Source organism: Aquitalea sp. LB_tupeE, from assembly GCF_013391415.1.
Classification (GTDB): Bacteria; Pseudomonadota; Gammaproteobacteria; order Burkholderiales; family Chromobacteriaceae; genus Aquitalea.
This window is the reverse complement of the sequence record NZ_JACAXB010000002.1, coordinates 1-57,671: the sequence shown is the minus strand read 5'-3', so window position 1 is coordinate 57,671 and position 57,671 is coordinate 1. Positions and strand designations below refer to the sequence as shown.

Sequence of the window (57,671 nt, the reverse complement as noted above, 5' to 3'; positions counted from 1 at the left end):
GAAAAAACTGGTTTTTGTCGCCTTGCTACTGCTGCTGGGCGCGTGTGACAAGGACACGGCAGTCAAACTGCCGCGCGAGGTGAAAACGCTCGCCCAGCTGGGTGAGTCGGTGGTACATCAGCTGCAAGTCACCGGGGCCGGGCAGTCTGGTGGTGCAGACAGACCGGCAGACAAAGTAGTGCTCTCCCCCCTGGTGCATGGTGAAAAGGGGGTGGGACACCGCGATTTCACTGCTGCCAAACGCGTATTACCCAAGGTATTTGCCGGCATGCAGCAGGATTTCTACTGTGGCTGCGCCTATGAGGGCAAACAGGTGGACTGGCTGTCCTGTGGCTATGTGCCACGCAAGAATCCGGAGCGGGCCAAGCGTATCGAATGGGAGCATGTTGTCCCGGCCTGGGTATTGGGGCATCAGCGCCAGTGCTGGCAAGCAGGCGGGCGCAAGAACTGCGCCACTAACGATGCGGTATTCCGGCAGGCGGAAGGGGATCTGAACAATCTGGTTCCGGCGGTGGGCGAGGTGAATGCCGACCGCAGCAATTTGTCCTATGGCGCCTGGGCACGGCAGCCTGCGCGCATTTACGGTCAATGTGGCACGGTGGTGGACTTTACCGGCAAGCGGGTGCAACCGCGCGAAGAAGTGCGTGGGGCTGCTGCCCGTATCACCTTGTACATGCATCAGCGCTATGGCTTGAACATGAGTCGGCAAGACCGGCAACTGATGTGTGCCTGGGCAAGGCAATATCCGGTGGATAGCTGGGAGACACGCCGTAATGCGCGCATTGTCAGCCTGCAAGGGGAAGGCAATTATCTGGTCAGCCAGCCGGAGCAGCTGGCTGAACTATGCCGGTAAGAAGTGCTAGCAAAAACCTGCTGTTGCGTTGCGCTTTCTTGCCACAGCACCCTTGTACTGTCGGTACCGGCAGGCCTTGCCCCACGGACGCTGCGCTATTTTGTTAGCCGCGTTAAGTCAGAACGGCTGACGCCAGACTTATTCGGCGGCGGTTTTGCGACGGCGGCTGGTGGCCGGCTTGCTGTTGGCTGCCGGCTCGGCTTGCGGGGCATCGTTGTCGCCCTTGCTTGCTTGTTCCGGGCTGCTTGCTTCAGCAGCTTCCGCACTGGTTTCAACCACAGCTGCTGGTGTTGTGCTGCTGGTGTCGGCACGCAGGTCCGGGGCAATCTCGGTCAGCAGTTGCTCCAGCAGTTTGCTACGAGCGGCGATGTGGTGATCAAATCGCCAGTCTTTCAGCAGGTCGAGGGCCACTTCGAAATAGCGCATATCAATCTGGTACAGACTGCCCAGGTCAAAAGATCGTCCCATTTCCAGCGCCGCAGCCAGATCCTTGAGTACCTGGACTTGTTCCGGGTCCTGGTTTTCTTCAATGAATCGACGGATTTTCTTGGCGGCATTCATGGTGATGATCCTTGCTGGTACGCGGTATGACTGGGCGAAGCAGTCATAACAACCGTACTTGAATGTTGTAAGAGCAAGCGCACAGTCTGCCACAGTCAATGCGAACAAATTATTACCTTTTCATGACAAACAGTCATTCTGTCATTATTTAACCTGGTTTTTAATGTCAAATGATTTTATTGGTTTTGATCAAACGCGACCATGGGCGGCTTGCCCATGCGTGGTGGTGGTACTGACAACAAGCTGTTTTACGGGTTGTGATTGGCATCAAAACGCACGTTCAGCACACCTTCCTGCACATCCAGGCAGTATTGTGGCCAGCGCATGTCAGGCCACAACAGCTCGGCCATCAGGGTGTGCGGGTGATAGGCCGCGGTGTAGAGCGTGCCATAGCCGCGCCCATAGGCGGTCTGGAACAAGGGCGGACGCAACAGGGTACGTAGTACATCATCTGCTTGCACAGCCTTGCGCACACCCTGGCTCAGCATCCATTCACGCTCTTCCGAGAGGGTAGCCCTGGCATGGGCTTGCCATTCCAGTCCATGCTGGTGGTTGGCCACCGCCGGGCGATGCACTACTTCCGCTGGCCGGTCCGGTGCGACAAATACCGTGGCCCAGTGACTGTGTTTGTCCAGCAGGCTGATGTTGTAGGTCATGTGTACCGGTAGCCGCTGCAGGATGGCAATGGCCTGAGCGGTATTGCCTGCTGCTTCCAGCAGGTAGCGTAGCACCAGCGGTATGCCGAAGCCTTCGCCCACTGCCGTGCGTCCGCCAAACGACAGGGAAACCGCGAGCCCGTCTTCGTTGATGCCATCCAGCGCGCCCCACAGGCAATCGCTCATCACCAGTACCTGGCGTCCCAGCCAGCGGGTAGCCAGCCAGCTGCCTTCCAGCAGGCTGGGGGCGTAGTCGTAATTGCGTGCCAGCACGGGTCCTTCCTGGCCAGTCGGGTCCAGCCAGACGGCCTGCGAACAACCGGTGATATACGAGGGAGGGCACCACTGTGACAGAAAGCGGGCTTCCAGATCGCCACCGCCAGCCAGTTCACAGAGTTGCTGATACAGCCCGGATAGTTCCGGCATGTGCTGGCGCAGTGCGCGTCGCCCGGCCAGGTATGAGGGCCGTGCCCGATAGCCATCGCGCAGGAGCCACTGTTGATAGGCTGGCCAGCGCATCTGGAACAGTGCTTGCCAGCGTGCACCTGGCGTGTCTTCTCGTATCGCTTCAAATGTACAGCGCATGTGTCTCACTGGAGCTGCGGCCACCGCCGTGCAGCAGGCGACTGCCAGGTTGATGGCGTGGACTACAGAATCTTGAAGGCGCCAGGGTCAGGCGGGCTTTCAGTGTGCACCGCCATGATGGGTTTGGCTGCATAGTATTTCTTGATGCCGGCTATCCAGTGGCGTGCACGCGCATTGAGTGCGAAGTCGTCGCTCATCGAGCGGCCACGGGTAATCAGGATGCCCAGATCAGCCCCTTCGTAACGATAGTCGCCCGGCCCGCTGATGCGCAGGAAAAATGCTTCGTTTTCCGATTCGATATCCTGGCGCTTGTAATCGAAGCGATGGTAGGACACCGAACCGTCCTCTGCCATACGATAGATGCCGGTGGCCGGGGCATGGGTAATGATGTCCACATTGTTGGCAGTATGTTTGATCACCAGCTGGCTCCAGCTGTCGATGAACGCCGGGTTGGCCCAGCGGGCGTTCAGTTCTTCCACGTCCAGTTCAAACTCGATGCCGGAAAACTCCAGCAGATGGAACAGGAATAGCGGTACATCCGCATAGGCGAAGGCTGCGTGGTTGGTCATCGGGCTGGCACCGCAGATACGCGGGTTCAGTTCACCCAGATAAACTTCGTCCGTGTCCTTGTCGATCAGGAAATCCAGGTCGAAATAGCCGCGATAGCCTTCCGCCATCAGCTGGTTGCCAAAGCGGTAAGCCATCTCGCGTGCCTTGGCGCGGACTTCTTCGCTGAACGCGCCGGGGAAGATTTCATTACCGCACCAGCCACCGCGATAGGGTGTCAGCTCCGGCTCGCCCACCACTTCGGTAAGCAGGGGTCCCACCAGGGTTCCACAACGGGTGGCACAGGCCTCCAGCGTGGCCCCCCGACAGTTGATGCGCTGCATGATCTTGACTTCAGGATCCTGGATGATGTCCTGGGCGCGACGGTCGAAATCGGCTGCACTGGAAATGAAGAAGGTGGTGTGGCCGGAGTCGCCAAAGGCGGTTTGCACCACCAGTTGTTCGCCCAGGCCATGCGCGTCGGCAATCTCGCGCAGGTGGGCGTAGCTATCCACCTTGCACAGGGCATTGGGGACGGAGGGCACGCCAGCCTTGTTGCCGATACGCACGGTTTCCATCTTGTTGTCGCAGCGCTCGCGCAAGGCGGCGCTGGGAAACCAGACTTCGATGCCCAGCTCCTGGCACAGCCGTTCGGTTTCTGCATCGAACATCAGGAATACCGCCACCGGTCGACCGCCGGCGCGCTCGACATAATCCACCACGTCCTTGTGTTGCAGCAGGTAGTTATTGATGTCCTCGATGGACTGGAATTCCTCGTGCGGCAATTGCGGCGGCACAAAGACATTGGGGTGGCGACCATCAAAACAGTCGATGTAGTTGATGTATTTGAAGCGATTCACCCACTGGTCTATGCCCAGCAGGTTGAAATTGGTGGCGCTGATGAAGTAGATCGGCCGTTCATTACGATGAAACAGCAGGCGCAGATCGGAAATATTGCTGACTTTTTGCATGGGTGGTTCTCCCTGAGCGGCTCGCGGTGATGCTTTTGCTGGCTGTGGCGGCTGGCCGGTTTGTGTCATGACTTGCAGCCAGTGCCAGCAATGACTTAGCCAGCACATGGCTAGTGCACTGGCTTTCATTGCGGGTCTAGCTCACCGGGTGAGAGGGTTGCCGGGGCAACACTTTGCGGTATGGGGCCGCCCGGCCCGGACAGCCCGCTCTGCTCGTGATCGTCCGGCTTGACCAGCGGCCCCAGCGTATGCAGGAAGCCGTCAGCGCCGCTGTCGCGCTGATAGACGGGGAACTCGCAACGGCGATCGCGAAAGCTTTTCAGCGGCTGGCCCAGGCCACGCAGGCCGCGTTCCCGTTCGCGCCTTACCTTGTCGAAGTCCACTTCCACCGGAATGATTTCCGCGCCCGATCCGGCCTGGTGCAATACATAACCGGCAGGGTCCACCACGATGGAACGGCCGCTGCCACCGTCGCCTACGCCATTGATGTCGAAGAAATACAGCTGGTTGGTGACTGCAGAGGCCCGGGCAATGGCCAGCTCCACTTCCCGGTCTATGGTGTCGGTCATGGTGGGGTGCAGAATGACTTCCGCCCCCATGGCGGCCAGCGTGCGGGTGGTTTCCGGAAACCACATGTCGTAGCAAATGGAAATTCCGATGCGGCCTGCTTCCGGTACGTCAAACACCACAAACTGGTTGCCGGCGCTGATGCCTTTTTCGTAGGGCAGGAAGGGAAACAGCTTGCTGAAGCGAGCGATGACTTCGCCTTGCGGGTTGATCACCGGGCTGGTGTTGAAAATGCAGCCGTCGCGCTGTTCGAACAGCGAGCCGGGAATCAGCCACACCCCATGGCGGGCGGCAATCGCGCACAATCGCTCTTCGGCCTGGCCCGGCATGGTTTCGGCGCGCAGTGGATTGGGGCCGTAGGCTGCCAGTTCGGAAAACAGCACCATGTCTACCCAGGGAAAACGGTGTTTGACATGGGCCACGTAGTGGCCCATGCGCGTGATGTTTTCTTCGAAGGCGGAAACCGGCATCTGGATGCCGGCAATGGCGAAGCGTTTCAAGGTCTCTCCCGATTGATGACTGCTGCGCCTTGCCCGGCGGCAGGCGTTTCAGTGGTGGCTGGGAGAGCAGTCTACAAATGCGGGAAGTGGGCCAGAAATAGCCGATTTCTGATTATGCTGGCAGGAAATGGCTGGTCGATTGCCAGGGATTTTTACTTGCCATGTCAGGTGAAAATGGCGTGCGTCCGGAGAATGCCATGCAGGCCGGGACGGCAGCTGGGCGGAAGGTGGGGCGGCTTGCCGGGCAAGCCGCTGTCGCTAGCGTTCGAGCAGGCGATAGCCCACGCCGGTTTCGGTGAGGATGTGCTGCGGCATGGCCGGGTTGTCTTCCAGTTTCTGCCGCAGGTGACCCATATAAACGCGCAAGTACTGGTTGTGCTCGGAAAAGGAAGGGCCCCACACCGCCAGTAACAATTCGCGATGAGTAATCACCTTGCCACTGTTGCGGATCAAGGTCGTCAGCAAACGGTATTCGATGGGAGTGAGGTGGATGGGACTGCCATGCTTGCTGACGGTGCGGTTGACCAGATCCACTTCAATGGGACCAAAGCAAAAGGTTTGCGCCGGAGCAGCACTGCCCTGGTTGCGACGACGCAGCAGGACACGGATGCGTGCCATGCACTCGGCCACGCCAAACGGTTTGGTCAGGTAGTCGTCGGCACCGGCATCCAGCGCCAGGACTTTTTCTGTTTCCTGGGTGCGGGCGGACAGCACCAGAATGGGCAGGTCGGTCCACTCGCGCAGCTGACGGATGACTTCAATGCCGTTCATGTCCGGCAAGCCCAGGTCGAGTATGACCAGGTCCGGTTTGCGGGTGGCCACTTCAATCAGGCCCTGTTTGCCGGTTTCGGCTTCGTGCACCACCCAGTTGTCGCCATCCAGCGCCGAGGCCAGAAAACGGCGGATGGGTTTTTCGTCCTCGATCACCACCAGGTTGACAGGTGTTTCGCTCATGGCTGGATTTCCTCGTCGCCGGGCAGGGCGGGCATCTGGCTGACCGGCAGGGTAAAGCAGAAGGCGGCACCATGCGGCTGGCGGTTGCTGGCGGTAATCTGGCCGCCATGTGCTTCGACTATGCTGCGGCAGATAGCCAGACCCAGCCCTACACCCGGCGTGGTGGATTCGTTGTTGCCACGGCTGAATTTATCGAACAGTTTTTGTTCCAGTCCAGCGGGCAGTCCGGGGCCGTCATCTTGCACGCAAACGCGTATTGTAGCGCCCTCAGCCTGTGCCTGTAGTGTGATATCGCTGCCGGGCGGGGTATATTTGGCCGCGTTTTCCAGCAGGTTCACCAATACGCGCTCAATCAGCACGGCATCGTATTCCAGTACCGGCAAATCGCTGGCCAGTGCCACTTCCAGCTGATGCCCTTGCAGATTGCGCTGGCAAGCGCGTAGCGCACTGCCCACCACGTCATCCAGCAGTTGCCAGGTTTTGTTGGGCTTGACGCCGGATTGCAGTCTGGCCATGTCCAGCAGATTGGTCACCAGATGGTTCATGCGCAGCGATTCTTCCTGAATCGACTGGGCGATGTCTGCTTGTTTGGCCGTATCGACCTGGCCTTCCGCCAGCAGGCTGGAGAGGCCGACCAGGGTGGTGAGCGGGGTGCGCAGGTCGTGCGAGATAACCGACAGTACGCTGTTGCGCAAGCGTTCGGACTCCATGGCGACAATGGCGTCTTGTGCCACTTCAACGTAATGCACCCGTTCCAGCGCCAGGGCAATTTGTGCCGCGCAGGTTTCCAGCAGGCGTTGTTGTTCCGGCAGGAAGACCTGATCCAGTTGTTCGGGCAGCACCGCCAGCACGCCGCGATTGCGCATCGGTGCCTTGAGTGGCAAATAGAGCATGGCATTGGACGGCAAGGTCTGGGTGCCCAGGCCTGCTGCCTGCTGTTTGTCGTACACCCATTGGGCAACGCCCAGGTCCGCCTGTGCCGCGCTGTCGTTTTCGGCGCGCAGCTGTTCCTGGCTATTGGGGGTGAGCAGCACGATGCTGGCATTGAACAGCGGTTGCAGGCGGCTGACGGCGATGTCGATGATCTGGTTGGCGGTCAGGGCGGCAGACAGCTCGCGTCCCAGGTCGTACAGCGCGCGGGTGCGGCGCTCGCGGTAGGTGGCAATATTGGCTTCAAAGCGCAAGCGAGCGGTCAGCTGGCTGATGATCAGCGCCACGGCAAACATCACGGCAAAGGTCAGCAGATACTGGGTGTCGGATACAGACAAGGACAGTCGTGGCGGCACAAAGAAAAAGTCGAAAGTGGCGACCGATACCACGGACGCCAGCACGCCGGGGCCACGGCCAAAGCGCACGGCAATCAGCACCACGGCCAACAGGTAGAGCATCACCACATTGGACAGGTCAAAAAACGGTGTCAGCAGGCTGACAAGGCCGGTGGTCAACAGGCAGGCCAGCAAGGCCGCCACATAGCCGTGGCCTTGCTTCTGCCGAGTGGCTTCGCCAAACAGCAGGCTGTTGAAGCCTTCCTGCGCGGCTGCGTTGTCCTGGTCCGGCTCGTGGGACACCACATAGACATCGACATCATGTGCCTGCCGGGTGAGCTGCTCCAGCAAGGGGCGCCGCAGCAGGCGGCGCAAGGGGCCAGCCGATGTCTTGCCCACCACCAGCTTGGAAACATTACGGGTGCGCGCATAGGCCAGCAGGGTGGCGGCCAGTTCGCTGCCGCCCAGAATGGTGGTTTCTGCCCCCAGCTCCTGTGCCAGCTTCAGGCCCTTCATGATGCGGGCGCGCTGGGCGTCGGGCAGGCGTTGCAATTGCGGAGTTTCCACAAAAACCGCAATCCAGTCGGCATCCAGGCTGGCGGCCAGCCGCTTGCCGCTGCGTACCAGCTTCTCGGTACCAGGGCCGTGGCCGATGCAAACCAGCAAGCGTTCACGGGCATGCCACACCGGTTTGATCGACTGATCGGCCCGATAGGCGCGCATTTGCGCATCTACCCGGTCGGCGGTGCGACGCAGTGCCAGCTCGCGCAGCGCCAGCAGATTGCCCTTGCGGAAGAAGTTCTTCACCGCCCGCTCGGCCTGTTGGGCCAGATACACTTTTCCCGCAGCCAGCCGGGCCAGTAGTTCATCCGGCGGCAGGTCGACCAGCGCGACTTCCTCAGCCTGGTCGAATACATGATCGGGCAGGGTTTCGCGCACCACAATGCCGGTGATCTGGCCCACCACATCGTTCAGGCTTTCCAGATGCTGCACATTCAGCGTGGTGTAAACGTCGATGCCGGCCGCCAGTAGCTCCTCCACGTCCTGCCAGCGTTTGCTGTGGCGGGAGCCTGGCACATTTGAGTGGGCGAATTCATCCATCAGGATCAGCTGTGGTTGGCGAGCCAGTGCGCAGTCCAGATCAAACTCGGCCAGACTGCGACCCTTGTATTCGACCCGGGTGGGGGGCAGCACTTCAAGCCCATGCAATTGCGCTTCGGTTTCTTTGCGGCCATGGGTTTCCACCACGCCCACCAGCACTTTGCAGCCTTCTTGCTGGCGTACACGGGCGGCGCTGAGCATGGCGTAGGTCTTGCCCACGCCAGCGCAGGCACCAAAGAAAATTTTCAGCCGGCCACGCCGGGCAGCCAGCTCATCCTGCTTGATGGCATCGAGCAGGGCATCGGGATCGGGTCGGGTATCAGTCATCGGGTTTCATTTTCTGGCCAACAGCAGCCACACAGCAGCAGGCCCTGCACATGCTGGCAGGGCCGGGAGGCAAAGCCGAAGCGCAACAGTCGTGTCGTATTGCATGGCACAGACTGCTGCGCGCGGTTTATCTGGCGGTCAGGCCATCCAGTGCCAGGTTCAGCGCCAGTACATTGACGCGCGGTTCGCCCGAGAGGCCGAAGGTTTCGCCAATGATGTGGTCATCCACCAGCTTGTGCAATCGGGCCATCTGCATCTGGCGTGCTGCAGCGACACGGTCCATCTGGTAGTAGGCGGCGGCGACGGAAATGTCCGGGTCCAGCCCACTGGCCGATGCGGTGACCAGATCAACCGGCACAGTGGCTGTCTGGGTGGGGTGTGCCTTGCGCAGGCGTTCCAGATTGCCTTTGACCGCATCCAGTTGGGCCGGGTTGGTGGGGCCCAAGTTGGAGCCGCTGGAACTGCCGGCATGATAGGCTTGCGGACTGGTGGCGGAGGGGCGGCCCCAGAAATACTGCGTGCCGGTGAAGTTCTGGCCAATCAGCTGCGAGCCGATGATCTGGCCGTTTTTCTCTATCAGGCTGCCATTGGCCTGATACGGAAACAGCAACTGGGCGAGGCCGGTGGTCAGCAAGGGATAAGCCAGACCGGTGATGGCCGACAGGATGACAAACAGCACCAGTGCCGGGCGCAGGGTTTTGAGCATGATGATTTCCTTCTTGTATGGGGCAGGGTTCAGACCAGACCCGCCGCACCCAGCAGCATGTCGATCAGCTTGATGCCGGCAAAAGGCAGCAGCAGGCCGCCCAGGCCGTAAACCAGCAGGTTGCCGCGCAGCAGCTCGGCCGCGCTTCTGGCGTGGTATTTCACCCCTTTGAGTGCGAGCGGAATCAGGAACACGATGATCAGCGCATTGAATACCACCGCCGACATGATGGCCGAGGCCGGGCTGTTCAGGCCCATCACGTTCAGTGCGCCCAGCTGCGGATAGGTGCTGGCAAAGGCCGCCGGAATGATGGCGAAGTACTTGGCCACATCATTGGCAATGGAGAAGGTGGTGAGCGAGCCGCGTGTCATCAGCATCTGTTTGCCGATTTCAACAATCTCGATCAGCTTGGTGGGGTTGGAATCCAGATCCACCATATTGCCAGCCTCTTTTGCCGCCTGGGTGCCGGTATTCATCGCCACCGCCACATCGGCCTGGGCCAGTGCTGGCGCGTCGTTGGTGCCGTCACCGGTCATGGCCACCAGCTTGCCTTCGGCCTGATGGCTGCGGATCAGGCTGAGCTTGGCTTCCGGCGTGGCCTCGGCCAGGAAGTCGTCCACCCCGGCTTCTGCCGCAATGGCGGCAGCGGTCAGCGGGTTGTCGCCGGTGATCATGATGGTCTTGATACCCATCTGGCGCAGTTCGGCAAAGCGTTCCTTGATACCGCCCTTGACGATGTCCTTGAGTTCGATCACCCCCAGTGCACGCTTGCCTTCGGCCACCAGCAGCGGGGTAGAACCGCGGCGGGCCACTTCATCGGCACTCTTGCCCAGTGCGTCGGGAAAGACGCCGCCTTGCTCGGCAATATGGCGGCGGATGGCGTCGATGGCACCCTTGCGGATTTCGCGGCCGTCGTAGTCGATGCCGCTCATCCGGGTTTGCGCGGTAAACGGAATGAAGCTGGCTTCATGGCTGGCCAGTTCACGCTCGCGCAGATTGAACTGTTGCTTGGCCAGTACCACGATGCTGCGGCCTTCCGGGGTTTCATCGGCCAGGGACGCCAGCTGGGCGGCATCGGCCAGTTGCTGTTCGCTCACGCCTGGAGCCGGGATGAAGGCCGATGCCTGACGGTTGCCCAGGGTGATGGTGCCGGTCTTGTCCAGCAGCAGCACGTCCACATCGCCTGCAGCTTCCACCGCACGGCCGGAGGTCGCAATCACATTGGCCCCCATCATGCGGCTCATGCCTGCAACACCAATGGCGGACAGCAAGCCACCGATGGTGGTGGGAATCAGGCACACCAGCAGCGCCACCAGTGTGGTGATGCTGATGGGCAAGCCCGCTTTGGCCGCTTCCACACTGAACAAGGAGTAGGGCAACAGGGTGACGGTGACAATCAGGAACACAATGGTCAGCGCCACCAGCAGGATGGTGAGGGCGATTTCATTCGGTGTCTTCTGGCGCTTGGCACCTTCCACCATGGCAATCATGCGATCGAGGAAGGTTTCACCGGGATTGGCGGTAATCTTCACCACAATCCAGTCCGACAGCACGCGCGTGCCCCCGGTGACCGAGGAAAAGTCCCCGCCGGATTCGCGGATGACCGGGGCTGATTCGCCGGTAATGGCCGATTCATCCACCGAAGCCACACCTTCCAGCACTTCGCCATCCACCGGAATCACATCGCCTGCTTCCACCAGCACGATGTCGCCTTTTTTCAGGCTGTGGCCATCGACCACCATCACTCCTGCGCCGCGAACCGGGCCTGACAGTTTTTTGGCCACCACGTTTTTCTTGGCCGAGCGCAGGCTGGCCGCTTGAGCCTTGCTGCGGCCTTCGGCCAGGGCTTCGGCAAAGTTGGCAAACAGCACGGTGAACCACAGCCACAAGGTAATGGCCAGGATGAAGCCAGGGGCAGCTTCGCCCTTGCCCAGCAGGGCCTGCAGCCACAGCGCGGTGGTCAGGATGCTGCCGACATAGACGACGAACATCACCGGATTGCGCCATTGGGTGCGCGGCGACAGCTTCTTGAAAGAGTCGATGATGGCCGGCTTGATCAGCGCCGGGTCAAACATGCCCTTGCCAGTCTTGATCTGCGCGCTGGCAGACTGTTCTGCCGAAGCAGAAATGGAAGAATGATTGCGATCGTTCATATTGATTTCCTTGATCCTGTCGCGTATCCGCTTGCAGGATTAATGTCCGCTCACCATTTGCAGATGCTCCACCACCGGGCCCAGCGCCAGCGCCGGAACATAGTTGAGCGCACCTACCAGCAATACGGTGCCAATCAGCAACACCACGAACAGCGGGCCGTGGGTGGGCAGGGTGCCGCTGGTGACCGCCAGGCGTTTCTTGGCGGCCAGCGAACCGGCGATGGCCAGAATGGGCACAATCATCAAAAAGCGGCCAAAGAACATGGCGATGGCGGTCATGATGTTGTAGAACGGCGTGTTGGCCGACAGCCCGGCAAAGGCGCTGCCGTTATTGTTGGCGGCCGAGGTGAAGGCATAGAGGATTTCGCTGAAACCATGCGCGCCGGGGTTGGCGATACCGGCCTTGCCCGCATCCAGGCTGACAGCAATGGCGGTCAGTACCAGCACCAGGATGGGCGTCACCAGAATGGTGATGGCGGTCATCTTCATTTCGTAGGTTTCTATCTTCTTGCCCAGGTATTCCGGCGTGCGTCCCACCATCAGGCCGGCAATGAATACCGCCAGAATGGCAAAGACCAGCATGCCGTACAGGCCGGAACCCACACCGCCGAATACCACTTCGCCCAGTTGCATCAGGAAGGTGGGCACCAGGCCGCCGACAGGGGTGAGCGAATCATGCATGGCCACCACGCCCCCGCAGGACGCCGCAGTGGTGATGACGGTAAACAGCGAGGTGTCGATAATGCCGAAGCGGCTTTCCTTGCCCTCCATATTGCCGCCGGCCTGCATGCTGCTGGCTTGCTGGTCCACACCCATGGCGCTTAATTGCGGCACACCGGCCTGCTCGGCACTGGTTTCCACTACAACCGCCGTGACAAACATCAGCAACATGGCGGCCAGAATGGCCCAGCCCTGACGCCTGTCGCCCACCATGCGGCCAAATACCAGGCACAAGGCCGCCGGAATCAGGAAGATGGCCAGCTCTTGCAGCAGATTGGACAGCGGGGTCGGGTTTTCAAACGGATGGGCCGAGTTGGCATTGAAGAAACCACCGCCATTGGTGCCCAGCATCTTGATGGCTTCCTGCGAGGCGACCGGACCCATCGGCAGGGTTTGCTGCCGGGTCTGGCTGTCTACCATGACAGGCTTGCCATCCTTGCCGATGAGCGGGCTGCCCTTGGCATCCAGCTTGGGCTGCTGGAACTGTGTCACTTCAACAGTGTGTGCTGTTTGGTAAGGCAGCAGGTTTTGGATCACACCTTGCTGGGTAAATACCAGCGCCAGCACCAGAGACAGCGGCAGCAGGATATACAGGGTAAAGCGGCTGACATCGACCCAGAAATTACCGATCCTGGCCGCATTGTGACGGGCAAAACCGCGAATCAGCGCAATGACCACGGCGGCACCGGTTGCGGCGGACAGGAAGTTCTGAACCGTCAGTCCCAGCATCTGGGTCAGATAGCTCATGGTGGTTTCGCCAGCATAGCCCTGCCAGTTGGTATTGGTGATAAAGGAAATGGCGGTATTGAAGGAAGAGTCCGGCGTAACGGCAGCCAGTGCCTGCGGGTTCAAGGGCAGGATGCCCTGCAAACGTTGCAGGCCATAAATGGCCAGGGCACCCAGCAGGTTGAACAGCAGCAAGGCCACTGCATAGCTGCGCCAGCCCATGTCTTCGTCGGGCCGGATACCGGCTATACGGTACAAGCTGCGCTCAAGTGGCGCTAAAAATCGCAGCACGCCGGGGTTTTCCCCCTGCATGACACGGGTGATATAGCTGCTCAAAGGCCAGGCCAGCGCGAGCAGGACAAGCAGGAACAGCCCCAGTTGGAGCAAGGCAGGTGTGCTCATGTCAGAAGTTCTCCGGCTTGACCAGGGCGTAGACCAGATAGCCCAGCAGCCCCAGTGCGATCACGGTGCTGATCAGATAAAACAGGTTCATGGTTTATTTGCCCTCCAGCTGCTGGCAGGCTGCGACAAAAGCCAATGTCAGCGCGACAAAGCCCAGGGTCAGACCCAGGTAGACCAAATCCATTTTGCGTTTCCTTTGGTGGACGTTAGGTGCCTGTTCAAGGTACGCAAAGCGGTGTCAAAAACCTGCTAAAAAGCGCGGAGGAGGAATAAAGAAAAGATAAAAATTAGCAGGCATGGCTGGCGGCATGCCTGTGTGGTGTGCGTGGTGTGGGGAGGGGGAGATGGCGGAATGCAAAAAGACAGGGCGCCAGCGTGTGGCGCCACGGTGTCTTGCGGTATTGAGGCGTGTCTAGAACAAATCGTCTTCGCTACGTTCGGCCATGAAGCGGGCATCATCACGGTCATGGGCACGCTGACGAACCTTTTGTTGCCGGCAGCGTTCGGTATCACTCAATTGCGGCTTGGCTACCGCGTACAGAAAACTTTCATGCTGATCACGCGCCTGCTTGCGGCGGACGCTGAGAGGAATACGGGAAATCATCCTTGCACCTCCTGATGTGGGTACTACAACGTGCGGTTGGTTGTGCCAACCATTAAAACTTGACTGTATTTCAAACATTTGTAAAGCCTGATCAGTCAAGCAATTCCCAAAATGTTGTGTGTTTGCCGCGCTACATCTCCCCACGTATGGTTATTTGTAGCAGATTGCCCTTCATCTTTCCCGATCAGACCTGTTGCGATGCGGTATAGATTTTTATTGAATATCGAATAAATCAAACAGTCTAGTTGGTTATATGTTGTGTGCAGTAGCATAGCGCCAGAACTTAGTCTGGAGCGGTCATGGAGTTAGGATATGCAATTGCGGGTCTGGTGGTGGGCTTCATCGTCGGATTGACCGGTGTGGGTGGGGGCTCTCTGATGACCCCCATTCTGCTGTGGTTCGGCATTTCACCGTCCACTGCCGTCGGCACCGATTTGCTGTATGCCGCAATCACCAAGGCCGGTGGTGTGTTTGTCCATCACAAGCAAAAACACGTGGACTGGAAGCTGACCGGCTGGCTGTCCATGGGCAGCGTGCCGGCTTCGCTGTTGACGCTGGGCCTGCTGTCCTGGCTGCACTTGTCTACTCATGTGCTGGATTCGGTATTCAAACTGGTGCTGGGTATCGCCCTGTTGCTGACTGCCGCGTCCATCCTGCTCAAGACCAAGCTGATGAAGCTGATCAATCCGGCTGGCAATGCGCAAGCCGAGTTGGTGCTAAAGCCGCTGCCTACCGTGCTGATCGGTGTTGGCCTGGGTGTGCTGGTTACGCTGAGCTCGATTGGAGCCGGGGCGCTGGGTACCCTGGCCTTGTTTGCACTGTATCCGGCTTTGCCTACCCGCCGCCTGGTCGGGACCGAGATTGCACACGCGGTTCCGCTGACACTGGTGGCCGGTTTGGGCCATGCCAGCATGGGTAACCTCAATTACATGCTGTTGCTGAACTTGCTGATGGGGTCCTTGCCGGGTATCTGGCTGGGCAGCAAGCTGACACGCAGCCTGACCGATACCTGGTTGCGCCCTGCGCTGGCCATCATGCTGGCTGTGGTGGGTGCCAAGCTGGTGATGTAATGCCTGGGATGTTTGGTTGGTGCATGAAACAGGGCTGCTAGCGCAGCCCTTTTTGTTTTTTTGTGGCTGACTGGTGCTCCGCCGGCTTGTGGCCGCAGGAAAAAAACGAGCCCCGACCTTGGGGGACGGGGCTCCAGCTTGCACCTTCGCTCAGGAGCTGCCAGTCAGATGGGCCGGGGGTATCCGAACACCCGACTGACAGCCATGTCCCTGCACTACACAAGCTGTAGAGCAGGAACAAGCTGATTATGTGCAAGCCGTACCGATAGTCAGTAGCATCATTGCATGGTTTTTTTGTGACGGAGTTTGACTGCTGGCGTTATGATGCAGCACAGCATGACGTAAAGGTAAGGAGAACATATTGGAAAAAACCTACCCGGTGATTGACCGCCAGACCATCACCATGCGCTGGGGCGACATGGATGCGGTTGGTCATCTCAACAATACGTATTACTTCCGCTATCTGGAGCAAATCCGCCTGAACTGGCTGGAGTCCATGGGGCACAGCATCAATCCCCAGGGCCAGGGGCCGGTACTGGCCAGCACCTCCTGCACCTTCCGCAAGCAACTGACTTATCCGGCCACCGTGGAAATCACTATCGAGCTGGAAAAGCTGGGGCGCAGCAGCTTGCAACTGCGTCATCATTTCTACCTGCAAGGCGACCCGCACACCGTGTATGCCTATGGGGATGTCACCCTGGTGTGGGTGGACTATCAGGCCGGAGTGCCGGTGGCCATCCCGCAGGATATTCGTCAGGTGATTGAACAGGCAGTGGCACGCCACACTGCAGAGTCAGCAGACTCAGCCCTGCTTGCGAATCAGTCGGCGCAATAAAAAGCGGCTTGGGTGCACGGCCTGCATCAGGTCTACCGGTAGCGGGGCGGCTTCGCCTTCCAGATAGGCAGCAATGATTTCGCCGGATAGAGGGGCGGTGATCATGCCGCGTGAGCCATGGGCAGCATTGACATACAGGCCGGGAATATACGGTGCTGCTTGTGTCAGTGGCAGCGTGGCATCGTTGGCCAGTGCACTGTAGCAGCTGGCAAATTCCTGCCGGTTTACCACAGGGCCAACGATGGGCAAGTAGTCCGGGCTGGTGCAGCGGTAGGCGGCCCGGCCGCCCAGTTGCTCCATGCTCAGGTTTTCCGCTTGCAGGGCCTGGTGCAGGGCAGGCGCCAGACCAGCCAGCATCGCCAGGTTTTCCGCATGTTCGTCTGCCGTGACGGCAAGATTGTCTGCGTCAAACTTGAAGGTGGCTCCCACGCAATGCTGCTGGTGGCGTGCAGGAGAAACATAACCTTCACCACATATTACGGTTTGCAAGGCGGCACTCTTTGCAGTCACTGGCAGGGTGCTCACCTGGCCACGAATGGCCTTGAGCGGCAGATGGCTGGTGCTGTCGAATGCCGTGGTATCGGCCGCGGTACACAGTATCACCGCACTGCCCATGGCCAGCGGGCCTTGTTCGCTACCGGCCAGCCAGCTTTGCTCGACCGGGTTGTAATCCAGTTCGATAACAGTGTGGCTGGTGCGCAGCTGGATATTGGGGTGAGCACACAGGGCTTGCACCAGGCTGGGTGGGTTCAGCCAGCCACCTTGCGGAAAAAACAGCCCGCCGGATGGCAACGTTATTCCGGCAATACGGCTGGCTTCTTCACCATCCACAGCATGCAATAGGGTTGTTGGCAAGCCGACTTCTGCCAGCCTGGATTGGCGTTCGGCTTCCTTGCTGTCATGCGCCAGTTGCAGTACGCCACAGGCTTGCCAGCTGTCTTCGCCCTGCGGCAGATGCTGGTGCAGGCAGCGCAAGGAATAGGCATAGCCGGCCAACACCAGACGGGTAAGCGGGGTGAAATGCGGCGACAGCTTGGTGTAGAGCACACCTTGCGGGTTGCCGGATGCCGCCTGTGCCAGTGCGGGCAGGCGTTCAATCAGCGTCACCTGCCAGCCGCGTATGGCCAGGCTATGGGCAGTTGCCGCTCCGGCAATGCCGCCACCCACCACAATCGCGCTGCGCTCTTGTTGCGAGGTGGTTGCGGGGCGGGCATACCAGGGTGCTGACCAGGCTTGGGCTGGCGGTGTCAGCAGTTCTCCGCAGCTCATTTCGCGTTTCTGGCCATGTCCTGCTACCTTGCGAACGGAAAATCCGGCTTCCTTCAGGCCGCGGCGTACGAAGCCGGCACTGGTAAAGGTGGCAAAGCTGGCACCTGGGGCAGCCAGGCGTGCCAACTGGGCAAACAGGGCAGGCTGCCACATGTCCGGGTTTTTGGACGGGGAAAAACCGTCCAGAAACCAGGCGTCGATGCGGGCATCCAGCAAGGGTAATGTTTCCAGCACATCGCCAATCAGCAGGGTCAGGACAATGCGTCCCTGTTCCAGCACAAAGCGGTGCCAGCCGTCGGCCAGCACATCGTATTGCTGCAACAACTGTTCTGCCTGGGGGGCAAGCTCGGGCCACAAGGCCAGGGCCTGTTGCAAGTCGTCCCGGCTTAGCGGGTATTTTTCCGTGCTGATGAAGTGCAGCCGTGCGCTGTCCGGCGCGTGTTGCAAAAAGTGCTGCCAGGCACAGAGGAAATTCAGCCCGGTACCAAAACCGGTTTCCCCGATGCAAAACTGCCCATGGGCCGGCATGGCACCAAAGCGCTCGCTCAGCTGGTTGTGGCGGATGAAAACGTGACGGGTTTCGTCCAGGCCACTGCTGCGGGAAAAGTAGACATCACCAAAGGCGACCGAAACAGGCTGACCATCCAGCCAGTTAAGTTGTGCGTGTGAACTCATGCCAAACAAAGGGGAAGGAGGGCGGGAAGGGGCCTATTCTACCCCTTTCACCGGCAATGCACCCGTGTGATAAACCGGTAGCCGCAATGTGTCGGAGCAAATGCTGTTATCCGGGGCAATAAGCAACTTGCTTAACCGGGCAGGTTGGCGGCCAGTTCATCCAGCGCATCGGCCCGCAGGCTGTCCAGGCAGACAAGTGGCGCTTGTTGCAGTCGGCTGTAATGCCGATGCATGGAGCGGGCGTAGAGCGGGTCGTAATGCTGTTGCAGCAATTGCTCCACCAGGGCTGCATAGTGGCCGTGGCTGATCATGGCTTGCCATTGTTGCAGTTGCTCCCGCGAGTGCACTGCCTTGAGAAATCCCAGCTGCGTCACCAGTCGATCCGGCTCTGTGACATAAAAGGGATAGTCCTCCAGCAAAAAACGCACCCGTTCGGGCAGTGCCACCTGCAATTGCAGGCAGTCGCTATCATGCATGCGGGCGAACAGGCTGTCAGGCAGGGTGATCTGGCCGATCTTGCGGCTTTCCGCCTCGATATACACCGGCCGGTCTGGGTCCAGCTGCAATATCGCCTGGTGCAGCTGGGTGTCGAACCATTTCTGCGTCGGCTGGGTTTGTGCCGGCAGTTTGCCTAGTACCGAACCTCGGTGGCAGGCCAGCCCTTCCAGGTCCAGCACTTGTTTGCCGGCACGGTGCAGTGCAGCCAGCAGTCTGCTTTTGCCAGAACCCGTCGGGCCGCAGATTACTTGCAGTGTTAACTGCACGGGCAGGCTGGCCAGGTCGGCCAGTACCTGCTGGCGGTATTGTTTGTAACCGCCATTCAGTTGATGGGCCGCCCAGCCGATCTGGCTGAAAATGATGGCCATCGATGCCGAACGCTGGCCGCCACGCCAACAATAAATCAGCGGTTTCCAGTGCTTGGGCCGGTCGAGAAACTGTTGCTGCAAGTGACGGGCGATATTCTGCGCGACCAATGCCGCCCCCAGCTTGCGTGCTTCAAACGGGCTGACCTGCTTGTACAAGGTGCCTACCTGAATCCGCTCAGTGTCATCCAGCACCGGACAATTGATGGCACCTGGCAGATGATCTTCGGCATACTCGGCGGGCGAGCGCACGTCGATGATCTCGTCAAACTGCGCCAGCTGTGCTAGCGTCGCGACCTTGAAGTGCATTGGGAAAGTGGTCCTGGAAATGGCTGAAATCAAACTCACGCAATTGTCTCATGGTGGTGGCTGCGGCTGCAAAATCGCACCTGCCGTACTGGAGTCCATCCTGTCTACCGCACGGGAAAAAATGGTGTTTCCGCAGCTTTTGGTGGGGACGGAAACAAGTGACGATGCAGCAGTCTATCGCCTGAATGACGCGCAGGCCATTGTCGCCACCACCGACTTCTTCATGCCCATCGTAGATGATGCTTTCGACTTTGGCCGCATCGCCGCCACCAATGCCTTGTCGGACATCTATGCCATGGGGGGCAGTCCCATTATGGCCCTGGCCATTGTCGGCATGCCGGTGAATGTGCTGCCGGTAGAAACCATTCGCGCCATTCTGGATGGCGGCCAGGCTGTCTGTGCGGATGCGGGCATTCCCATTGCCGGTGGCCATTCCATCGACTCACCGGAACCCATTTACGGTCTGGTGGCCTTGGGGCTGGTGCACCCGGATAAGCTCAAGCGCAATTGTGATGCCCGCGCGGGAGATGTGCTGATTCTGGGCAAGGGCCTTGGCGTCGGCATTCTGGCGCAGGCCATGAAAAAAGGTGTGCTGGATGAGCCGGGCTATCAGGCGCTGATTGCCTCCACTACCCAGCTGAACAAGGTGGGATCCACGCTGGCCGGTATGGCCGGTGTGCATGCGCTGACCGACGTCACCGGTTTTGGCCTGCTGGGGCATTTACTGGAAATCTGCAAGGGCTCCGGCCTGCAAGCGCAGCTGGATATGGCACGGATTCCGGTGATCCGGGAGGCGCAGGCTTTTGCCGAGCAGGGTTATGGGCCGGGCGCCATCGAGCGCAACCAGGCCAGTTTCGATCAAGCTGTTCATTTTGCCGACAGCGTGCCTGACTGGCAGCGCCGCGTGCTGGCCGATCCGCAAACCAGTGGCGGTTTGCTGGTGTCGGTGGCTCCCGAGCAGGCAGATACCGTCCTTGCGGCGTTTCATGCCCAGGGTTACGGCTATGCACGCGTGATTGGCAAGCTGGAAGTGGGTGCCGCCCGTATTCTTATCGATTGAGCTGACTGATGCTGTCCTGGCTGTGCAGAACCCGATGCGACGTCGGGTTTTTTATTGCCATTAAGCTTGAGGTGATGTTGCTGCACCCATGGCGAAAAGCAGGCTATGCTGCTGTATGAGGCTTTAAACCGGCCTAATGTACTGCTCTTTCTGGCGTTGTTCTTGCTTGTTTAACCAATGGCAAATGCGTGTGTCTGCATTGACAATTGCATGTTTCGCGCGCATTTTTCTGATTCGCTGATATAAAGCCGGTATTTCAAAAAGATACTGAATTATAAATAAACAATCCTGTAAAACAGGTGCGGCAGTGTAGAGGGTGAAGCGGATGAAGCGAGGCATGAGCATTGGGTCGCGGCTGGTCGCGACCCAGGTAGTCCTGATGGTGGTGGTGGCAATGGCCCTGATGGTGCCACTGTATTTGTTCACCGGACGGGTAATGCAAGAACGGACTGAAAAAGTCCAGGCGCAACTGCTGATGCAGTCGCTGAATATGATTGACGCATTTAATGAGTCGCTCAAGATCACCACCCGGCAATTCGAGAAAGTCCTGCTGGGTGAGATCGGTGGCGCATTCTCCCTTAATCCGGCCAGCCGCATCGACGTGGCGGGCACCGCTACCCCAGCGCTGGTACTGGGAAATACGCCGGTCAATGGCAATAACGATATTGTCGACCGCTTCTCTTCCAAAACAGGCAATGTTGCCACCCTGTTCGTCAAGGATGGCAACGACTTCGTCCGTGTAGCCACCTCGGTGCTGAAAGAAGACGGCGGGCGTGCACTGGGGACGAAGCTGGATCATGCCAGCCCAGCTTATGCCCAGCTGATGAATGGTGAGAATTATTCCGGCCGGGTAGACCTGTACGGCCGTGACTATATCACCAGTTACAGCCCCATCAAGGACGCGGCACAGAATGTCATTGGTGCCACCTTTGTTGGCGTAGGTGCCACGGAAGGTATTGCCGGTTTGCTGGTACGCCTGTCCAAGGTGAAGCTGGGCGAAAGCGGCCACGTTGACATTATTGATGTCAACAAGAATTCCAGAAGCTACGGACAATATGTGCAGCATCCCAAACTGTCCGGTCGGGCCGTCAGCAAAGACCTCGATGCCAGCGGCCAGCCCTATGCCAACGCGCTGATGGCAGCAGGTCAGGGCAATCTCAACGTCAAGCTGCCCAGCGATGCCGGTGTGGCAGAGCACATGCTGTCCTATGCCACTTACAAGCCCTGGGGCTGGATGATAGTCAGCAATGAAACCCGCAGCGAACTGGAAAAGGAAAACCGCCAGCTCTTGCTGTGGCTGGCCGGTGGCGCGGCCTTGCTGCTCACCATCCTGGCGCTGGCGCTGCTGTTGTTTACCCGTAGGCTGGTCGCCAGGCCTGTGCAGCAATTGGTGGCAGACGTGGGAAATATCCGCGATAGCCGCGACTTGACCCGCCGTCTGGCCATCAATCGCAAGGATGAAGTAGGCCAGGTGGCCGATGCCATGAACAGCCTGCTGGACAGTTTCCAGCAGGCACTCAATCGCACCAGCTCGCATGCCATCGATCTGGACCACGCGGCGCAGGACTTGTCTGACAAGGCTGGTGCGGCTGCCGCCAGCTCCGGTGAGCAACGTCAAAGTGCCCAGGCCATGTCCGAGCAAACCGGCATGTTGATTGCCGGTGTGGCGCAAATCGAAAGAGTGGCTGGTGAAGCCAGCGATGCCGCCCGCGCATCCAGTGCCGCAGCCATGGAAGGCAGCCAGAGTCTGGTAGCCGCGGTGGATGGTGTCAGCCAGATTTCCGCCACCCTGGCCGGTGCTGCCGACAGTCTGAAAATGCTGGAGAGCAGCGCGCAGCAGATTACTGCCATCGTCAACGTCATTCATGACATTGCAGACCAGACCAATTTGCTGGCACTGAATGCCGCCATCGAAGCGGCACGTGCCGGGGAGATGGGGCGCGGTTTTGCCGTGGTGGCCGACGAAGTACGCAAGCTGGCCGAGCGCACCAGTGTTTCCACCCAGGAAATCAGCGGGATGATCAGCAAGATTCAGGATGCGACTGAAGGGGCAGTCAAATCCATGCGCCAATCGGTAGTACAGGCGTCCGAAGGGGCTGCCATCACTTCGGCCGCCCGGCAGGCGATCGGCTCCATCGTGGAGGATTCGCGCCGTGCCATGGAAGTGGTGGAAAACATCAACCGTGAACTGTCACAACAGCGTGACATCGTGGAGCAGATGGCTGAACGGGTCAGCTCGGTGGCCAGGCAGGCTGAAGCCAGCAATGATGCAGCCGAACGCTCGGCAGAAACCGCGCGGCATATGGCGGGTCTGGCCGATGCCCTGAAAGAGGAGGTACGGGCCTTCCGTACCTGATCTTTGCCCGAAGTGGAATAGAAAAAGCCGGATAGACCATCCGGCTTTTTCTATTGTTGCCATGATGGTCTTTAGCCATGAGAAAAAAACATACCATGCCTTGTGGCGCTGAAATCTGCCCGCATATGCAGTGTCAGATGGCTGCACCTTCTGGTCGGGCAGGGTGTGTGGCATGCGTGAATATTGCAAACAGAGCGTTATCTTGTTTGAAGGGAGCTTTTGATGAGATTCGAAAAACTGACGACAAAATTCCAGCAGGCCCTGGGCGACGCACAAAGCATGGCGCTGGCCGAAGACAATGCCTATATCGAGGCGCAACACCTGCTGCTGACCATGATGGATGACAATGACAGCGGTATCGGCGGCCTGCTGGCCCGTGCCGGTGTCAATGTGCCCGGCCTGAAACTGGCACTCAAAAGTGCTATTCAGCGCTTGCCGAAAGTGCAGGGCACCAATGGTGAAATCACCGTATCGCGCGAGCTGGGCAACCTGCTGAATGTCACCGACAAGATTGCCACCAAGCAGGGGGATGAATACATCTCCAGCGAGTCTTTCCTGTCCGCCCTGTCGCAGGACAAAGGCGAAACCGGCCGTCTGCTGAAAGAACATGGCGGCAACCACAATGCCATCCAGGCTGCCATTCAGGCAGTGCGTGGCGGCCAGACCGTGGGCAGTCAGGACGCTGAAAGCCAGCGCGAGGCCCTGAAAAAATACACCACCGACCTAACCGAACGCGCCCGCAACGGCAAGCTGGACCCGGTGATTGGCCGTGACGACGAAATCCGCCGCGCCATTCAGGTACTGCTGCGCCGTACCAAGAACAATCCGGTGCTGATTGGTGAGCCGGGCGTGGGCAAGACCGCCATTGTCGAAGGCCTGGCACAGCGCATCGTCAACGGAGAAGTGCCGGACAGCCTGAAAAACAAACGCCTGCTGGTGCTGGACCTGGCCGCGCTGATTGCCGGTGCTAAGTTCCGTGGCGAATTCGAAGAGCGTCTGAAAGCCGTACTGAATGACCTGTCCAAGGACGACGGCCAGACACTGATCTTCATCGACGAAATCCACACCCTGGTGGGCGCGGGCAAGGCCGATGGCGCAATGGACGCCGGTAATATGCTCAAACCGGCACTGGCGCGTGGCGAGCTGCACTGCATCGGTGCCACCACGCTGGACGAATACCGCAAGTACATCGAAAAGGATGCTGCGCTGGAGCGCCGCTTCCAGAAGGTACTGGTGAATGAGCCGACGGTGGAGGACACCATCGCCATTCTGCGTGGCTTGCAGGAGAAGTATGAAATCCACCATGGTGTGGACATTACCGACCCGGCCATCGTGGCGGCTGCCGAGCTATCCAACCGCTATATCACCGATCGCTTCCTGCCGGACAAGGCCATCGACCTGATCGACGAAGCCGCCAGCCGTATCAAGATGGAGCTGGACTCCAAGCCGGAAGCCATGGACAAGCTGGACCGTCGCCTGATTCAGCTGAAAATCGAGCGCGAAGCGGTCAACAAGGAAACCGACGAAGCCAGCCAGAAGCGTTTGCAGTTGATTGAAGACGAAATCCAGCGCTTGCAGCGTGAGTACGCTGACATGGAGGAAATCTGGAAGGCAGAAAAAGCCGCCGCGCAGGGCAGCCAGACCATCAAGGAGGAAATCGACCGCCTCAAGGTGGACATGGAGGACCTCAAGCGCAAGGGCGACTGGCAGAAACTGGCCGAACTGCAATACGGCAAGTTGCCGCAGCTGGAAGCCCGGCTACGTGAAGCCGAGGCGGCCGATGCCGGCGCGGACAACAAGCCCAACCGCTTGCTGCGTACCCAGGTAGGGGCTGAGGAAATTGCCGAAGTCATCAGCCGTGCCACCGGGATTCCGGTATCGAAAATGCTGACCGGCGAGCGGGAAAAACTGTTGCGCATGGAGGAGGTGCTGCACCAGCGTGTGGTGGGTCAGGACGAAGCGGTACGTGCCGTGGCCGATGCCATCCGTCGTTCACGTTCCGGCCTGGCCGACCCGAACAAGCCCTATGGTTCTTTCCTGTTCCTCGGGCCGACCGGCGTGGGCAAGACCGAGCTGTGCAAGACGCTGGCCGGCTTCATGTTCGACAGCGAAGAACACCTGATCCGCATCGACATGTCCGAATACATGGAGAAGCATTCGGTGGCGCGGTTGATTGGCGCACCTCCGGGCTATGTCGGTTATGAAGAAGGCGGTTATCTGACCGAGCAAGTACGCCGCAAACCGTATAGCGTGATTCTGCTGGACGAGGTGGAAAAAGCGCATCCAGATGTGTTCAACATCCTGCTGCAAGTGCTGGATGACGGCCGCCTGACCGATGGCCAGGGCCGCACCGTGGACTTCAAGAACACGGTGGTGGTGATGACCTCGAATATGGGTAGTCAGCAAATCCAGGCCATGGCGACGGATGACTATCAGGTGATCAAGCTGGCAGTGATGGCCGAGGTGAAAACCCACTTCCGCCCCGAGTTCATCAACCGTATCGACGAAGTGGTGGTGTTCCACGGTCTGGACGAGAAAAACATCAAGGCCATTGCCCGCATCCAGCTCAAGGGTCTGGAAAGCCGTCTGGCCAAGCTGGAGTTGAACCTGCAAATCAGCGAAGACGCCTTGTCGCTGTTGTCGGAAGAAGGTTTTGACCCGGTGTATGGTGCGCGTCCGCTCAAGCGCGCCATCCAGAACGAGCTGGAAAACCCGCTGGCCAAGGCGATTCTGGCCGGCAAGTATCCGCCCAAGGCCACCATCATGGTGGAAGCACGCGACGGTCAGCTGCACTTTGACTAAGCCTGTAACGGTATAGAAGACCGGCCCGCGTGGCCGGTTTTTCTTTTGGTGCTAGGTAGTTTCAGGAATGGAGTTGCTGACGCCTGCTACTGGATAATCAGGCTTTCTTTCTGGACCGCCCGCCATGCCGGACTTCTTACTGCAAGCTGCGGATTATCCGTTTCGCGACATGCATCAGCAATATTGCCCCAATGCTCATGTGGGCGCAGCGCAGTTGCTGACAGCCTTTTCCAGCACAGCACCCGGCTGGGCTGACACGCTCATGGCATGGCGTAACCGGCTGGTGGCACGTTTTGGTCTCAAAACCGGCCCCATGCAGCAGGCGGGCGCGCTGTCCGTGCCGGAGGGGGGGCATATCGGCATGTTCCGCATCATGCACCTTGGCCCGCAACTGGCGGTACTGGGGGAGGATGACAGCCATCTGGATTTCCGCATTCTGCTGTCAGTCCGCCCCGAGGCTGACGGCAGTCGGCTGCAAGTTGAAACCTGGGTACGGCCGCATCACTGGGGTGGCTGGTTGTATCTGGCCTTGGTGCTGCCGGTGCACTGGCTGTTGAGCAAGCTGATGTTGCGCCGCATGGCGCAGCGGCTGGGCGAATCTGGCTCCACCGGGAAACTACGGTGATAATGACGCTTTTCGTTTGCAGGAAACAAGCCGCATGCCCGCCATCACCCACTTTTCCCAAACCGTGACGCCGGTGGCCGACCAGCCGCGTGTGGATCGACTGCTTGCCGGGAATCCGCGACGCCATACCTGGACCCACTACGAAACCGCTGACGAGGCGCTCAGTTGTGGCATCTGGGCCTGCGAAACCGGTGCCTGGCGCATTCAATTTGCCGATAACAAGCATGAATTCTTCTGCGTGATCGAGGGGCTGGTGCGCCTGCATGATGAAGCCGGGAGTGTGGTGGAAGTCAAGCCAGGTGAAGCTGCGGTGATACCGGCTGGTTTTATCGGCGTGTTCGAGGTGGTGGAGCCGGTGCGCAAATACTTTGTGGTGGGACAGACTCCGGCTCAGCCCTCAGATGGCTGATTTGTCTGACGGAAAACAGTCACGCTAAAGGGCGACACGTGTCGCCCTTTTCTATTGGTCCATCCGGTATGCGGTGTCAACTGCGCAGTGGGTCTTCCATCTCATCCATAGGCTGTACCGGCGGTGGTGTGAAGCCATTGATGTCGCGGGAAGACTTTTCCAGTACCAGCACAATGGCAGTATTCAGTGCGCCAAATGCCCAACTGATCAGGAAAAATACCGAATAAGCCGACAGCTTGTCGGCAAACAGCGCATTGCCGTGCAATGTTAACTCTGCAGGGTCGAAAATCGAGAAAAACACACTGGTAGCCAGTGCGGCGATCAGAAAAGACGGCCAGAACAGCAGGATGCCTTTTTTCATGGTCAGTGCTCCTCATCATGCGTTTGTAATTGCATTGAGACTAGACTGTCCCGCGCAAGGTTCAAGTCAGAGGCACAGATGCCCGGCCGGTACAGTGGATTGTATGCAATGTCCCGTCAGGTGCAGTTGCATTGGCAGCATGTTGTTTTGTCGGCTTTGCAGCGCAGCAAGCCTCCAGAAGGTGGTAAACTTTGCCCCGGACAAAGATTTTCATCAATCAGCCGTGGCCTGCTGCATGGTCAGCGCCCGGTTGCGGCTGTTCTGCAAAGCAAATGGAGCCCCTGCATGACCTCTTCGATCTTCGCCGCGGTGGAACTGGCCCCGCGCGACCCGATTCTTGGCCTGAACGAAGCTTTCAACGCCGATACCCGTTCCTTCAAGGTAAACCTGGGTGTGGGTGTTTACAGCGACGACAATGGCAAGATCCCGCTGCTGGCTGCTGTTAAAGCCGCGGAAAAGGCCCGTGTTGATGCGCTGCTGCCGCGCGGCTATCAGCCGATCGAAGGCCCGGCTGCTTATGACAGCGCCGTGCAAAACCTGCTGTTCGGTGCCGACAGCGCGCTGATCAGCAATGGTCAGGTAGTGACTGCCCAGGCTCTGGGCGGTACCGGTGCACTGAAGATCGGTGCCGACTTCCTGAAACGCCTGAACCCGGAATCCAAGGTTTACATCAGCAACCCGTCGTGGGAAAACCACCGCGCGCTGTTTGAATCCGCCGGTTTCGAAGTAGAAAACTATCCTTACTACGACGCGGCCACCCGTGGCGTTGACTTTGCTGGCATGAAGTCCTTCCTGCAAGGCCTGGCCGCTGGTTCCGTCATCGTGCTGCATGCCTGCTGCCACAACCCGACCGGTGCCGACCTGTCCGACGCCCAGTGGGCTGAAGTAGTCGAAGTGTGCCGTGCCCAGGGTCTGGTTCCTTTCCTGGATATGGCATACCAAGGCTTTGCTGACGGTATCGACGCTGACGCTGTTGCTGTGCGTCTGTTCTCGGCTTCCGGCCTGCAATTCTTCGTATCCAGCTCCTTCTCCAAGAGCTTCTCGCTGTACGGTGAGCGTGTTGGTGCCCTGTCCATCGTGACCGCCAGCAAGGAAGAAACCGGCCGCGTGCTGTCGCAACTGAAGCGTGTGATCCGTACCAACTACTCCAACCCGCCGATCCATGGTGCTGCCATTGTCGCTGCCGTGCTGTCCAGCCCCGAGCTGCGTCAGCAGTGGGAAGACGAACTGGCTGGCATGCGTGACCGCATCCGCGCCATGCGTACCGGTCTGGTTGATGCCATCAAGGCACAGGGCGTGGAACAGGACTTCTCCTTCGTTGCCCAGCAACGTGGCATGTTCTCCTACACCGGCCTGACTGCAGCCCAAGTCGAAGTGCTGAAGAGCGAGTTCGGCATTTACGCCGTATCCACCGGCCGTATCTGCCTGGCCGCGCTGAACAGCAAGAACCTGCCTTACGTGGCTGAAGCCATTGCCAAGGTCGTCAAGGGCTGATTTGTCTGCCCCTGACAGGAAAAACCCCGCTACGGCGGGGTTTTTTATTGTGTCTTGTGTAGCTGTGCTCTTCAGTCTGTTTGAGATGGCGAACGGCTAAGGCGGATGCGCAGCAGGCCGGGGCTGGTCTCGATGGCCTTGATGGTCAGGCGCGCAGCCAGCGGTTTGCCCAGCAGCGGATAGTCCAGGTATTGGCGCACACGGTCCAGTGCATCCAGGTGAATGGTGGCGATATCCTGTTCCAGCGTCAGCCAGTCCAGTGGTTTTGCCAGTTGTTGCAGGGTCTTGTGGCCGAATGCACCTTCCATCACTCCCAGCAGCAGTCCACCCAGGAGGCGACGGGTCGTGGAGGGGGAGATGGCCTCGCCCTGAACGTGATAGTGCAAGCGGATCTGCCTGCTGTGCCAGACTATGGGCAGGAAGTCGAAGTGCAGGGTCAGCCGGGCGGCAAGGGGCTGGTGGGCAGTCAGATGCAGGGTGCTGTCGCGGCTGAGCAGTGACAGGCTGTCAATCTGCAGGGCATCGCCATTCAATGCTTGCTGCAGTTTACGCAGCAGCCAGGCTTCCTGTAGGGAAACGCCATCCCGGTGCAGGGTGGGTCTTTGTTGCCAGCCTCTGATCAGACGGCTTTGCCAGTGATGATTCATGTTCAGGCAAACAGGGTGCGCGCCCCTTCGAAGCGGGCGGAGAAGTAGCTGTTGTCCAGCCTGTCCACCCGGATGGCGCTATTGGTGCGCGGGGCATGCACGAATTTGTTGTCACCAATATAAATGCCCATGTGGGAGAAGGAGCGGTTCATGGTGTTGAAAAACACCAGGTCGCCCACCTGCATCTGGCTGTTACTGATGGGGCGCGCCAGGTTGGCAATCTGGGCGGCGTTGTGCGGTAACTTCACGCCCACGGCATTCAGATAGATGTAGCTGACCATGCCGCTGCAATCCAGCCCGGCCTCCGGATTGGCACCGCCGAACTTGTAGTCCAGATCCAGCAGGCCCAGGGTGTACATGAGAATTTCCCGGCCCGCGCCATCGGCCTTCAGGGCAGACAGCGTTTTGTCCTGTGATGGATAGGGCCGCACGTGGCTGGTCTTCTTCGGCGGTGTGCCGCAGCCGCTCAGCCACAAAGCCAGCGTGCCCAGCATGGCGCCGCCCAACAGGCGGCGGCGTTGCGGGCAGGGCAGGGTGGGCCGGGTTTTGCTCATGATTGTTTTGCCTCTAGTTCTTCCCAGCGGGCCAGTTTTTCCAGCAGCAATTCGTCAATGGCTTCAATGCGCTGTTGCCAGGCAATGGCTTCCTTGGGGGTGTCGCGATAGCAGTTCGGGTCAAGCAGTTGCTGGTTCAGCGTGGCTTGTTCCTGTTCCAGTGCGGCAATTTCGTCCGGGAGGGCGGACAGCTCGCGGGTTTCATTATAAGAAAGCTTGCGATTGCTCCGCTGCTTCTCCGGCTTGGCCGTAGCAGCCGGCTTGTTGGCTGTCGTGGTGGCCTTGCTGACCACCGTTCCCTGCATGGCCGCCATGCGCGCCTTGGTGTCTATCCAGTCCTGATAGCCGCCCGGATATTCTTCCAGCTGACCGTTGCCTTCAAAAGCAATCACCTGGGTGACCACATTGTCGAGGAAGGCCCGGTCGTGGCTGACCAGAAAGACAGTGCCGCTGTATTGAGCAATCACGTCTTCCAGAAGTTCCAGCGTATCGATATCCAGGTCATTGGTGGGTTCGTCCAGCACCAGCACGTTGGCCGGACGGGTGAACAGGCGCGCCAGCAACAGGCGGTTACGCTCGCCGCCGGACAGCGAGCGCACCGGGCTGCGTGCCCGCTGCGGCGAGAACAGAAAGTCTTCCAGATAGCTCATCACATGCTTCTTGACCCCGCCGATTTCAACGAAGTCATTACCCTGGCTGATGATGTCGGCCACGCTGGTGTCCTCGTCCAGCTGTTCGCGGAACTGGTCGAAATAGGCAATTTCCAGCTTGCTACCTTGCTTGATGTTGCCGCTGTCGGCTTCCAGCTGACCCAGGATCAGCTTGAGCAGGGTGGTCTTGCCTGCGCCATTGGGGCCGATCAGGCCGATCTTGTCACCGCGCAGGATGCGGGTGGTGAAGTCCTTGATCAGGGTGCGGCCCTCAAAGCCCTTGCTGACATGTTCCAGCTCGGCTACCAGCTTGCCAGAGCGCTCACCGGCATCCAGCTGGAAATTGACCTGCCCCACGCGCTCGCGCCGGGCGCTGCGTTCACGGCGGATGGCTTCCAGTCGGCGCACACGGCCTTCATTACGGGTACGGCGCGCTTCGATGCCTTTGCGAATCCACACTTCTTCCTGGGCGTGGAATTTGTCAAAGATGCGGTTCTGCTCTTCTTCAATGGCGATTTCTTCGGCCTTGCGTACCTGATAGGCGGTGAAGCTGCCCGGATAGCTGCGCAGGATGCCACGGTCCAATTCCACAATGCGGGTGGCGACATTGTCCAGAAAGCGCCGGTCGTGGGTAATCAGCAGCACGCTGCCACTGAAATTTTTCAGCAGGCCTTCCAGCCATTCAATGGCGGCGACGTCCAGGTGGTTGGTCGGTTCGTCCAGCAGCAGCACGTCCGGCTTGGCGGCCAGGGCGCGGGCCAGTGCCACGCGTTTTTTCCAGCCGCCTGACAGTTCGCGGATCAAGGTGTCCGGTTGCAGGTCCAGATGGGAGAGGGTGGTGGAAATCAGCGCATCAAACTGCCAGCCATCCCGTGCTTCCAGTGTGTGCTGCAGCGTCTCCATGCGTGCCAGGGCGGTTTCATGATCGGCATCGGGCTGGGTCAGTTGCTGGGTTACCTGATGGTATTCGCTCAGCAAGGCTTTCAATTCGCCCAGTCCGCTGGCAACCGCGTCAAAAACGGTGTCGTCCGGGTTGAGTTCCGGCTCCTGTGCCACGTAGGCCACGCGCACATCGCCCTTGATGTTGATGCGCCCGTCGTCCAGCGTGATGGCACCCGCAATGCCCTTGAGCAAGGACGACTTGCCGGCACCATTGCGGCCAATCAGGCCAACCACTTCGCCCGGTTCCAGCGCGAAATCGACATTATCCAGCAAAGCGTGATGGCCAAAAGCCAGGCAGGCCTTTTCAACAGAAATCAATGACATTGCAGCATCTTGTAATCAGTGTTCAATGGCCGCAATTGTAACATGCGGCGTGCTGGCCCTTGCGGACTTGGGTTACAATGCGCGCCAACTCGGAATGGAAAGGAATGCCATGTATTTTGTTGACCGCTCGGTTGCCGTCATCAAGCCCAAACAGCCATTTTTGGATTGGCTCAATGCCGTGCCCGGCAACGATATGGTGGATTTGACCCTGGACAGCCTGCGCAGTGACTGCACGGTGATTCTGCTGCCGGAGTTCAACGAGCCGGAAGAAGCCGTTGCCCATATCGACGAGCAGTACGAGCAATTGTTCAAGATTGAAGTGGCGTCCTGGTATGACGACGAAGACCTGTGGCCTCAGGACATGTCGCTCAAGGCCTTCTGGGAATGGTTTGATGTGGAAATCCACTCAACCGTACTGGACACGGTAGAAGGCGATATCAGCAACAGTCCGGCAGGCGAGCTGTAAGCCACCTCATGCACAAGGCCCGCTTGCTGCCGCCCTTTGCGCTGCAGTTACGCCCGTCCCGCATCTTCCTGATTCTGGTGCTGTGTGTGCTGGCCTTGTCTGCTGTCTTGTTGATGCTTTATCAGCCGCGCATGTGGGCGCTTATTCCGTTGCAGTGCCTGCTTGGGTGGTTTGCCTTGCGCACCAATGGCTGGGGAAATTCGCACCGGGTGCTGCGTATCGAAGTGGATGCGCATGGTCGTATGTGGTGGTTGCAAACTGACCAGGTCATGCAAGTGCAGCTGCGCGACCACTGTTTTGTGTCACCCTTGTTTGTCATCGTCAATGTGACGGCCGCAGGCCGTCATCACCGTTGTCTGCTGTTGCCGGACAGTGCCGATCAGGAAGCACTGCGGCAATTGCGGGTATATCTGCTGTGGTTCCATCCGGAAGCAGAGCGGGATACACCTGCTGTTTTGGAAAAACCATGATGCAAAGAACTACGCTGAACGAATGGTTGCAATGGCTGGAGGGCCTGCATGTCACCACCATAGACATGGGTCTGGAACGGGTACGCAAAGTGTGGAGTGCCATGCAGCTGCAGCCCAACTTCCCGGTCATCATGGTGGCTGGCACCAATGGCAAGGGTTCGGTCTGTGCCATGCTGTCCACCATGTATCAGCGCGCCGGTTTCAAAGTGGGTTGTTATACCTCGCCGCATATCCAGCACTATAACGAGCGGGTGGCGATTGATCTCAAACCGGTGAGTGATGAACGCATCATCAACAGTTTTGCCGCCATCGATGCCGCGCGTGGTGATACCTCGCTGACCTATTTCGAGTTCGGCACCCTGGGGGCCATGCACAGCTTTATCGAAGAAAAAGTCGATGTGGCCATCATGGAAGTCGGTCTGGGTGGACGTCTGGATGCGGTGAACATCTTTGAACCGGATGTGTCGGTGGTGGTGAGTGTGGATATCGACCACGCTGCCATTCTGGGTGATAACCGCGAGGATATCGGCTTCGAGAAAGCCGGTATCTACCGACCAGGTAAGCCTGCCATCTGCGCAGACCCGCAGCCGCCGCAGCGCCTGCTGGATCATGCTGCGTCCATCGGTGCCGACCTCAAACTGCTGGGCCGCGATTACAGCTATTCCCGCATGGACAATCAATGGTCCTTCCAGATGGGCAGTGCACGACGCCATGCCTTGCCAATGCCTGCGCTGCGTGGTGGCTACCAGCTGGGTAATGCTGCAGCGGCATTGGCGGTGCTCGACTGTCTGCATGAGCGCCTGCCCGTTGGCATTGGTGCGCTCAAGCAAGGCCTGGTTGAAGTGGAATGGCCCGGCCGTTTCCAGGTATTGCCGGGGCGGCCGGTGGTGGTGCTGGATGTCGGACACAATCCGCATGCGGTCAAGGCCATGGTGGCCAGCCTGCGCCAGTTGCCGTTTGCCGAAAACCGTTACGCAGTGTTTTCCATGCTGGCGGACAAGGACCTGGCTGCCGTGGCCGAACTGGCCAAAGATGAATTCGATGGATGGTACGTGGCTGGCCTGGATATGCCACGCGGGCAGAGCGGCACCTCGATTGCCGCGCAGCTGAAGACGCTTGGCATTGGCAAGGTGCAGGCTTTCGAAGATGTCGCTTCCGCCTGGCAAGCTGCCTTATCGGCAGCGGGCGAGAATGATAGAATTACCGTTTTTGGCTCTTTCCACACTGTTGCCGAGGTGCTGGAAGCCCGTCGGCAACGCACTTGAGGATGGCATGGCCCTGTCTGCCCACGATGAACTGATTTTGTTGCGCAAGCGTGCCAGGCGTCGCCTGGTGGGCGCGGTTGTGCTGGTGACGGTATCTACTGGTGTGCTGTGGAATGTGGTCGGCCATCTGCCGGATCAGCAAATGCGCCCGGAATCGGTGGAAATTGCCAGTGAAGCCTCAGGCACACCGGCTGAGGCTGCGCTGCCGCCTGCGGTGCATGTCGCCACTGCGTCTGCGCCTGCTGTTGGCAAGTCGGTGGCATCGGCTCCGGCCCTGCTTGCCGCATCGGCACCTGCAGTCAAGAGTGCAGGAACCCAGCTGCCCGCAGACCTGAACTCGGTTGTTCCGGACAAGCCTGCTGCCAATGTTGTCGCTCCGGCCGCAGTTGCCGCCGTGGCAACGGCAGGTGCCATCGCCACCGGGCAGGCCAAAGCCAAGGCCGCGGAAGGGGCGAGCCAGCCGCTGGTGCATGAGCCGCCAAAAAAGAAAGTGGCCAGCAAGCCTTTGGACACTCACCCGCCCGTTGCGGCAGAAAGCAAGCCGGCCAAGGTGGAGAAACCAGCTCCGGCCAAGCACAAACAGCCTGACCCGGCTGCCATTCTGGCAGGTCATTTCGATGACGAGCCGGCGAGCAAGCCATCTGCTGTAAAGAAAAGTGAGTCCAAGCTGGAAAAAGTGGATAATGTCGGCAATGGCAAATCCGTAATCCAGCTGGCAGCATTGTCGGACCCGGCCAAGGCCGATGCACTGAAGAACAAACTGTCTGCATTGGGTGTATCTGCCCACTTCAGCAAGGTGCAAACCAGCAAGGGTGAAGTCACTCGGGTGCGGGTTGGTCCGTTTGCCAGCCGGGCAGAGGCTGAAGCTGCATTGCGCAAGCTTTCCCAGGCTGGGGTTTCCGGCATTGTCGTGAGCAAGTAAGCAACGATGACTGTCTTTGACTACATTGTGATAGCCATCCTGCTTGGCTCTGTGCTGGTAGCCATGGTGCGCGGTCTGGTGGCCGAGGTGCTGTCGCTGAGCTCCTGGCTGCTGGCTTTCTGGTGTGCCAAGGAGTTGTCGCCAATGGTGGCAAGCTTCATGCCCAACGAGTTGCCAAGCCAGGGTTTGCGTCTGCTGGCTTCTTTTGTGCTGCTGTTTTTCCTGTCGTGGCTGGCCACGGCATTATTGCGTATTACTCTGACCAGTCTGCTGGATTCGGCTGGTCTGGGTGGTTTGAACCGATTGATGGGTGCCGTGTTTGGCCTGGCTCGCGGGCTGGTGTTGGTCACGGTGCTGGTGCTGGTGGGCGGCTTGAGTGACATGCCGCGCCAGCCTATGTGGAGGAATGCGGTATTGGCCGCTCCATTCGAATCACTGGCCTTGTCATTAAGGCCCTGGCTGCCAGCCATGCTGGCAGACAATCTGCATTACACCGGTTAGTGTGATGGAACAGGCGGATTATCTTGATATCTTCACCTCAAGATTTCCGCCTTTTTCTTTGGCTGTAGGTTTTGTCTGAAAATCCTGGTAGTTGGGAAGAGAGAGTAGAGCAATGTGTGGAATTCTAGGCGTGGTAGGGCAGTCCCCCGTCAATCAGTTGTTGTATGACGGACTGCAAGTGCTGCAGCACCGTGGGCAGGATGCGGCGGGTATTGTCACCTCCAGTGGCAAGACCTTTCACATGCACAAGGGCAGCGGCATGGTGCGCGATGTATTCCGCACCCGCAATATGCGCTCCCTGATGGGCAATGCCGGTATCGCACATGTGCGTTACCCGACTGCCGGTTCTGCCTCCAGTCTGGCCGAGGCTCAGCCGTTTTATGTCAACTCGCCCTTTGGCATTGTGTTGGCGCATAACGGTAACCTGACCAATACTGACGAGTTGAAGGCGGACATGTTCCGTCACGATCTGCGTCATATCAATACCAATTCCGACTCGGAAGTCCTGCTCAACGTATTCGCCCATGAATTGGCCGAGCGTGTGGTGGGCTTTGAATTGAGCGTGGATGCCATCTTTGGTGCCATCGAGGCTGTGCATCGCCGGGTGCGAGGTGCTTATGCCGTGGTGGCGCTGATCGCTGGTTATGGCCTGGTTGCTTTCCGCGACCCCAACGGCATTCGTCCGCTGGTGATCGGCAGCACGCAAACCAGTGGCAAGGCCGAGTACATGTTTGCTTCCGAATCGGTTGCGCTGGACTGCTCCGGCTTCAGCACCCTGCGTGATGTCGAGCCGGGTGAGGGTGTGTTTGTCAGCTTTGATGGTGATTTCCACGCCCGTCAATGTGCCAAGGAAGTGCGCCACGCGCCCTGCCTGTTCGAATATGTCTACTTCGCCCGTCCGGATTCGGTGATCGACGGTGCGTCGGTTTACCAGGCACGTATCGTGATGGGCGAGAAACTGGGTGAGAAAATCCGTCGCGTATTGCCGGAACTGGACATCGACGTGGTGATGCCGATTCCGGATACCAGCCGCCCCAGTGCCCTGGCGCTGGCCAACAGCCTGGGCCTGCCGTACCGCGAAGGCTTCATCAAGAACCGCTACATCGGCCGCACTTTCATCATGCCTGGTCAGGCCGTGCGTAAAAAGTCGGTTCGCCAGAAGCTCAACCCGGTTGCCTGCGAATTCAAGGACCGCAATGTCCTGCTGGTGGACGATTCCATCGTGCGCGGTACCACGTCCAAGGAAATCGTGCAGATGGCGCGCGATGCAGGGGCCCGGAAAGTGTACTTTGCCTCTGCGGCACCGGCAGTTCGCTTCCCCAATGTTTACGGCATCGACATGCCGACCCGTGCCGAACTGCTGGCCACCGGTCGCACCGAACTGGAAATTGCGGCAGAAATTGGCGCAGATGCGGTGATTTACCAGGATCTGTCCGCTTTGCAGGAAGCTGTGCATTCGGTGAATCCGAAGCTGCATGAATTCGAAACTTCCTGCTTTGACGGCAAATACATTACTGGCGATATCACTGCTGCTTATCTGGATGCCATCGAGTGCGCACGTGGTGCCGACAAGAAAGAGGAAAATCCGGTCAGCACCCAGATGATTGATTTGAACCTGAATGTGGCAGAGCAAAACCTGATGTAAGTCAGGTGCAGAAAAACCGGCTGCGGCCGGTTTTTTTTATGGTGGCGCGCACTTGCTGCCAAGGGCTGGCATCGTTATGCCGCAATTTCATTTAGATAAATGCCCCTGATCAGGCAAGATAGCCTGCACAAGAAGGTGACAAGCCATGGTGGCTTGCTGCCGGCAACAAGATTCGAGAATCATCATGTCAGTCGAAAATACAGCACAGCACTATCATCCAGAAACCTTGGCCATCCGTGGTGGCCGTGAAAGCAGTGAATATCGCGAGCACAGCCAGGCCCTGCATTTGACTTCCAGCTTCTGTTACGAGTCGGCAGAGCAGGCTGCTGCCATGTTCATGGGTGAAATCGAAGGTTACACCTATTCCCGCTTTACCAATCCCACTGTCACGACCTTCCAGCAGCGACTGGCCTTGATGGAAGGCGGCGAGCGTGCCATTGCCACCGCTACCGGCATGGCTGCCATTCAGGCCATCATGATGAGCCTGCTCAAGGCGGGCGATCACATTGTCTCCTCACAAAGCCTGTTCGGTTCCACCACCAATCTGTTTGCCGGCTTGCTGGCCAAATTCGGCGTGGAAACCACCTTCGTCGATGCGCGTGATCTGACAGCCTGGGAGGCGGCGGCCAAGCCTAATAGCAAGCTGTTTTTCCTGGAGACACCTTCCAATCCGCTGACCGAGATTGCTGATATTGCAGCTGTTGCGGACATTGCTCATCGTCATGATGCCTTGCTGGTTGTGGATAACAGTTTCTGTTCGCCGGCCTTGCAGCAGCCGCTGAAACTGGGGGCTGATCTGGTCATGCATTCGGCCACCAAATATCTCGATGGCCATGGCCGGGTGATGGGTGGTGCGGTGGTGGGGAGTCATGCACTGGTAGAGCAGGTGTATCTGCATGTGCGTACCGCTGGCCCGACTTTGGCACCATTCAATGCCTGGGTGCTGCTGTCTGGTCTGGAAACCTTGTCGTTGCGTATGGAAAAGCACAGTGCCAATGCACTGGAACTGGCGCGCTGGCTGGAGGCGCATCCCGCCATCGAACGTGTCTACTACCCGGGTTTGGCCAGCCATCCGCAGTATGAGCTGGCGCAGCGCCAGCAGAAAGCCGGTGGTGCGGTGGTGTCGTTTGTGGTGAGGGGTGGGCGTGCCGGGGCATGGCGATTGGTTGATGGTGTGCAACTGATTTCACGCACTGCCAATCTTGGCGATGTAAAGAGTACAATTACCCACCCGGCATCAACCACGCATGCGCGGGTGGCACCTGAGGTGCGTCAGAGAGCCGGCATTGAGGAAGGCCTGATTCGAGTAGCAGTGGGCCTGGAAAATGTCGAGGACCTGAAAAGGGACCTGGCACGTGGACTTGACTAAATATTGATACCTGCGTTTCATTCAAACGAACGGCAGTCTAGACTTTAGACTGCCGTTTTCGCGATGGTGTACTGGAAATCCATCCATATTGCAAGGAGGGTGCTCTTGACACTGATCAAATTAAAACGTAAGTTTGAAACGCTTGTTCGAAAGTTGAGATGGACAAGACTAAATACCCTGCAAGTACAAAAAAGGCACAAGAGAACATGGAAGCCAGCCGCCCGGATACGGCAACACGCATTCTTGACGTTTCCGAGAGGCTGTTCGTGGAGCACGGTTTTGAGGCTACCTCGCTTCGCATGATTACTCAGCAGGCCGAAGTCAACCTGGCCGCAGTGAACTATCACTTCGGCTCGAAGGATGCACTGTTTGAAGCCGTGTTCATGCGCAGGCTGGCGCCCTTGATTGCGTCCTGTCTGGCTGAGCTCGACGAGCTGGAGGCAAGAGAAGAGAAGCTGTCAGTGGAAAGCCTGGTCACGACCTTTATCCGGCCGTGTCTGGCGCTGTCCAAGGACCCTGCGAGGGGCGGGGCCCTGTTTGTCAGACTTCTGTCACGTACATTGGTGGAAAACCACCGACTGCTGCGTGAAACCATCTCACAGCAATACAGTGTGTTCGTGCAACGCTACTCACGCGCATTTCATCATGCGCTGCCAGAGCTTGGGGTGGAGGAGTTGGCCTGGAGAATGCATTTTGCATTCAGCGTCATGTTCAACGCTTTTGCCGGAAATGATGTGCTGAAGATTTTCACCCGCAGCCAGATTGTTTCCGCCAGGGATCCAGACATGATCGTGAAGTATCTTGTGCCATTTGTGGTTGCCGGGTTGGTCTCGCCTGTCAAGGGTTAGCAGGGTCAACACGAGGGTAAATCACAATGTTTGCTGCTGTTCTTCTCATCGCACTGCTTGGTGTGATGGCGTATTATCGCGCGCCGGTGCTGGCGTGGACTGTGGGGCTGGCTGCCTGGCTTGCCAGCCTGCAATTTGCGTTTGGCTGCCCGGTTTCCACCATTGCCTGGGGTGTGTTTGCACTCCTGGCTGTCGTGCTGAATATCGTTCCGCTGCGTCGTGCCGTTTTCACCGGCCCGGTATTCGGTATCTTCAAGAAAATCACCCCGGCCATGTCGCAGACCGAACAGGAAGCGATCAATGCTGGTACGGTGTGGTGGGATAGGGATCTGTTCTCCGGCAAGCCGGATTACCAGCGCCTGCTGGCCTTTCCGGATGCCAAGCTGAGCGCAGAAGAGCAAGCTTTCCTGGATGGCCCGACTGAGCAGCTGTGCGCGATGATCGATGACTGGAAGATCACGCACGAGCTGAAAGATTTGCCGCCGGAAGTATGGCGGTTCATCAAGGACAACGGCTTCCTGGGCATGATCGTCAAGAAGAAGTATGGCGGTCTGGAGTTCTCCAACTATGCCCACGCCAAGGTCGTCACCAAGATCGCCACGCGTGGCGGTTCCGCTGCGGTGTCGGTCATGGTGCCCAACTCGCTCGGCCCGGGCGAATTGCTGCAGCACTATGGCACTGAAGCACAGAAAGATTATTACCTGCCGCGTCTGGCCAAGGGCGTGGAGGTGCCGTGCTTTGCGCTGACCAGTCCTTATGCTGGTTCGGATGCTGGCAGCATTCCTGACTACGGCATTGTCTGCCGTGGCAGCTATACCGACCCGCGCACTGGCCAGCGTCACGAAGATGTGCTCGGCTTGCGTGTCAGCTGGGAAAAACGCTGGATTACCCTGGCCCCGGTCGCAACCATTCTGGGTCTGGCGTTCAAGATGTACGATCCGGACCACCTGCTGGGCGATAAGGAAGAAATCGGTATCACCTGCGCACTGGTGCCGACCGAGCATGAGGGCGTTTGCATTGGCCGTCGTCATTTTCCCGGTGGTGCAGTGTTCATGAACGGCCCTACCTGGGGTAAGGATGTGTTCATTCCGTTGGAATGGATCATTGGCGGGCGTGAGTTTGCCGGTCAGGGCTGGCGCATGCTGGTGGAGTGCCTGTCGGTTGGTCGTTGCATTTCCCTGCCCGCCATGTCGGTGGCCTGCGGCAAGGTGACTACATTCACCACCGGTGCGTATGCTCGCATTCGCGACCAGTTCGGCTTGCCTATCGGCAAGTTCGAAGGCGTGGACGAAGCCATGGCGCGCATCGCTGGTTACACCTACCAGATGGAAGCCGCGCAGGACCTGGCACTCACCGGTCTGGACATGGGTGAAAAGCCATCCGTGCTGTCTGCCGTGCTCAAGTACCACAACACCGAGCGCATGCGTAAGACCATCAACGACGCGATGGACATTCACGGCGGCAAGGCAGTGGTGCTGGGGCCGCGCAACTATCTGGCGCGTGCCTATCAATCCATCCCGATCGGCATTACGGTGGAAGGTGCCAACATCCTCACCCGTTCGATGATCATCTACGGTCAGGGTGCCATCCGCTGCCATCCCTTTGTGTTGCGCGAGATGAAAGCCGCCATGGCCAATGATGCTGCCGAGTTTGATCGTGCTATTACCGGTCACATCAACTTCGTCATCAGCAATGTGTTTCGGTCGCTGTGGCTGGGGCTGACCGGCGCGCGCTTTGCCGGTGCACCGCGCGGTGGCGAAACTGCGCTTTACTACAAGCAGATCACTCGTTTTTCCAGTGCCTTTGCCTTGCTATCCGATATGGCCATGTTCAGCCTGGGCGGCACGCTGAAGTTCCGCGAGAAGCTGTCCGCTCGTCTGGGGGATATGCTGTCCAATCTCTACATCGCCACGGCCTGCCTCAAGCGTTTCGAACGCGAAGGCGCGCAGAAGGAAGACTTGGCAGTGCTGCGCTGGGCGGTAGAAAACGCGCTATTTGATCTGCAGCAGGCTATGGACGGTTTCCTGGCCAACCTGCCCAGTCGTGGTCTGGCCTGGGTGCTGCGCAAGATCATCTTCCCGTGGGGCCTCACCCTCAAGCCGGCTTCTGACCGCATTGGCACCAAGGTGGCCCGCGCCATGATGGAGCCGGGTGGAATGCGCGACCGCTTGACTCGCGGCATGTACGTATCGCCTTCGGAAGAAGATGCCGTCGGTGTGCTGCGCCATGCGCTGGATGCCATCCTGACAACAGAGCCTGTCGAACAGAAGCTGCGCAAGCTGGCACGTGATGGCAAGTTCTCGCGCATTACTGCACGTGAGCGGCTGGAAGAGGCCTTGCAAGGCGGCTTGATCACCCAGGCTGATTTTGATGCGGTCATCCGTGCGCGCAAGCTCAAGCGCGATGTCATCATGGTGGATGATTTTGACATGGCACTGGAGCAGCATGATGCAGGGCTGCTGAAACGCCACATTTTCTAAGTCTGTTTTCTACACTGAATGGATTGCCGGGTGCGAGTTCACCCGGCCGTTCAGTCAAGTTGCCGTGCTGCGGCAATTTGACTGAGCGATCACCAGGAGCGCCATATGGATTCCACTACACCTCGCCTGCCTACCTTGCGGGTACGTGCTCTGCCAACCGCCACCAATGCCTATGGGCGCGTACAGGCGGGCTGGTTGATGGGGCAGATCGACATGGCTGGCAGTCTGGATGCGGAGCGCCTGGCGCGGGGGCCGGTAGCCACGGTGGCGGTGAATGCCTTCCAGTTTACTCACCCCATCTTGTTGGGCGATGTCGTCAATCTCTATGTGGAAAGGCTGCGGGTAGGGCAAAAGTCGGTCACCTTGAAAATATCGGTGGAGGCCGAACGGCTAGATGGCGAGCTGGTGTTCGTTACGGAGGTGATCGCCACTTTTGTGGCAATTGATGTTGATGGTAAATCACGTAACTTGGCTGAAGTTGGTTGAATTTAAGGGTTTTTGTTGCTTGTTTGTCGTGTAAAACGATCGTTTGGAACAAACGCTCTTATTTTGGTGGACATGCTTAGATTCTCTGGTAGTATCCAAATTGATCCGTAGTAATACGGACATAAAAAGCGACTAGGACTACATACAGATATATTCGCAAGAGAGGGATGACACATGAAACTCAAGCACCTCAGCCAATCCGTGATGCTGATGGGAGTTGCCGTCGGGGCGTTCTCTTCCACAGCACTGGCTTCCGGTTACAACTTCGGTTCGCAAAGCGTTTCTGCGCAGGGCACTGCGCATGCCAATGCAGCAGAAGCTGCCGATGCTTCAATCATTTACTACAATCCGGCAGGTCTTTCCTTGCTCGAAGGAACTCAGATTTCTGTTGGCGCCACAACGGTCTTACCGGATTCCAGTTATACCGATACTGGCTCCAAGCGCGCGGTTTCTACCTTGCCGTTAAAGGGTAATAATGGTGGTAGCTATGCGCCATCTGCTGTTATTGCACCTACCTTTTATATGAGCAGCAAGCTGAATGACAAGGTGACGGTTGGCCTGGGTATGTTTGTGCCGTACGGTGCACAGCTGGATTATGGCAATAGCTGGATTGGTCGTTATGCTATTGAAAGTATCAAGCTGGAAACCCTGAATATTAATCCCTCTATTTCCTTCAAGCTGGATGACAAACAATCCTTAGGTTTTGGTTTGTCTGCTCAGTACATGAAAGCCCATTTAACCAAGGCGGTTGATGTAGGTAGTGGTGCTTACTCAACGCTGGTTGGTTTGTATGGTGCTTCTATTGGTGGAGCCGTTGCCGCCGGTTTGGGGGATGGTCAGGCCGGTATGAGTGCAGACGGTTGGGGTTATGGGTTCAATTTGGGTTATATGTATCAGCTTGATGAACATACCCGTTTTGGTCTGGCTTACCGCTCGGAAATTCATCAAACGCTGGATGGCTCTGCCACTTGGGATTTCAGCCAAGTTGGCAATTCCACTATTGCAGCACAGGCAGCAGCTCAGCACCCCAATTCCAGTGCACAAGTTAAAGTGGTGACGCCACAATCTGCATCTGCCAGTTTTTATCATGATCTGAACGAACGGGTGGCCATTATGGGTACGGCTACCTGGACTGGTCATTCGTCCATGCAAAATATTGATATCAAGTTTCCCGGCACCAGCGAGGGGGACTTGATCATTAATCAGAAATGGAAGAATTCCTGGATGTTTGCCCTTGGTGCCAATTACAAGTATAGCGACAAGTTGTTGTTCCGCACCGGTCTCGCTTATGACCAATCTCCGGTTTCCAGCGAACAACTGACACATCCTGCACTGCCCGATGGTGATCGCTACTGGATATCTTTTGGTGCCAATTACAAGTTTGACAAACACAATTCGGTTGATGTGTCCTACAGCTACGTCCAAGTGAAGAATGTCCATATTAATTATTCGGACGTTTGCTCGGGACAGGCTAGCTGCAGCTACACCGGCAACGGCGAAACCACGACGGGTGATTACAAAACCAATCTGCAGTTGATTGGTCTGCAGTACAACTACAGCTTCTAAACAGACAGTCAAGGTTTAGGGGCGTGGCAGGGCGGTGGCGGCGCAAGTCGCCACCGCCCGACAGCAAGGCAGGCATGAGGGGCCTGCCCCATGATTGATGAGTTTCAACATAACGAGGAAACCATGTCTCAAACCAAGTTCAATGTACGCAAGGTGGCAGTGCTGGGTGCTGGCGTGATGGGTGCGCAGATTGCCGCTCATCTGGTCAATGCCAAAGTACCGACCATCCTGTTTGATTTGCCCGCCAAAGAAGGCAACAAGAATGGCATCGTGCTCAAGGCACTGGATGGCCTGAAAAAACTCAAGCCGTCTCCGCTGGCCAATAAAGACGCAGTTGGTTACATAGAGCCTGCCAACTACGAAGACCACCTGCACCTGCTCAAGGATTGTGACCTGGTGATCGAGGCCATTGCCGAGCGCATGGACTGGAAGGGTGATCTGTACCACAAGGTGGCACCGCATTTGGGTGAGCACACCATTTTCGCCACCAACACCTCTGGCCTGTCCATCAACAAGCTGGCCGAGAGCTGTCCCGATTCCGTACGCCCGCGCTTTTGCGGTGTGCACTTCTTCAACCCGCCGCGTTACATGCATCTGGTCGAGATCATCCCGTGCGTAACGTCGGATGCGGGCATGCTGGACAATCTGGAGCGTTTTCTGGTTTCCACCCTGGGCAAGGGTGTGGTACGCGCCAAGGATACCCCCAACTTTGTTGCCAACCGCATCGGTGTGTTCTCCATGCTGGCAACCATTGCCAATGCCGAAAAATTCGGCATCCGCTTTGATATCGTTGACGATCTGACCGGTCCGCGCCTGGGCCGACCGAAGTCCGCCACTTTCCGCACGGCTGATGTGGTAGGTCTGGACACCTTTGCCCACGTAGTGAAAACCATGGACGACACCCTGCCGGGCGATCCGTGGCATGGCTTGTTCAAATCGCCGGAATGGCTGCAAAAGCTGATTGCCGCTGGTGCATTGGGTGCCAAGACCAAGGTCGGCATCTACAAGAAAGACGGCAAGAAAATGTTCGTTTTCGACGCGGCCAGTGGTGAATACGTGGGGGGCGGTCAGAAGGGTGATGATGCCGTCAAGGACATCCTGAAAATTGCCGACCCGGCTGAGAAATTCCGTCAGCTGCGTGCCAGCGAGCACCCGCAGGCGCAGTTCCTGTGGGCCTGCTTCCGCGATGTGTTCCACTATATCTCCTATCATCTGGCAGATATTGCCAACTGCGCACGCGATGTGGATTTTGCCATTCGCTGGGGCTTTGGCTGGTCAGTCGGTCCGTTTGAAACCTGGCAAGCTGCCGGCTGGCAACAGGTTGCACAGTGGATTGACGAAGACGTCAAGGCTGGCAAGGCCCTGTCCGGTGCCGCATTGCCTGGATGGGCGTTGCAGGCCGACCGCGCCGGCGTGCATTTTGCTGATGGCTCTTACAATGCGGCAGGTCAGAACCTGGTAGGGCGCTCCACGCTGGACGTATACCAGCGCCAGTTGGCTCCGGCCCGCGTGCTGGGTGAAGTGGCTGCGCCGCTGGGTGAAACCGTTTTCGAAAACGACGGTGTACGTGCCTTCACCACGGGTGATGACATCCTGGTGGTATCGTTCAAGTCCAAGGCTCATGCCATTGGTCCGGATGTCATCACCGGATTGAATACCGCGCTGGATATTGCAGAGCAGCGCTTCAAGGGTCTGGTGATCTGGCAGACCGAAGAGCCGTTCTCGGTTGGTGCCGACCTGCAATCCATGCTGCCTGCCTTCATGACTGGCGACTGGGCTGCCATTGACGCCACTGTGCGCCGCTTCCAGGAAACCTCCATGCGCCTGCGTTACAGCCAGGTGCCTACCGTAGCTGCGACGCAAGGTTATGTGTTCGGTGGTGGTTGCGAATTTGCCATGCACTGCGACAAATCCGTCGCAGCACTGGAATCCTATGTTGGTCTGGTAGAAGTGGGTGTGGGCCTGCTGCCCGGCGGTGGCGGTTGCAAGGAGTTTGCGTTGCGTGCCGCACAGGAAGCCAAGGGTGATGTACTGGCTGCGTTGAAGGACTACTTCATGGCCATCGCCACTGCCAAGGTAGCCACCAGCGGTCAGGAAGCACAGGAAATCGGCTTCTTCCGCAAGGGTGATCCGGTGGTGTTCAATGCTTACGAACTGCTGTATGTCGCCAAGCAACAGGCGCTGGCCATGGCTGAATCCGGCTATCGTCCTCCGCTGAAAGTAAAGGGCTTCCCGGTGGCAGGCCGTTCCGGCGCTGCTTCCATCAAGGGCTCGCTGATCAATATGCTGGAAGGTAATTTCATCTCCCAGCATGACTTCTTCATTGCTTCGCAAATCGCCGATGTCATGACCGGTGGTGATGTTGAGGCCGGTACGCTGGTGAACGAGCAGTGGATTCTGGATCTGGAACGCAAGGCCTTCATGACCTTGCTGCAAAACTCCAAGACCCAGGATCGCATTGCCAACATGCTCACCACTGGCAAACCGCTGCGCAACTAATACGAACAATGCATCAGACCGACGGCCGCGAGGGGCGGAGCCGTCGGCTGCAAGGAGATTGAAAAATGGTCAAGCAAGTACAGGAAGCTTATATCGTCGCTGCCACCCGTACCCCGGTTGGCAAGGCACCGCGTGGCATGATGCGTCATGTGCGACCGGACGACATGCTGGCACATGTGATTACCGGCGCGCTGGCCCAGGTGCCGACGCTGGATCCGAAGCTGATTTCCGACTGCGTGGTCGGCTGCGCCTTCCCGGAAGCGGAGCAGGGCCTGAATATGGCGCGTATTGGCGTGCTGCTGGCAGGGCTGCCCAATACCGTTGGTGGTATCACCATTAACCGTTACTGCTCATCCGGCATCAATGCCGTGCAAATGGCGGCTGACCGTATTCGTCTGGGTGAGGCCGACGTGGTGATTGCTGCTGGTGCCGAGTCCATGTCGCTGGTGCCGATGATGGGTAACAAGGTATCGCTGAACCCGGAGATCTTTGCCAAGGATGAAAACTTTGCCATTGCTTATGGCATGGGTTTGACGGCAGAGAAGGTGGCCCAGCAGTGGGGCGTATCGCGTGAAGACCAGGATGCTTTTGCTGTCGAGTCGCATCGCCGTGCCATTGCCGCCATTGATTCCGGTGCCTTCAAGAGCGAAATCACCCCGCTGGAAGTGACCTACCGCACGCCGAATCTGGAAACCGGCGAAGTCATCAGCAAGACCAGGCTGCTGGACACCGATGAAGGTCCGCGTCGTGAAACCACGCTGGAAGGCCTGGCCAAGCTGAAAACCGTATTCGACGCAAAGGGCTCGGTGACTGCCGGTAACTCTTCGCAAATGTCTGACGGTGCCGGTGCGGTGATTCTGGTATCCGAGCGTGTGCTCAAGGAATTCAACCTGGTGCCGCTCGCACGCTATGTCACTTTTGCCGTGAAGGGTGTGCCGCCGGAAATCATGGGTATCGGTCCGAAAGAAGCCATCCCGGCTGCTTGCCAGCAGGCCGGTATCACGCAGGATGATCTGAAGTGGATCGAACTGAATGAGGCTTTTGCTGCGCAAGCCTTGGCCGTGACCCGTGATCTGGAGCTGGATACCAGCAAGATGAACCCGCATGGCGGTGCCATTGCTCTGGGTCACCCTTTGGGCGCTACGGGTGCCATCCGCACGGCTACGCTGGTGCATGGCATGCGTAATGCCGGCCAGCAAGGCTATGGCATGGTGACCATGTGTATCGGTACCGGCATGGGTGCCGCAGGCATCATCGAAGTGCTGTAAGCAAGTATTGCCGCCATGAAAAACGCCCGTTTAACGGGCGTTTTTTGTTTCTGCTTTCGATTACGCTGCTCAGTCCACTTTTGACAAGGTATCGAAGTCACTGTTGCTGCAGTCTTCGAATTCTTGTTGCGGCGTTTTCAGGCGAATCAGGTAAGACTTGCCTTGTGCTGTGAGAATCTGCTCTCTGCCCGGTTCGGCCAGTGGCTTGGGCATCAGGAACCAGCGTTGACCCTTGCGTGAGTTGGGCTGGGTAATGTAGATGGCGGTGGTTGGCTGATCCCGGTTACCACCAGGTTCGCTCAGGGAAACGCCCACCGGATTTTGTCCCAGTATTTCAATGCCGACCCGTGTGCCATTTTGTTGCCGCAAAATACGGCGGATGGCACCCAGCAGCAGGGGGTGACTTTCGGTCTTCACCAGCACGATACGGCCGATCGCTAACTGTTCAACACTCTTGCCGACAAAGGTCAGGCCCATACCACTACTGCTGATGTCGTTGACCTTCCACTCCTGAATAGAGTTGGCACTATTGTTTTCAATGTCCTGAATCTTGACGGCAAATGCGGCACGTTCGAAACCAATCGTGACTTGAGCGGCGGAGCTATGCAGCGAACGTTCAGATTTGCGCAATGATTTTCCACCATCGTCCGACCAGCGGATGGCCAGCTTCTCGCACAGTGCCAACCACTCTTCCTGTTCCAGCTTGGCATCCAGTGCACGCAAGACAGGAGGTACCGAGCGGTCCAGATCAAACATCAGGTCTGCGAGCCGGCTGGTCAGATCGTTGGTGGACCAATAACGCAGCCACTTGCCGGCCATGCCGCGCAAAATGGGTTGCGGATGCTCCGGCATGCTCAGATTGACGACAAAAACCGGCTCCTGGATGGGCGCTTGCTTTTCCAGATGAATGCCCTGGCTAAGCGGCATCATCAGTTGGTCTACCGCAATGATTTCGCGGTGCAACATATTGTCAGTCTGCGCCAGATACAGCATGCAGCCTTGCAGTAGCAGCTGTTCACAGCTGACTTCAACCTTTGAGTCCGGATACAGCATCAAGGGTGTACGGGCGACGCCAGCTTCTTCAGCCTGCATGTAAAAGCGGAAGCCTTGTTGCCAGACCGACCCTTCCGGTTTCAGGTAGCGCAGTGAATTCCAGGCGATCAGACGCATCTGGTGGTGCAGGCCACGTGCCGTGATCAGACGGATGTCTGCCTCCAGTGCGTTATTCGGGGCTGTCTGATACAGCCGCAGGCAAATCTGGTAGGCATTGGCTAGTTCGTGCCAGAAGGCAAGAATGGTGGGTAGGTAGTTCTTGCTGCCTGGGGTGGCAGCAAGGAAGTCCTGACAGAGCTGGTGATGAATGTTGTGGGCTTTATCGTCCACATAAACCAGTGTCTTGATACGCTCCTTCAACGGGGTATCGGTATCCGCGTTGATTTTGGAGATGGCCTTGATGATTTCAACCAAGGCGGTAAAGTATTCTGTCTGCGGCAGATCCCTCACCAGCATGGTCGCGGATTGCGCAATACCTGTTGCTAGAGAGTTTTTTGTGAGCAGGGAACTGACCAGAGATTTAAAATCGAACATTGTGCCTTAGCTTTGTTGGGCTCTATGTTTTATCGAATGTATGTCACTATATCTTACGTCACCGGATGCGTGGGTGAAATAGTAAATTTTCCTTTTTTACCGAATATGCATGTTTGTCTGAAAAGAATTGTCCACTTTCTGAGCCGAATCATACTTGCCGCGATCTGCTTGCTACATGCTCCACCCGCCTTGGCCTTTGAATTGGCGCCAGATGAAGGGGTGGGCGTGGTGCTGGGCGGTGGCGGCGCACGGGGATTTGCTCATCTTGGCGTACTGCGCGAGTTACAGCGTCTGCACGTCCCCATTCGCTGCATTGCTGGCACAAGTGCCGGAGCGCTGATCGGCGGAATGTATGCCAATGGTCTGGATTTGGAGCAGATGGCAGCGGATTTCAACGATGCCAACTGGGATCAGATGCTCTCCGGTCGGCTGCCGCGCACTGAAATTCCTTACGACAAAAAACGTGACGATTACAAAAACTATCTCGATATCACATTCGGCTTGCAAGACGGGCAGTTGCGCGTACCGCGCAGTGCCATCAATTCGCAGGAGATCGAGATGTTCATCCGCAAGCTGACGCGTGATCGCCAGCTGGATTCTTTCGATCAGTTACCCATTCCCTTCCGGGCGGTTGCCACTGACCTTGCCAATGGGGAGGCCGTGGTTTTTGACAAAGGCCCGCTGGCGGAAGCCTTGCGGGCCAGCATGGCGGTTCCCGGGCTGTTTGACCTGGTGGAAACCAATGGTCGTCTGCTGGTGGATGGCGGCCTGGCGCGTAATCTGCCCATTCAGGATGCCCGGCAATGTGCCAGTAATCTGATTGTGGTGGATGTTGGCACGCCGCCGCTCACCAAGGACCAGATCAACAGCCTGTTCGATGTGGTGGCGCAAACCAGTAATCTGATGGTGAGCCGAAACGTTAAGGAACAAATGGCTTTGCTCAAGCCTGGTGATGTGCTGATTCGTCCGGACCTGGATGGTTTCAGTGCCGCGTCATTTGTCGATAACCAGGCCATCATCAAGCGTGGTAGTGCGGCGGCCAGCGCCCAGGCCGCCCAACTGAGCCGGTTTGCCATCAGCGCCGAGCGGTATGCGGCCTGGCGTCAGCGTTTGCAGTTGCCGGAGTACCCGCGCGTGGATGTGGTTCAGGTCAAATCCGACAGCCACTTTGTCAATACGGAAGGCCTGGCCAGCAGTATTGCCAACTTCAAGGACGGGGAGGCTGTTGATGATATCCGCCAGAAATTGCGCAATGTGTTTGCCACTGGCGACTACGATCAGCTCAGCTATGCCATCGAGGACAGGAATGGTCGCCATGTGATGACGGTGATGCCGTTGGAAAAGAGTATCGGGCCTAGCGCCGTGCACTTTGGGCTTAGTCTCAACAGCTCGACGCCAGGTGATTCCAGTTTTACTTTCCTGGCAGCACATCAACGAAACTGGCTGAATGCTGCGGGTGGTTCGTGGCGTAATGAAATGGCCATTGGCAAGGACAAGCTGTTCAAGACCGAGTTGTATCAGCCCTGGTCGTATGACAGTCCCTTGTTTGCTGCCGCATCCTTGAGCTATCACGTGCAGCCGCTGTCGTTTTATGATGACAATCACATAAAATATGCTGAAATCAGCAATGATGTCGCATCGGTTAATGCCGATATCGGTTCGGTGCTAGGCCGCTTTGGCGAGCTGCGAGTGGGCTTGTTTGATTCCCGCGTGGAGAGTTATCTGTCGCAGGGGCAGTTTCCCTTGTTGCCATCCACCGTTTACCACAGCTATGCGGGTATCCGCAGCCGTTTCGTCATTGACCAGTTTGATAACCCGCGCTGGCCCCGCGCCGGCTACTTCATGAGTACCGTCTTGACTTCCTCCTTGCCTGCACTTGGTAGTTACACGGCCAGTCGTGACTACGATGCAGTGGTGGAGGGCGTCAAAACCTTTGGTGATATTACTTTCCGTCTGACTGGCAAAGCGCGTGGCATTGTCAACCGCAAGCAGGATGATTACCGATTGGAGTCCTTGGGTGGTTTTCTGAACCTGACCGGCTATCAGGCTGGAGAACTGCTGGGTGAGAAGGTATCCTTGTCCAGGCTGATGGTTTACTGGCGCGCTTCATCTTTGCCATCGGTATTGGGAAGCGGCTTGTATGCGGGGATGTCTGCCGAGGTTGGCCGGGTGTGGGGTAATCCGTTTAATGGCAGCAATACCCCGTGGATACCTGCCGGTTCTGTGTTCCTCGCGGCGGATACCATTCTGGGCCCCTTCTTTCTGGGGGTAGGCAATGCCCGTAATGGCAAGCTCAGTGGTTATCTCTACCTGGGTGCCGATTATTGAGCTTGAGCAGTTAAAAGAAAACGGCCCTTCAGGGCCGTTTTTACTGCGACAGTCTTGGGGGGCTTATGCTAGAAAAAACAACTCGGCCAGGGCTGCGCCCGGATCGTCCTGGCGCATGAAGGCTTCGCCAACCAGAAAACTGTGTACCTGATGGCTGCGCATCAGTCGGACATCGTCTGCGGTCAGAATGCCGCTCTCCGTTACCGCAATCCGTCCGTTGCTGATATTGGGCAGCAGCTTTAGAGTGGTGGTCAGGCTGACTTCGAAGGTGCGCAGATTGCGGTTATTCACTCCGATCAGCTCGGTGTCCAGTTGCAAGGCCTGTTCCAGTTCTTCCTCGTTATGAACTTCCACCAGTACGGCCATGCCCAGTTCGCGCGACAAGGCTTCAAAGTCGCGCATCTGCGCCAATGGCAGGGCAGCGGCAATCAGCAAGATGCAGTCCGCGCCCATGGCGCGTGCTTCATACAGCTGGTATTCATCCACGATGAAGTCTTTGCGCAGCACCGGTAAGTGGCAGGCAGCACGGGCTGCCTCCAGATAGCTGGCATCTCCCTGGAAGTACTGTTTGTCGGTTAGAACCGACAAACATGCGGCACCTGCTGCTGCATAACTTTTGGCAATGGCTGGCGGGTCGAAGTCGGCGCGGATGATGCCCTTGCTAGGGCTGGCTTTCTTGATTTCAGCAATGACTGCCGGCTGGCCCAATACATGCTTGGCACGAATGGCGGCAACAAAGTCGCGCTTGTCGGTGCTGCGTGCTTCGGCCGCCTCGCGTACCGCACTTAGCGGGCGCTGCTGCAGGGCAGCGGAGACTTCCTGATGTTTGGTGGCAACAATGGTGTTGAGGATGTCGGACATTCTGTAAGCCTGTAATGATGCGTTCAGCCAAAACGGACATCATGCAGAACTGTGCGGGCTTTGGCAATGTGCGCTCGGCTAGTGAACAGCCAGGGCTTCTTGATTCAAGCCTGCAGATGGGGTTTGAAGAAGTCCAGAATGCGCTGTGGCAGCCAGTTGATGTGGCCGGGAAAACGACCGCTGACAAAGCCGACATGGCCGCCATCTTCGGGGAACTCCAGTTGCACGGTTGGGCTGGCTTCATGCCGGGCGGGCAGGGCGCTTGCCGGCAGGAAGGGGTCATTCCGGGCATTGAGAATCAGGGTGGGGCAGCTGATCAGTTGCAAGCGTGACTTGCTGCTGGCGCTGGTCCAGTAGTTCAGCGCCGTACCGTAGCCGTGCAGCGGCGCGGTGACCAGGTCATCAAACTCGATGAAGGTACGCACCTTGCGCAGTTTCTTTCCATCAAACAGGCCGGGATGACGTTGCAAAGTGGCCAGGGCCTTGGGTTTGAGCGTGTTCATGAACATGCGGGTATACAGCAATCGACCCAGGCCACGATCCAGCCGGGTGCTGGCGGCTACCAGGTCCAGCGGCGCGGAAATGGCTGCCGCCGCCCGGGGAATGGCCTGCTTGCCCTCCTTGGCCAGATAGTTCAGCAGCATGCTGCCACCCAGAGAAACGGCGGCAACCGCCATGACCGGGTGACGGCTGGCCAGCTGTTGCAGAATCCAGCGGATTTCATCTGCATCGCCGGCGTGATAGGCCCGCGGCAAAGGGTTGTCAATGCCGCCGCAGCCGCGAAAGTGCGGAACCACGCCATGCCAGCCAAGCGCAGTCAGTGCGTGCATCAGGGCGCGGGCATAGTGACTGTCGCTACTGCCTTCCAGCCCGTGAAACAGCACTACCAGTGGGCTGCCGGGTTTGCCGTCAACAAAATCCAGCACAATGCTGCCGCCATCCGGGGTGGGCCATTGTTCACGCCGGTAGTGGGGGCGTGGCGTGCGAATCATCAGGGCAGGCCAGATGGTTTGGCTGTGTCCTTCCGGCAGCCAGGGTGGTGCAATGTAGCGCATCAGGCGCTTGGCGGCTTCTGGGCCGATTTGGGCCGGAATGCCTTGATAACCTCTGGACGGGTTTCGATGTACGGTCCGCCCAGCAGGTCGATGCAGTAGGGAACGGCGGCAAAGATGCCAGGAACGACGGACTCGCCCTGTTCATTCTTCAGGCCCTCCAGCGTTTCCTTGATGGCTTTTGGTTGGCCGGGCAGGTTGAGAATCAGCGAACTCTTGCGGATGACACCAAGCTGACGTGACAGAATGGCGGTGGGTACAAAGCGCAGGCTGATCTGGCGCATTTGTTCGCCAAAGCCCGGCATTTCGCGATCTGCTACCGCCAGTGTGGCGTCCGGTGTGACATCACGCGGGGCCGGACCAGTACCGCCGGTGGTTAGCACCAGTTGGCAGCCGTCTTCATCCACCAGTTGGCGCAAGGTGGTTTCGATCACCGCCTGCTCATCGGCAATCAGGCGGGTTTCTGTGGCAAAAGGGCTGCTCAAGGCGCTGGCCAGCCACTCTTGCAAGGCGGGAATGCCCTGATCCTGATATACGCCGCTGCTGGCGCGATCCGAAACCGATACCAGTCCGATCTTCAGCATTATTCCTCTTCTCCTTCGACATCGTCGGCGGTAGCATCGCCAGATTGTTGGCGCGGCTTGCCTGGTTCCGGAATGGCTTGCTTGATCAGCTGGAACAGCAGGCGGAAGGATTTGGGCGGCTTGCTTTCTGCCTGTTCCTTGCGTGCATTGCGAATCAGGGTGCGCAGTTGCTGTGCATCCACGCCGGGAAATTCGTTGATGAAAGTGGCAGACATTTTATCGTCGCTCATCAGGCGTTCGCGCCAGCGTTCCAGCAGATGTTGCCAGGCAATATGCTCGGCCGACTCGCCCTTGATCACCAGCAGGTACTGGCGAATGGGTTCCGGGTCGATATCGCGCATCAGCTTGCCAATGTATTGCAGCTGACGACGCAGTGCGCCGTGGGCGGTAAAGCGTTTGTAGTCCAGAATGGCAGTGAGCAAATCCTCCGGCAGCTGCATTTTCTTCAGCGTATCCTTGGAGAGTTCGACCAGCTCCTTGCCCAGGTCTTGCAGCGCATCCATATCGCGTTTGCGCTGGGATTTGCTGACCATGCCATCGGGCAGGTTGTCGTTCTGGTAATCAGTCATCGTTCAACAGTCTCTACGGTTTTCAAGGCTGGTATGATACCGGAAAAGGCGGGCAGATTCCCGCGCAAACTCGCATGGCGTGTGGCTGTCACGGCAAACATGCGTCAGCGGCAAAGCAACATTCATCATGGTAGATAAAACATTGGCAGACAACACTTTCAGTTTCAGTAAGGACGTATTGCAAGACATCGCCAGTCGGGTGCTGGACCTGGCGCGTCAGCAAGGGGCGACGGCTGCCGAGACCGATGTGTCGGAAGGCTTGGGCCAGACGGTAAGCGTGCGCCTGGGTGAAGTGGAAACCATTGAATACAATCAGGACAAGGGTGTTTCGGTCACTGTTTATCTGGGGCAGAAAAAGGGCCACGCCAGTACCTCTGATTTTTCAGATCAAGCCCTGCAGGATACGGTGAAGGCTGCACTGGATATTGCCAGGTTTACTGCGGAAGATGCCTGTGCCGGTCTGGCGGATCGCCAATTGCTGGCAACGGATTTTCCGGATCTGGACCTGTTCCATCCGTGGAAACTGTCCGTGGAACAGGCTATTGATTTGGCACGAAACTGCGAAGATGCCGCGCGCGGGGTGGATGCGCGGATCAGCAATTCCGAAGGTGCCTCGGTTTCGGCGCAGGCCAGTCATTTCATTTACGCCAACAGCAATGGTTTTCTGGCGGGCTACCCGGGCAGTCGTCACAGCATTTCCGCTGCGGTGGTGGCGGAAGAGGCCGGCTCCATGCAACGGGATTACTGGTATTCGGCCGCACGTCACCCGGATGATCTGGATGACCCGATCAAGGTAGGCCGGACGGCGGGCGAACGCGCCGTACGCCGCTTGTCGGCACGGCGGGTCAAGACCGGTCAGTACCCGGTACTGTTTGAAGCGCCGGTTGCGGCGTCATTGATTGGTCATCTGGTTTCCGCCATCAGTGGCGGCAATCTGTATCGTAAATCGTCTTTCCTGCTGGATGCACTGGGTCAACCGGTGTTTCACCCTAACATCATCATCGATGAAGACCCATTCGTGCTGCGCGGCATGTCCAGTGGCGCCTTTGACAGCGAAGGGGTGGAAACCTCGGCACGACGTTTGATTGATCAGGGGGTGTTGCAGGGCTATATGCTGGCCAGCTACTCCGCACGCAAGCTGGGTATGCAATCGACTGGTAATGCAGGTGGCCCGCACAATCTGCTGGTGCATACCACTGGCGAAAGCTTCGCCGAACTATTGCAGCAAGTGGGTACCGGGCTGTTGGTTACCGAATTGCTGGGGCATGGCATCAATACCGTCACCGGCGACTACTCGCGGGGCGCGGCCGGTTTCTGGGTGGAAAACGGCGTGATCGCTTATCCGGTAGAAGAAATCACCATTGCCGGCAATTTGCGCGATATGTTCCGCCGGATGGTGGCCGTGGGTACGGATACCCTGGCTCGTGGTGGCAAGGTAATGGGTTCGGTGCTGATCGAATCCATGATGGTGGCGGGAGAGGATTAATCTATTCTCCTGTGCCGGCTGTCTTGCCTTAACGTGGGCAAGGCAGCACCCTCAGCCCCTTTCATGGTTCTGACAGGCATTTCCATTCTTGCCAAAGTGCTCAGTACGCAGCTATTCCTGAATGGATAAGAAAGCATCCGTAGCGAGGTGCAAGATGGCGGGGAAGTGTAATACCGGCTTGGTGTTGTCGGGTGGTGGTGCCAGAGCGGCCTATCAGGCCGGTGTGCTGCTGGCCATTGCGCGCATGTTGCCGGACCCGGAGGCCAATCCTTTCCCCATCATCTGTGGTACCTCTGCGGGGGCCATAAATGCGGTGGCGGTGGCCTCTGGTGCGGACAATTACCGGCAATCAGTGCACTACCTGGCGCGAATGTGGAAGAACTTGCACATCCATGATGTTTACGACGCCAGTCTTTCCTATTTCATCAAAACCTTTTTCCACTTCGGTATTTCCATTGCCACGGGTGGTCATGGCTGGCATAACCCGAAAAGCTTTCTGGATAACTCGCCCCTGCGCGCATTTCTGGGCAAGGCCATGCCATTTGATGGCATAGAACACTCGTTGCAGCAGGGAGCATTGCAGGCTTTGGCGCTGACGGCATCCTGTTTCAGCACCGGGATGTCGGTGACTTTTTTTCAGGGGCAGCCGCAGATAGATGAGTGGAGCCGTCACCAGCGTATGGGCCTGAGGGAAAAAATCGGTCTGGATCATCTGATGGCGACCTCGGCTATTCCACTGATTTTTCCTTCCACCCAGATTGGCAAGCTGCATTATTGCGATGGTGCCATCCGGCAAATGACACCATTGTCTCCGGCCTTGCATCTGGGCGCTGACAAATTGTTCATTGTCGGCCTCACCAGTCAGCGGCCGCTGGCAGTAGAGCGCCGCTCTGTCAGTGTGGCACCATCCCCGGCGCAGATTTTTGGCCATCTGCTCAATAGCGTGTTTGTCGACAGCATGTCCATGGACATGGAGCGTCTGCTAAGAGTGAATCACACCGTATCCCTGCTGCAGGGGCATGAGGATTTGTGTGCCCAGACCAGCCTCAAACAGGTGGATATTTTCATGCTCAGTCCCAGTCAGTCGCTGGAGAGCATTGCCTACCAGTACGCCCATGAATTTCCACCTGTGCTGCGCTTCCTGATGAAAGGTGCTGGTGGAACCAAGCAGCGCGGCATGACATTGGCCACATATTTGCTGTTTGAGCCAGGTTATTGTCGCGCGCTGATTGCACTCGGTTATAAAGATGCGCTGGCACAGAAAGATGCCATCAGACAATTTCTGGAACTTTGAATCAGGACTAAAATCCTAGATGTTCCGTTTTCAAGCCCAATACTAAAGACAAGGGGAAGTTGTGAGTATTCGTTTATCACGCAGACAGGGTTTTTTTCTGGTGGCAGTCGGCTGCGCCGCGGCAATGGCGTTTGCGCTTTATTCGCAATATGTATTGCATCTTGAGCCTTGCCCCTTGTGCATTTTCCAGCGCGTCGGGGTGATTTCAGTTGGCATTATTGCCTTGCTGGCTGCCCTGCATAACCCTGGACGTACCGGTTACAAGGTATGGGGCGTATTGGGTGTGCTGGCGGCAATGGCTGGCGGTGCGGTGTCATTGCGTCAGCTATGGCTGCAAAGCCTGCCCGAGGATATGGTTCCTGCTTGTGGTCCCGGCCTGGATTACCTGATGGAAACCTCCCCGATGTGGGATGTACTGTCCAAGGTATTCAAGGGAAGTGGTGAGTGTGCCAAGGTCGACTGGACCTTTCTGGGGCAGGCCATGCCGTTCTGGGTAGCGGTATTCTTTGTTGGTGTGATTGTGCTGCAACTGTGGTTGGCGTTTCGTAAATCCTGATTCGGCCAATTGATTGATCAAGCCGGTATTTCGCATGGCGCGAAATGCCGGTTTTTTTATGGGGGAGGGGTATTAAATGCAAAAAAGCAGCCCGAGGCTGCTTTTTGACTATTGGCGGAGTGGACGG

48 protein-coding genes (1 of these 48 running past the window's edge) are annotated in these 57,671 nt (G+C 57.9%); 26 read left to right on the top strand and 22 right to left on the bottom strand.

Annotated features, from left to right (window positions below; genetic code table 11):
- On the top strand, positions 1 to 853 hold the 3' portion of the coding sequence (locus HWX34_RS00265; RefSeq protein ID WP_178970439.1) for an endonuclease. It extends 2 nt beyond the left edge of the window; 853 of the gene's 855 nt are visible here — the last part of the coding sequence; its start codon straddles the left edge of the window (only 1 of its three bases is visible, at position 1); it ends in the stop codon at positions 851 to 853.
- A gap of 138 nt (positions 854 to 991) precedes the next feature.
- On the opposite strand, the gene HWX34_RS00260 is transcribed toward HWX34_RS00265, so the two are convergent.
- The 11 genes from HWX34_RS00260 to HWX34_RS00210 all read right to left on the bottom strand — a co-directional run bounded on the left by HWX34_RS00260 (position 992) and on the right by HWX34_RS00210 (position 14,197).
- Complete coding sequence (locus HWX34_RS00260) at positions 992 to 1,414, bottom strand: hypothetical protein (RefSeq protein ID WP_178970438.1); 423 nt, start codon at positions 1,412 to 1,414, stop codon at positions 992 to 994.
- A 248-nt stretch (positions 1,415 to 1,662) separates the two neighbouring features.
- Complete coding sequence (locus tag HWX34_RS00255) at positions 1,663 to 2,655, bottom strand: C45 family autoproteolytic acyltransferase/hydolase (RefSeq protein WP_178970437.1); 993 nt, start codon at positions 2,653 to 2,655, stop codon at positions 1,663 to 1,665.
- A gap of 62 nt (positions 2,656 to 2,717) precedes the next feature.
- Positions 2,718 to 4,172 (bottom strand): biotin carboxylase, encoded by a 1,455-nt coding sequence (locus tag HWX34_RS00250; protein WP_178970436.1) that lies wholly within the window; start codon positions 4,170 to 4,172, stop codon positions 2,718 to 2,720.
- 125 nt (positions 4,173 to 4,297) lie between these two features.
- Entirely contained in the window at positions 4,298 to 5,239 is a 942-nt protein-coding gene (locus tag HWX34_RS00245) for a carbon-nitrogen hydrolase family protein (RefSeq protein ID WP_218644994.1), read from the bottom strand.
- A 258-nt stretch (positions 5,240 to 5,497) separates the two neighbouring features.
- Positions 5,498 to 6,193: a response regulator gene (locus tag HWX34_RS00240; protein WP_178970435.1), complete on the bottom strand. Its 696-nt coding sequence runs from the start codon at positions 6,191 to 6,193 to the stop codon at positions 5,498 to 5,500.
- Positions 6,190 to 8,886 (bottom strand): DUF4118 domain-containing protein, encoded by a 2,697-nt coding sequence (locus HWX34_RS00235; RefSeq protein ID WP_178970434.1) that lies wholly within the window; start codon positions 8,884 to 8,886, stop codon positions 6,190 to 6,192. The genes HWX34_RS00240 and HWX34_RS00235 overlap by 4 nt, the downstream gene beginning before the upstream one ends.
- A gap of 127 nt (positions 8,887 to 9,013) precedes the next feature.
- Positions 9,014 to 9,592 carry a potassium-transporting ATPase subunit KdpC gene (kdpC, locus tag HWX34_RS00230; RefSeq protein ID WP_178970433.1) on the bottom strand — a complete coding sequence of 193 codons (579 nt, stop codon included), beginning with the start codon at positions 9,590 to 9,592 and terminating at the stop codon, positions 9,014 to 9,016.
- Positions 9,593 to 9,621: 29 nt separating this feature from the next.
- Positions 9,622 to 11,667, bottom strand: a complete 2,046-nt coding sequence (gene kdpB / locus HWX34_RS00225) for a potassium-transporting ATPase subunit KdpB (RefSeq protein ID WP_178970532.1) — start codon at positions 11,665 to 11,667, stop codon at positions 9,622 to 9,624.
- Between the two features lie 117 nt (positions 11,668 to 11,784).
- On the bottom strand, positions 11,785 to 13,593 hold the full coding sequence (kdpA, locus tag HWX34_RS00220; RefSeq protein WP_178970432.1) for a potassium-transporting ATPase subunit KdpA: 1,809 nt from the start codon (positions 13,591 to 13,593) through the stop codon (positions 11,785 to 11,787).
- Between the two features lies 1 nt (position 13,594).
- Positions 13,595 to 13,684, bottom strand: coding sequence for a K(+)-transporting ATPase subunit F (gene kdpF / locus HWX34_RS00215; protein ID WP_045848033.1), 90 nt, complete (start codon positions 13,682 to 13,684; stop codon positions 13,595 to 13,597).
- 321 nt (positions 13,685 to 14,005) lie between these two features.
- Positions 14,006 to 14,197: a hypothetical protein gene (locus tag HWX34_RS00210; protein WP_059285177.1), complete on the bottom strand. Its 192-nt coding sequence runs from the start codon at positions 14,195 to 14,197 to the stop codon at positions 14,006 to 14,008.
- 299 nt (positions 14,198 to 14,496) lie between these two features.
- Here HWX34_RS00210 and HWX34_RS00205 point away from each other — a divergent pair, with 299 nt between their 5' ends.
- Positions 14,497 to 15,267, top strand: coding sequence for a sulfite exporter TauE/SafE family protein (locus HWX34_RS00205; RefSeq protein WP_178970431.1), 771 nt, complete (start codon positions 14,497 to 14,499; stop codon positions 15,265 to 15,267).
- 361 nt (positions 15,268 to 15,628) lie between these two features.
- A complete protein-coding gene (locus tag HWX34_RS00200; protein ID WP_178970430.1) occupies positions 15,629 to 16,102 on the top strand; it encodes a thioesterase family protein in 474 nt (157 codons plus the stop codon).
- On the opposite strand, the gene mnmC is transcribed toward HWX34_RS00200, so the two are convergent.
- The gene (gene mnmC / locus HWX34_RS00195) at positions 16,070 to 18,046 is read right to left on the bottom strand and encodes a bifunctional tRNA (5-methylaminomethyl-2-thiouridine)(34)-methyltransferase MnmD/FAD-dependent 5-carboxymethylaminomethyl-2-thiouridine(34) oxidoreductase MnmC (RefSeq protein ID WP_178970429.1); all 1,977 of its coding nucleotides are present in this window, start codon (positions 18,044 to 18,046) and stop codon (positions 16,070 to 16,072) included. The genes HWX34_RS00200 and mnmC overlap by 33 nt on opposite strands.
- A 131-nt stretch (positions 18,047 to 18,177) precedes the next feature.
- A complete protein-coding gene (mnmH, locus tag HWX34_RS00190; RefSeq protein WP_178970428.1) occupies positions 18,178 to 19,218 on the bottom strand; it encodes a tRNA 2-selenouridine(34) synthase MnmH in 1,041 nt (346 codons plus the stop codon).
- A 19-nt stretch (positions 19,219 to 19,237) separates the two neighbouring features.
- Here mnmH and selD point away from each other — a divergent pair, with 19 nt between their 5' ends.
- The 5 genes from selD to HWX34_RS00165 all read left to right on the top strand — a co-directional run bounded on the left by selD (position 19,238) and on the right by HWX34_RS00165 (position 26,470).
- Positions 19,238 to 20,278, top strand: coding sequence for a selenide, water dikinase SelD (gene selD, locus HWX34_RS00185; protein ID WP_178970427.1), 1,041 nt, complete (start codon positions 19,238 to 19,240; stop codon positions 20,276 to 20,278).
- Between the two features lie 337 nt (positions 20,279 to 20,615).
- Complete coding sequence (locus tag HWX34_RS00180; RefSeq protein WP_178970426.1) at positions 20,616 to 22,634, top strand: methyl-accepting chemotaxis protein; 2,019 nt, start codon at positions 20,616 to 20,618, stop codon at positions 22,632 to 22,634.
- A 222-nt stretch (positions 22,635 to 22,856) separates the two neighbouring features.
- The gene (gene clpB, locus HWX34_RS00175) at positions 22,857 to 25,436 is read left to right on the top strand and encodes an ATP-dependent chaperone ClpB (RefSeq protein ID WP_178970425.1); all 2,580 of its coding nucleotides are present in this window, start codon (positions 22,857 to 22,859) and stop codon (positions 25,434 to 25,436) included.
- Positions 25,437 to 25,560: 124 nt separating this feature from the next.
- Entirely contained in the window at positions 25,561 to 26,061 is a 501-nt protein-coding gene (locus tag HWX34_RS00170; protein WP_178970424.1) for a DUF2867 domain-containing protein, read from the top strand.
- A gap of 34 nt (positions 26,062 to 26,095) precedes the next feature.
- Entirely contained in the window at positions 26,096 to 26,470 is a 375-nt protein-coding gene (locus HWX34_RS00165; protein ID WP_178970423.1) for a cupin domain-containing protein, read from the top strand.
- Between the two features lie 76 nt (positions 26,471 to 26,546).
- Here the strand turns inward: HWX34_RS00165 and HWX34_RS00160 are convergent, their stop codons facing one another.
- A complete protein-coding gene (locus HWX34_RS00160) occupies positions 26,547 to 26,831 on the bottom strand; it encodes a hypothetical protein (RefSeq protein WP_178970422.1) in 285 nt (94 codons plus the stop codon).
- Between the two features lie 285 nt (positions 26,832 to 27,116).
- Here HWX34_RS00160 and HWX34_RS00155 point away from each other — a divergent pair, with 285 nt between their 5' ends.
- Positions 27,117 to 28,325: an amino acid aminotransferase gene (locus tag HWX34_RS00155; RefSeq protein WP_178970421.1), complete on the top strand. Its 1,209-nt coding sequence runs from the start codon at positions 27,117 to 27,119 to the stop codon at positions 28,323 to 28,325.
- A 71-nt stretch (positions 28,326 to 28,396) separates the two neighbouring features.
- On the opposite strand, the gene HWX34_RS00150 is transcribed toward HWX34_RS00155, so the two are convergent.
- The 3 genes from HWX34_RS00150 to HWX34_RS00140 are packed head-to-tail and all read right to left on the bottom strand — an operon-like array spanning position 28,397 to position 31,442.
- Positions 28,397 to 28,972: a hypothetical protein gene (locus HWX34_RS00150; protein ID WP_178970420.1), complete on the bottom strand. Its 576-nt coding sequence runs from the start codon at positions 28,970 to 28,972 to the stop codon at positions 28,397 to 28,399.
- 2 nt (positions 28,973 to 28,974) lie between these two features.
- Complete coding sequence (locus tag HWX34_RS00145) at positions 28,975 to 29,526, bottom strand: C40 family peptidase (protein WP_255496503.1); 552 nt, start codon at positions 29,524 to 29,526, stop codon at positions 28,975 to 28,977.
- On the bottom strand, positions 29,523 to 31,442 hold the full coding sequence (locus HWX34_RS00140; protein ID WP_178970419.1) for an ATP-binding cassette domain-containing protein: 1,920 nt from the start codon (positions 31,440 to 31,442) through the stop codon (positions 29,523 to 29,525). Before HWX34_RS00140 ends, HWX34_RS00145 begins: the two co-directional genes overlap by 4 nt.
- A 109-nt stretch (positions 31,443 to 31,551) precedes the next feature.
- Between HWX34_RS00140 and HWX34_RS00135 the strand changes: the two genes are divergently transcribed.
- From HWX34_RS00135 to HWX34_RS00075, 13 genes are all read left to right on the top strand, one after another.
- Positions 31,552 to 31,908, top strand: coding sequence for a hypothetical protein (locus HWX34_RS00135; RefSeq protein WP_178970418.1), 357 nt, complete (start codon positions 31,552 to 31,554; stop codon positions 31,906 to 31,908).
- 8 nt (positions 31,909 to 31,916) lie between these two features.
- Complete coding sequence (locus HWX34_RS00130) at positions 31,917 to 32,378, top strand: protein YgfX (RefSeq protein WP_178970417.1); 462 nt, start codon at positions 31,917 to 31,919, stop codon at positions 32,376 to 32,378.
- A complete protein-coding gene (gene folC, locus HWX34_RS00125) occupies positions 32,378 to 33,643 on the top strand; it encodes a bifunctional tetrahydrofolate synthase/dihydrofolate synthase (RefSeq protein ID WP_178970530.1) in 1,266 nt (421 codons plus the stop codon). Before HWX34_RS00130 ends, folC begins: the two co-directional genes overlap by 1 nt.
- Positions 33,644 to 33,650: 7 nt before the next feature.
- Entirely contained in the window at positions 33,651 to 34,565 is a 915-nt protein-coding gene (locus HWX34_RS00120; protein WP_178970416.1) for an SPOR domain-containing protein, read from the top strand.
- 6 nt (positions 34,566 to 34,571) lie between these two features.
- Positions 34,572 to 35,066: a CvpA family protein gene (locus HWX34_RS00115; protein ID WP_178970415.1), complete on the top strand. Its 495-nt coding sequence runs from the start codon at positions 34,572 to 34,574 to the stop codon at positions 35,064 to 35,066.
- A gap of 112 nt (positions 35,067 to 35,178) precedes the next feature.
- Positions 35,179 to 36,711 (top strand): amidophosphoribosyltransferase, encoded by a 1,533-nt coding sequence (gene purF, locus HWX34_RS00110; protein ID WP_178970414.1) that lies wholly within the window; start codon positions 35,179 to 35,181, stop codon positions 36,709 to 36,711.
- A gap of 184 nt (positions 36,712 to 36,895) precedes the next feature.
- Positions 36,896 to 38,080: an O-succinylhomoserine sulfhydrylase gene (locus HWX34_RS00105; protein ID WP_178970413.1), complete on the top strand. Its 1,185-nt coding sequence runs from the start codon at positions 36,896 to 36,898 to the stop codon at positions 38,078 to 38,080.
- Positions 38,081 to 38,286: 206 nt separating this feature from the next.
- Entirely contained in the window at positions 38,287 to 38,928 is a 642-nt protein-coding gene (locus tag HWX34_RS00100; RefSeq protein WP_178970529.1) for a TetR/AcrR family transcriptional regulator, read from the top strand.
- Positions 38,929 to 38,954: 26 nt separating this feature from the next.
- Complete coding sequence (locus HWX34_RS00095; protein WP_178970412.1) at positions 38,955 to 41,408, top strand: acyl-CoA dehydrogenase; 2,454 nt, start codon at positions 38,955 to 38,957, stop codon at positions 41,406 to 41,408.
- Between the two features lie 105 nt (positions 41,409 to 41,513).
- Positions 41,514 to 41,894: an acyl-CoA thioesterase gene (locus tag HWX34_RS00090; RefSeq protein ID WP_062789005.1), complete on the top strand. Its 381-nt coding sequence runs from the start codon at positions 41,514 to 41,516 to the stop codon at positions 41,892 to 41,894.
- A 174-nt stretch (positions 41,895 to 42,068) separates the two neighbouring features.
- Positions 42,069 to 43,460: an OmpP1/FadL family transporter gene (locus tag HWX34_RS00085; protein ID WP_178970411.1), complete on the top strand. Its 1,392-nt coding sequence runs from the start codon at positions 42,069 to 42,071 to the stop codon at positions 43,458 to 43,460.
- Positions 43,461 to 43,583: 123 nt separating this feature from the next.
- Positions 43,584 to 45,959, top strand: a complete 2,376-nt coding sequence (locus HWX34_RS00080) for a 3-hydroxyacyl-CoA dehydrogenase/enoyl-CoA hydratase family protein (RefSeq protein WP_178970410.1) — start codon at positions 43,584 to 43,586, stop codon at positions 45,957 to 45,959.
- A gap of 65 nt (positions 45,960 to 46,024) precedes the next feature.
- A complete protein-coding gene (locus HWX34_RS00075; RefSeq protein WP_178970409.1) occupies positions 46,025 to 47,227 on the top strand; it encodes an acetyl-CoA C-acyltransferase in 1,203 nt (400 codons plus the stop codon).
- A gap of 69 nt (positions 47,228 to 47,296) precedes the next feature.
- Here HWX34_RS00075 and HWX34_RS00070 read toward each other — a convergent pair whose 3' ends face one another.
- Entirely contained in the window at positions 47,297 to 48,736 is a 1,440-nt protein-coding gene (locus tag HWX34_RS00070; protein ID WP_255496502.1) for a PilZ domain-containing protein, read from the bottom strand.
- Between the two features lie 279 nt (positions 48,737 to 49,015).
- Here HWX34_RS00070 and HWX34_RS00065 point away from each other — a divergent pair, with 279 nt between their 5' ends.
- Positions 49,016 to 51,142 (top strand): patatin-like phospholipase family protein, encoded by a 2,127-nt coding sequence (locus HWX34_RS00065; RefSeq protein WP_178970407.1) that lies wholly within the window; start codon positions 49,016 to 49,018, stop codon positions 51,140 to 51,142.
- Positions 51,143 to 51,205: 63 nt separating this feature from the next.
- Here HWX34_RS00065 and trpC read toward each other — a convergent pair whose 3' ends face one another.
- The 4 genes from trpC to yjgA form a co-directional block, all read right to left on the bottom strand.
- The gene (gene trpC / locus HWX34_RS00060) at positions 51,206 to 52,003 is read right to left on the bottom strand and encodes an indole-3-glycerol phosphate synthase TrpC (RefSeq protein WP_178970406.1); all 798 of its coding nucleotides are present in this window, start codon (positions 52,001 to 52,003) and stop codon (positions 51,206 to 51,208) included.
- A gap of 104 nt (positions 52,004 to 52,107) precedes the next feature.
- Entirely contained in the window at positions 52,108 to 53,058 is a 951-nt protein-coding gene (locus HWX34_RS00055) for a YheT family hydrolase (RefSeq protein WP_178970405.1), read from the bottom strand.
- Positions 53,058 to 53,639: a molybdopterin adenylyltransferase gene (gene mog / locus HWX34_RS00050; protein ID WP_178970404.1), complete on the bottom strand. Its 582-nt coding sequence runs from the start codon at positions 53,637 to 53,639 to the stop codon at positions 53,058 to 53,060. The genes HWX34_RS00055 and mog overlap by 1 nt, the downstream gene beginning before the upstream one ends.
- On the bottom strand, positions 53,639 to 54,208 hold the full coding sequence (yjgA, locus tag HWX34_RS00045; protein ID WP_178970403.1) for a ribosome biogenesis factor YjgA: 570 nt from the start codon (positions 54,206 to 54,208) through the stop codon (positions 53,639 to 53,641). The genes mog and yjgA overlap by 1 nt, the downstream gene beginning before the upstream one ends.
- A 127-nt stretch (positions 54,209 to 54,335) precedes the next feature.
- Here yjgA and pmbA point away from each other — a divergent pair, with 127 nt between their 5' ends.
- The 3 genes from pmbA (at position 54,336) to HWX34_RS00030 (ending at position 57,544) form a co-directional block, all read left to right on the top strand.
- Positions 54,336 to 55,694: a metalloprotease PmbA gene (pmbA, locus tag HWX34_RS00040; protein ID WP_178970402.1), complete on the top strand. Its 1,359-nt coding sequence runs from the start codon at positions 54,336 to 54,338 to the stop codon at positions 55,692 to 55,694.
- Between the two features lie 154 nt (positions 55,695 to 55,848).
- On the top strand, positions 55,849 to 56,988 hold the full coding sequence (locus HWX34_RS00035) for a patatin-like phospholipase family protein (protein WP_178970401.1): 1,140 nt from the start codon (positions 55,849 to 55,851) through the stop codon (positions 56,986 to 56,988).
- Positions 56,989 to 57,049: 61 nt separating this feature from the next.
- Positions 57,050 to 57,544 carry a disulfide bond formation protein B gene (locus HWX34_RS00030; RefSeq protein ID WP_370459606.1) on the top strand — a complete coding sequence of 165 codons (495 nt, stop codon included), beginning with the start codon at positions 57,050 to 57,052 and terminating at the stop codon, positions 57,542 to 57,544.
- Positions 57,545 to 57,671 lie beyond the last annotated feature (127 nt).

Excerpts from the sequence above, each read along its gene's own strand:
- selD (WP_178970427.1), top strand. The coding sequence starts at position 19,238 with ATGGCTGAAATCAAACTCACGCAATTGTCTCATGGTGGTGGCTGCGGC.
- HWX34_RS00105 (WP_178970413.1), top strand. The coding sequence starts at position 36,896 with ATGTCAGTCGAAAATACAGCACAGCACTATCATCCAGAAACCTTGGCC.
- pmbA (WP_178970402.1), top strand. The coding sequence starts at position 54,336 with ATGGTAGATAAAACATTGGCAGACAACACTTTCAGTTTCAGTAAGGAC.
- kdpF (WP_045848033.1), bottom strand. The coding sequence starts at position 13,684 with ATGAACCTGTTTTATCTGATCAGCACCGTGATCGCACTGGGGCTGCTG.
- HWX34_RS00150 (WP_178970420.1), bottom strand. The coding sequence starts at position 28,972 with ATGAATCATCACTGGCAAAGCCGTCTGATCAGAGGCTGGCAACAAAGA.
- HWX34_RS00240 (WP_178970435.1), bottom strand. The coding sequence starts at position 6,193 with ATGAGCGAAACACCTGTCAACCTGGTGGTGATCGAGGACGAAAAACCC.
- mnmC (WP_178970429.1), bottom strand. The coding sequence starts at position 18,046 with ATGAGTTCACACGCACAACTTAACTGGCTGGATGGTCAGCCTGTTTCG.
- HWX34_RS00165 (WP_178970423.1), top strand. The coding sequence starts at position 26,096 with ATGCCCGCCATCACCCACTTTTCCCAAACCGTGACGCCGGTGGCCGAC.
- HWX34_RS00090 (WP_062789005.1), top strand. The coding sequence starts at position 41,514 with ATGGATTCCACTACACCTCGCCTGCCTACCTTGCGGGTACGTGCTCTG.
- HWX34_RS00075 (WP_178970409.1), top strand. The coding sequence starts at position 46,025 with ATGGTCAAGCAAGTACAGGAAGCTTATATCGTCGCTGCCACCCGTACC.
- HWX34_RS00205 (WP_178970431.1), top strand. The coding sequence starts at position 14,497 with ATGGAGTTAGGATATGCAATTGCGGGTCTGGTGGTGGGCTTCATCGTC.
- mog (WP_178970404.1), bottom strand. The coding sequence starts at position 53,639 with ATGCTGAAGATCGGACTGGTATCGGTTTCGGATCGCGCCAGCAGCGGC.
- HWX34_RS00155 (WP_178970421.1), top strand. The coding sequence starts at position 27,117 with ATGACCTCTTCGATCTTCGCCGCGGTGGAACTGGCCCCGCGCGACCCG.
- kdpA (WP_178970432.1), bottom strand. The coding sequence starts at position 13,593 with ATGAGCACACCTGCCTTGCTCCAACTGGGGCTGTTCCTGCTTGTCCTG.
- clpB (WP_178970425.1), top strand. The coding sequence starts at position 22,857 with ATGAGATTCGAAAAACTGACGACAAAATTCCAGCAGGCCCTGGGCGAC.
- HWX34_RS00080 (WP_178970410.1), top strand. The coding sequence starts at position 43,584 with ATGTCTCAAACCAAGTTCAATGTACGCAAGGTGGCAGTGCTGGGTGCT.
- kdpC (WP_178970433.1), bottom strand. The coding sequence starts at position 9,592 with ATGCTCAAAACCCTGCGCCCGGCACTGGTGCTGTTTGTCATCCTGTCG.
- HWX34_RS00095 (WP_178970412.1), top strand. The coding sequence starts at position 38,955 with ATGTTTGCTGCTGTTCTTCTCATCGCACTGCTTGGTGTGATGGCGTAT.
- folC (WP_178970530.1), top strand. The coding sequence starts at position 32,378 with ATGCAAAGAACTACGCTGAACGAATGGTTGCAATGGCTGGAGGGCCTG.
- HWX34_RS00085 (WP_178970411.1), top strand. The coding sequence starts at position 42,069 with ATGAAACTCAAGCACCTCAGCCAATCCGTGATGCTGATGGGAGTTGCC.
- HWX34_RS00160 (WP_178970422.1), bottom strand. The coding sequence starts at position 26,831 with ATGAAAAAAGGCATCCTGCTGTTCTGGCCGTCTTTTCTGATCGCCGCA.
- HWX34_RS00100 (WP_178970529.1), top strand. The coding sequence starts at position 38,287 with ATGGAAGCCAGCCGCCCGGATACGGCAACACGCATTCTTGACGTTTCC.
- HWX34_RS00260 (WP_178970438.1), bottom strand. The coding sequence starts at position 1,414 with ATGAATGCCGCCAAGAAAATCCGTCGATTCATTGAAGAAAACCAGGAC.
- trpC (WP_178970406.1), bottom strand. The coding sequence starts at position 52,003 with ATGTCCGACATCCTCAACACCATTGTTGCCACCAAACATCAGGAAGTC.
- HWX34_RS00180 (WP_178970426.1), top strand. The coding sequence starts at position 20,616 with ATGAGCATTGGGTCGCGGCTGGTCGCGACCCAGGTAGTCCTGATGGTG.
- HWX34_RS00140 (WP_178970419.1), bottom strand. The coding sequence starts at position 31,442 with ATGTCATTGATTTCTGTTGAAAAGGCCTGCCTGGCTTTTGGCCATCAC.
- HWX34_RS00235 (WP_178970434.1), bottom strand. The coding sequence starts at position 8,886 with ATGACTGATACCCGACCCGATCCCGATGCCCTGCTCGATGCCATCAAG.
- HWX34_RS00255 (WP_178970437.1), bottom strand. The coding sequence starts at position 2,655 with ATGCGCTGTACATTTGAAGCGATACGAGAAGACACGCCAGGTGCACGC.
- HWX34_RS00210 (WP_059285177.1), bottom strand. The coding sequence starts at position 14,197 with ATGATTTCCCGTATTCCTCTCAGCGTCCGCCGCAAGCAGGCGCGTGAT.
- HWX34_RS00055 (WP_178970405.1), bottom strand. The coding sequence starts at position 53,058 with ATGCGCTACATTGCACCACCCTGGCTGCCGGAAGGACACAGCCAAACC.
- HWX34_RS00135 (WP_178970418.1), top strand. The coding sequence starts at position 31,552 with ATGTATTTTGTTGACCGCTCGGTTGCCGTCATCAAGCCCAAACAGCCA.
- purF (WP_178970414.1), top strand. The coding sequence starts at position 35,179 with ATGTGTGGAATTCTAGGCGTGGTAGGGCAGTCCCCCGTCAATCAGTTG.
- HWX34_RS00145 (WP_255496503.1), bottom strand. The coding sequence starts at position 29,526 with ATGAGCAAAACCCGGCCCACCCTGCCCTGCCCGCAACGCCGCCGCCTG.
- HWX34_RS00170 (WP_178970424.1), top strand. The coding sequence starts at position 25,561 with ATGCCGGACTTCTTACTGCAAGCTGCGGATTATCCGTTTCGCGACATG.
- HWX34_RS00250 (WP_178970436.1), bottom strand. The coding sequence starts at position 4,172 with ATGCAAAAAGTCAGCAATATTTCCGATCTGCGCCTGCTGTTTCATCGT.
- yjgA (WP_178970403.1), bottom strand. The coding sequence starts at position 54,208 with ATGACTGATTACCAGAACGACAACCTGCCCGATGGCATGGTCAGCAAA.
- HWX34_RS00130 (WP_178970417.1), top strand. The coding sequence starts at position 31,917 with ATGCACAAGGCCCGCTTGCTGCCGCCCTTTGCGCTGCAGTTACGCCCG.
- HWX34_RS00115 (WP_178970415.1), top strand. The coding sequence starts at position 34,572 with ATGACTGTCTTTGACTACATTGTGATAGCCATCCTGCTTGGCTCTGTG.
- mnmH (WP_178970428.1), bottom strand. The coding sequence starts at position 19,218 with ATGCACTTCAAGGTCGCGACGCTAGCACAGCTGGCGCAGTTTGACGAG.
- HWX34_RS00070 (WP_255496502.1), bottom strand. The coding sequence starts at position 48,736 with ATGCTGGTGAGGGATCTGCCGCAGACAGAATACTTTACCGCCTTGGTT.
- HWX34_RS00035 (WP_178970401.1), top strand. The coding sequence starts at position 55,849 with ATGGCGGGGAAGTGTAATACCGGCTTGGTGTTGTCGGGTGGTGGTGCC.
- kdpB (WP_178970532.1), bottom strand. The coding sequence starts at position 11,667 with ATGTTTGACCCGGCGCTGATCAAGCCGGCCATCATCGACTCTTTCAAG.
- HWX34_RS00120 (WP_178970416.1), top strand. The coding sequence starts at position 33,651 with ATGGCCCTGTCTGCCCACGATGAACTGATTTTGTTGCGCAAGCGTGCC.